Below are 55,024 nucleotides of genomic sequence, written 5' to 3' on the forward strand. Positions count from 1 at the left end.
ACGATTCGTCGACCGACACGTCCAGCGCCGCCATGACGTCTTCTGCCATGGGATCGAGCATGTCTCCCAGCAGCGCGATGGCGGAGCCTGCTTCTGATCTGGTCGGTGCCGGTTGTGCCGACTATGCAGCCGCAGTGCCGAGCGGCGCCGGATCGGTCAGTGGAATGGCCCAGGATCCGGTTGCCACAGCGGCATCCAACAATCCTTTGCTCACCACCTTGACCGCGGCAGTCTCCGGCCAGCTCAACCCGGACGTCAACCTGGTCGACACTCTCAACGGCGGCGAGTTCACCGTCTTCGCGCCGATCGACTCGGCATTCGCCAAGATCGACCCCGCGACGATCGACAGCCTCAAGACGGACAGCGCCACGCTGACCAAGATCCTCACCTACCACGTGGTTCCCGGCCAGATCGCTCCTGACGCGATCGACGGAACGCACCCCACCGCCGAGGGCGGAACGGTCACCGTCACCGGATCCGGTGACAACATCAAGGTCAACGACGCAACTGTCGTCTGCGGTGGAGTCAAGACCGCAAACGCCACCGTCTACCTCATCGATTCGGTGCTGATGCCGCAGTAGTCCCCACCTGCTGTGCGCCTTTATTAACCCCCCGCGGTTAATAAAGGCGCACAGCGGCCAACGGCGGGCCGAGAGAAAAGAACCGGACATGCACGCTACGGTTGTACGCGATGAAGCGAGACAACTCTTCGTGAGCGAGCCAGACCATGCGTCGGATGCGGCCGACGCATGCCCGACGGACAATTCTGCGGCCCGCACCGCGCGAATCGTGGAATCACGCGAGCTGGCAGTGATCCTCGCGAACGTGGCCGGTGGCGACCAGAGCGCCTTTGCCGAGTTCTACGACCGAACCAGCTCCCGTGTCTACGGCATGGTTCTCCGTGTACTCCGTGATCCAGGCTTCTCCGAGGAAGCGGTCCAAGAGGTCTACCTCCAAGCCTGGAAATCGGCCGACAGCTTCGATCCTGCCAAGGGGTCCGCACTCTCCTGGCTTCTGACGCTTGCCCACCGCCGCGCGGTGGATCGCGTGCGCTCCGAACAGTCGAGTTCGGATCGACAGGCTCTCTACGACACCACCAATGCCACTCCCGAGTTCGACGTCGTCAGCGACGAAGTGACACGAAGAGACGAGCATCGTGCTGTCACCGACTGTCTCGAAACGCTGACGGACACTCAGCGCCAATCGGTGACTCTCGCCTATTACGGCGGCCGAACGTACCGCGAGGTGGCCGAAGATCTCGGCGTGGCGATTCCCACGATCAAGTCGCGAATTCGCGACGGACTACTGCGCCTACGTGGATGTTTGGGGGTGATGTGAGATGGACGAAGAGCTGATCGACTACGCGTACGCCTACGCGATCGATGCGTTGGACCTCGACGAGCGCCGTGAGGTCGACAGACGACTTGCCGCTTCGGACTCCGCGACCCGCGCCGAATTCGACGCCCAGGTCCGACTCACCTCCGAAACCATGGCCGCGATGACCGTCGTCGACGCCGTCGAGCCCCCGCCGTCACTGCGCAGCAGCGTCCTCGCCTCGATCGCAGAACAGACCGCGGCTCCCAACGCCCCGGTTTCGCTGGCCGAGCGTCGTAACCGTCGACGCCCGTGGACCATGGCACTTGCGGCGGCCGCCGCAGTCGCAATCCTGGTCGGCGGCATCGGAATCGGACGCACGCTGTCCGACAACACGCCGCCGCAGAACCCCGCATCCGAAATCATGGCAGCACCCGACGTTCATGCCACGACGCGTGACATTCCGGGCGGCGGTAGTGCCACGACGCTGTTCTCGCCCTCCGAAGACGCCGCAGTCCTCGTGATGAACGATGTGACTCCCCCGAGTCCGGATACCGTCTACCAGATGTGGCTGGTGCCGGGCGACACCGACGACACCACGATGATCCCGATGGGGACGATGGCTCCGAGCGACGTCAAACCCACTACCCAGGTGGTGCTCGACGGCATCGGCCCGAACACGAAGTTGGCGTTCACGGTCGAACCGCCCGGCGGATCGCAGCAGCCCACCAGCGAGCCGTTCGCAACGATACCGCTCATCTGATCCCCAGACGAAAGAAGAGATCCCCCACCGGAATCCGGTGGGGGATCTCTTCTTTGTCGAAACTACGAGCAGCGAGCTAGTGGCTGTGACCGTGTCCGGTGTCGGCAACTGCCTCGGTCGGCTTCTCGACGACAGCGCTCTCGGTCGTGAGGATCATGCGCGCGACGGAAGCGGCGTTGACCACTGCCGAGCGAGTGACCTTGACCGGGTCGACGACGCCGTCGGCAAGCAGGTTGCCGTAGGTGAGGGTGGCAGCGTTGAAGCCTTCGCCCTTGGTCATCTCGGCGACCTTGCTGACAACGACGGATCCGTCGATGCCTGCGTTGCTGGAGATCCAGAACAACGGAGCGTTGAGGGCTTCACGGACCACGGCAACGCCGGTGGCCTCGTCACCCGACAGGCCGAGGTTCCCGATCAGAGCCGTACCGGCCTGAACGAGAGCCGATCCGCCACCGGGGACGATGCCCTCGGCAACTGCTGCCTTGGCTGCGTTGACCGCATCCTCGACGCGGAACTTGCGTTCCTTGAGATCGGTTTCGGTGGCTGCGCCGACCTTGATGACGGCCACGCCGCCGGACAGCTTCGCCAGACGCTCTTCGAGCTTCTCGCGGTCCCAATCCGAATCGGTGTTCTCGATCTCGCGACGCAACTGCGCGACGCGGGTCGCGATGTCGTCAGCGGTGCCGGCACCGTCGACGATGACCGTCTCGTCCTTGGTGACGACAACGCGGCGAGCGCTGCCGAGCAGGTCGAGGCCGGCTTCCTTCAGGGAGAGGCCGACGTCGGTGTTGATGACGGTGCCTGCCGTGACGACTGCGAGGTCGTCGAGGAATGCCTTGCGACGATCACCGAAGAACGGCGCCTTGACGGCGACGGCCTTGATGGTCTTGCGGATGGAGTTGACCACCAGGGTGGAGAGAACTTCACCCTCGACGTCCTCGGCGATGATCAAGAGCGGCTTGCCGGATTCGGCAACCTTCTCGAGCAGCGGCAGGAAGTCGGGAAGTGAGCTGATCTTCTCGCGGAAGAGCAGGATCAACGCATCTTCGTAGACGGCCTTCTGCGCATCGATGTCGGTGACGAAGTAGGGCGAGAGGTAGCCCTTGTCGAACTGAACGCCTTCGGTGACAACGAGTTCGGTTGCAACGGTGGAGGATTCCTCGACCGTCACGACGCCGTCGGTTCCGACACGGGTGAGTGCCTCGCCGACGAGCTTGCCGATCTCTTCGTCACGCGAGGAGACGGTGGCGACCTGGGCGATCGACTTCTCGCCCTCGACCGGGGTGGCCGCGGCGAGCAGTTCCTCGACGACCTTGTCGGCTGCGGCGTTGATGCCGACGCCGAGCGCCATCGGGTTCGCGCCCGCTGCGATGTTCTTGAGTCCGCCGCGGACGATGGCCTGGGCCAGAACGGTCGCGGTGGTGGTGCCGTCGCCGGCAACATCGTTGGTCTTGGTGGCGACGCTCTTGACGAGCTGTGCGCCGAGGTTCTCGAAGGGATCTTCGAGCTCGATCTCACGGGCGATGCTCACACCGTCGTTGGTGACGGTGGGGCCGCCGAATGCCTTGGCGAGCACGACGTGGCGTCCACGCGGGCCCAAGGTCACCTTGACGGCGTCGGCAAGCTTGTCGACTCCGGCTTCGAGAGCGCGGCGTGCGGTCTCGTTGAACGCAATTTGCTTGGACATCTGTTCTGTCAGCTCCTGAATCTTCGGGGCGTGAACGCATTCCGCCCCGGGATCCTGTGTGGACTCCGGGGCGGATCACGTGTGTCTTACTTGGAGACGACAGCCAGCACGTCGCGTGCCGACAGGATCAGGTATTCCTGGCCGGCGTACTTGATCTCGGTTCCGCCGTACTTGGAGTAGATGACCGTGTCACCCTCCTTGACGTCGACCGGGATGCGGTTGCCCTGCTCGTTGACGCGGCCTTCGCCGACTGCAACGACGGTGCCCTCCTGGGGCTTTTCCTTGGCTGTGTCAGGAATGACCAGGCCGGAAGCCGTCGTCGTTTCAGCCTCGTTGGCCTGGACGAGGATCTTGTCCTCGAGCGGCTTGATGTTGACGCTCGCCACGATGAGCCCTCCACTTTGGGGTATGTGCGTCCGAGGCGATCCTCGGACAGCTGTTTGGGTATGCCGTTTACGGCGCGTCACTGCAGTCCCGTCGTCGCGGGTGCCGGAACTCGATCAGCGCCAATTGGCACTCTATACGTGAGAGTGCCAACCCTCAAGGACTGGGCGCATTTTTTCTCTTCGTCCAGAGCGAAACAGGACAGCCGTCCACCACGTTCACCTATTGTTCACTTCGTGACGAACATCAATCGCCGTAGTTTTCTGACCTTCGCCGGACTCGGCGCCGTCGGCGCGGTCAGCCTTGGCAAGCCGTGGGGCCTGCAATACGCAGGCGCGTCGACCATTCCGACGTCAGGTCCCGGCACCACTCTCGAGTCCGTGTCCACGCCCGTCAGCAGCAGCGGCTACACCAGGCTCACCGCCGGTCCCGGTTGGGCGAACATCGTGCGCAGCGAGTTGGCCGAGCCGAAGTCAGGACGCGAGGACCGACGCACCGCGCTCGCCTCACTCGTGCAGTTGACCGACGTCCACATCGTCGACGCCCAGTCCCCCATGCGCTTCGAATACGTCCATCAGATCACCGGCTCGGCGTTCCGCCCCCAGGAGACCTTGACGGCGCACGGGCTGATTTCGCTTGTCCGACGCGTCAATTCGATCGGGAGCGGCCCGCACACCTCGCGCCCCTTCGATGCCGTTGTCACCACCGGCGACAACACGGACAACAAGGAATTCGCCGAACTCGACTGGTTCCTCACCTCACTCAACGGCGGAACCGTCGTCGCCAACACCGGCGCCAAGGACCGCTACGAGGGTGTGCAGAACTCGGGTGCCGATCTGTACTGGAACCCCGAGTCACCGATGCTCGACATGTACAAGAAGGCCGGCTTCCCGGAGATTCCGGACTTCTTCGGTGCCGCTTTCACTCCCGTGTCGAGCCCCGGCCTGAACACCCCTTGGTACTGCGTGTTCGGCAACCACGACGATTCGGTGTCGGGCACGGTGCCCAGCGGCATCCCACCGCTCGAAGCGATGTACACGGGATCTCTCAAATTCGAGGTGCCCGGTTCACCGGAGCAGGCCAAGCAGATCGACATCGCCACCAAGTTCGATCCCAGTGCGATTCCCGGAATCCTGTCCGCCTTCACGACGCCGCCGCGCCAGGTCACCCCCGACCCGTCGCGCGCACCGTTCACACCCCGGCAGTTCATCGCCGCACACCTTGATCCCGCGCACACCGGCCCCGGCCCTGTCGGGCACGGTTTCGCCCCCGACGCCGGCGAAACCGGTATCGGCTACTACTCGTTCCAGATCGCACCGGGCGTCGTCGGCATCAGCATGGACTCCACCAACCGCGCAGGCCTTGTCGACGGTTCGCTGGGCGCCGCTCAGTTCCAGTGGATCGAGAACACCCTGCGCACCGGCAGCAGCACCTACTACGACGCCGCGGGCTCTCGCGTCACCGAGTCGCGCAGTGACACCTATTTCGTGCTGTTCAGTCACCACACGAGCGACACGATGGACAATCTCATTCCCGACCCCGAGAACGTCCTCGAGCCGCGCCTGCGCGGTTCACAGCTTCTGGACTTGCTGCATCGTTTCCCGAACGTACTTGCCTGGGTGAACGGACACACCCACGAGAACAAGATCACCCCGTGGCCCGGCGCGACCCCCGAGCAGGGCTTCTGGGAGATCAACACCGCCTCTCACATCGACTACCCACAGCTCGGGCGCATCATCGAGATCGCGGACAATCACGACGGAACGGTGTCGTTGCTTGCGACGCTCTTCGAAGCGGAAAGTCCCAATTCAGTCGAGTACAGCGACAAGTCGGCAGCCGGGCTCGCCTCGCTGTACCGCGAACTGTCGTTCAACGACATCCACCGCGACCCGAAGTTGACGGGTACCGGCGTCGACCAGAACGTCGAATTGTTGGTCCACACCGGACGATGACTCCGATTGCCGCAGTGTCCTAGGTGATTTCAGGTCCGCTCGAAGGCGAGCGGTGCGCTTTCGCCCACGACACTGCGGCAACCACAAATCGAACGCCGAATCCGATCAACACCAGATTGCAGACGATCTGAAGGCTCACGAGTCCCCTGGCAAGGTCCGTCTGTGCAGCGATGTCGCCGAAGCCGACGGTCGAGAACACCGACAGCGAAAAGTACAGGGCCGCCATACGCGACAGCGGTTCGGTGAAACTGCCGGCACTCGCATGCTCGACCGAAAAATAGGTGATGGACACCAACAGCAAGTAGGTCGGCATCACGACCGCCACTGCTTCGACCGCCTGTAGAGAAGGCACATCGGAACGCAGAATTCGACGCACCTGCCAGGTCGTCACGGCAAGCACCGCTGCCCCTCCACCGATCAAGAGGAAAATCGCACCCACTGTGTGGACATCGATCCACGGCAGGAAGAAGTACGCACATCCGAAGGCGATCATCGTCAGCGTGGGTCGAAGCACCGCACCCCGGATCAGCGCGCGTCGTCGATCCCGGTCGATGTGGGGAGAATCGCCTTTTTTCCGCATGAATCAATGATCGACAATTTCGCAGGTAAAACCACCCTTTCGGTCCGAAAAGGGTGTCATGGAGACAAAAAGCACTGAGCAATCCTCACGAACCTTCTGTAACGTTCATATAACGGCGGTCGATTGAACATTGACCGGTATTGACTGTGAGGAGGTGCGCGATGAGTTGTTCACTGGGAATTTCCACTGGATCTTCCGGTGTCTATTCAGCACTCGTCGACACCGATACCAGCACAAACGCGCCAGGAGCGGTGCCTGCCGAGACTCGCTTCGTCTCGGCGGATCAGGCCAATTCCAACGTCGGTGACCTCGTCCGGGCGTCCATCAAGCTGATGACGACGCAGGTAACGGACGGATCTGAAGCGCCGCGCTCGATCGGTGTCAGCTATCGCACGGACGACCAGCTCGCGAGCATCAGGTCATCTCTCTCGCGCTCGCCGAAGCAGGTCCGTGCCATCCCCGAACCTGCCGCCGTACACGCGTATCTCGCCGAGACCGGGAAAACCGAGCGGTACGACACGACAGCTCAGGTGGACGTCGGCGATCAGGGTCTGACGGTGTCCGTCGTCGATCACACCGGTGAAGTTCTGCATTCCGACCGTATCGACGCCCTCGCGGGGGCCGGAATCGACCGGGCATTGGTCGACTTCGTGACGGAGAAGGCGCCAGGGCACCTGCGCCGGTACACCGACGCGGAGCTTCTTGCTGCCCGGTGCCACGTCGCGAAAGAGCAACTGTCCACGGCCGCCAAGGTGACCATCGACCTTCCCGTCGACGCAATGGCGATCACGCGCGACGAGTTCGAAGCCATCATCGCCCCGGATATCGAGCGCGCCGTCACCTTCATCCGTGAAGTCGTGAACGGCTCACCGCGGCCGGTCGGTGCCGTTGTGCTCATCGGCGGTGGCGCACACATTCCGGCCGTGCGGTCCGCCGTCGCCGCTGCCGTCGACCTCCCCTTGGTCGAGATCGTCGAGCCCGAGACTGCGGCAACCAAAGGTGCTGCACTCCTGGCAGATTCGATCACCGCAATTCGTTTCCCCTTGCTGGGCTCCGGAAGTGACCAGCGCTCGGGATCCACCGCCAAGGTCTCGGGAGCTTTGATCGGTGCGCTCGTGGTCGGCGGACTAGTACTCGGCTACGGCGCAAAGGAATTGGTGCCGACCGACGACACCGCGGTCTCGCCTGTCGGAACCGGTTCGACCACGACGACGGTGAGCCCCGAAGCGACGCCGAGCACCGGATCGACGATCATCCCCTCGCATGATCCTCTGCCTTCGGTAGTGGGCAGCACTTTCCCGCAGTACGGCTATCCCACAACGCCGTTCGACTCACAGCCGTTCGACACGCACTCGTACACAACTCATCAGTACACGCTTCCGCCGGCGCCGATACCGGACACGTCGACGACAACCACACCGCCGACGACGACAACGACCACCCCGAATTGGCCGACCATCCCCGGAATCACGCTGCCCGATCCACCGGCGTGGTGGCCGACGCTTCCGGACACCGAGGCGACTCCCCCGGTCGATCCGACCGAGGCAAACCCCGGCGGCGGTCTCGGCCCGGGTGAGAGCGGCGGCGAAAACCCGACGACGCCGGAAAATCCTGGATCCGGTTCCACCGAAACCGAACTCACCACCCCCGGTGGTGATCCGACGACAAAACCCGGTGAACCGAATACCTCGACGCCCGAACCCGGCCCCGCGACCACACTGGATCGGGAACCGGTCCCAGTCGGTTGATTCTCAGTCGGTTGATTCTCAGCGCATCAACTGGCTGACCGAGACCGACAGCCCCGGGTCCGTGGCAACACTCAATTCCGAAGGGCCTGCACCATTTCCGATCAGGTGGGCAGCCAACGAAGCGATCATCACGCCGTTGTCCGTGCACAGTCGAGGTTTCGGAATGCGCAACGTGATGCCGGCTTCGGCGCAGCGCTGCTCGGCGAGTGAACGGATACGTGAATTGGCCGTGGCGCCGCCGCCGAGAACCAACGTGTCGACCCCGACGTCCTCGGCTGCACGCACTGCCTTCATCGTCAGGACGTCGGCAACCGCTTCCTGGAACGAGGCAGCGATGTCCGGGATCGAAAAGGCCTCGCCTGCGCGCTCTTTCGATTCGACATAGCGGGCGACGGACGTCTTGAGTCCCGAGAACGAGAAGTCGTGCCGCGAATCGCGCGGACCGGTCATGCCGCGAGGGAAGGCGATCGCGTTCCGATCTCCCTCTTGCGCAGCAGCATCGAGTGCCGGTCCGCCTGGAAAGCCGAGCCCGAGCAGTCTGGCCACCTTGTCGAAGGCCTCACCGGCGGCATCGTCGACAGTCGTGCCCAGTTCGACAATGGGCTTGCCCAGATCTTCGACGTGAAGCAGGTGCGTGTGACCACCTGAGACCAGCAATGCGACGCACGAGGGCAACGGACCGTGCTCGAGAGTGTCAACCGAGACGTGACCGCCGAGATGATTGACCGCATAGAACGGTATGTTCCAGGCTGCGGCATAGGCTTTCGCGGCGGCGACACCGACCAGTAGCGCACCGGCCAAGCCGGGTCCGATGGTGACGGCAAGTGCGTCGGGCTTCTCGATACCGGCGGCAGCAAGGGCACGGCGCATCGTCGGCACTATCGCCTCGAGGTGAGCCCGCGAGGCTACTTCGGGAACCACTCCCCCGTACCTGGCGTGCTGATCCACGCTCGATGCCACCTCGTCGGCCAACAGGTCGCAGGTTCCGTCACCGTTCCAGCGAACGATACCGACACCTGTTTCGTCGCAAGAGCTTTCGACACCCATGACGATCATGCTTGCTGCTCCTCAATTTCGCGGACACCGAGCACGGCGGGCCGTCTCATCGTGTACGCATCTGCCCCACTGGGCTGGTAGTACTTCTTTCGTGTTCCGACGATCTCGAATCCTTCGCGCCGGTACAGCGCGATGGCAGGGTCGTTGTCGGTGCGCACTTCCAGGAACACCGGACACTGCCGTGAATCCGCCAGGGTCAGAAGCGCATCGAGCAACGCGCCGCCGATTCCCAGTCGCTGAGCCGAGGGATCGGTACCGATGGTGTGAACCTCGGCCTCCATGTTCGGCGACGCGCCCAACAACGCGACTCCGGCGTAGCCGAGGACGTGACCGTCGGGTTCCCTGGCAACGAAGTAATGATTATGTGCGCCCGCAAGTTCCGAGACGAACGCTTGCGCGCTCCAGGGTCCGTCGCCCGCGAACAACGCGCGCTCCAGCTCCCCGCACCGTTCGGCGTCATCGACATTCATCGGCTCGATGCTGTACTTCATCTGCTCTGTCTCACTTGCCACGTTCTGCGAGGGTCTTCGCGTCCGGGCGTCGGAGGTACAGCGGCTCGAGCGGGGCCGGAACCGATCCGGCCAGAATCTCGCGAGCAGCGACTGTGACCAAGCCGGCCGGTGAGGGTGTCTCCGCCGGGTCGACGGGCAGATCGAAGAAGTCCACGTGCGAAGCAGATCCGGCAATCAGCGTCGAAGGCGAAGGATCAACGTCGCCGGCGGAATTCACAGCCGGCCCTTCGACGCGCACTCCGCCGTCGTAGCGCGCCCAGTAGATCTCGCGACGCCTCGCGTCAGTCACGACGAGCAGGCTCTGTGTGGTCGGTACCGCAGCCGCGATGGCGTCGAGGCTGCACACGCCGTACACGGGAACACCGAGTGCGTCACCGAAGGCAGCGCCTGTCGCCATGCCGACACGCAGTCCGGTGTACGGCCCCGGCCCGACACCCACGACGACGGCGTTCAACTCTGCCGGCGTGAGCCCGGCCTCGGCGAGGCATTCGAGGACGTGAGGGGTCAAGACCTCGGCGTGCGCACGAGGATTGACCGTGACACGCACGGCAAGCGTCTCCACTGTGCCCGGTGACTCGGTGCCAGGCGACTCGGTGCCCGGTGACTCTGCGTCCGGTGACGGAGCAGACAGGGAGACGACACCGGCAGTGACTGCCGGAGTGGAGGTGTCAATTGCGAGAACAAGCACGATTTCTCAGGGTACCCGCACGTGAAGAACTACTTCCGGCCCGGGAGGGTCACTACGTCCGTAACACCAAACGCCGTTTCACGACGTCTGCGACACCAAACGCCGTTTCACGACGTCTGCGACACCAAACGCCGTTTCACGACGTCCAGGACCAACTCGCAGTCCGCACATCCGATTCAGGTTCCCGATGAAGCTGCACGCGCAAGTGTCGTTCGACGAGCCTTTCCACGACGTCACCACCCCATTCGACCACCACCACTGCATCGGTGAGGTCGGTGTCGAGGTCGAGGGCATCGAGTTCGTCGAGCGCATGCGGTCCGCTGTCTCCCAGCCGGTATGCGTCGACGTGGATCATGCCGACGGGAACTCCGCCGCCGGGGCGGGTGCCCGGACGATGCTCACGAGCGATGACAAACGTCGGGGACGTCACCCGGCCCTGCACTCCGAGCCCGGCGCCGATTCCGCGCGTCAACGCGGTCTTGCCCGCCCCGAGTGGCCCGTCCAGCACCACCAGGTCGCCGGCAACAAGTCCCGCCGCCAACCGTCGGCCGAAAGCCTCGGTATCCTCGGCCGTTTCCAACGTGATCTGTCCGGATTCGGGAAGTCCCGTGGCGTTCTCAGCCGACATCGGACCGCTCTTCTACCTGTGCACGCTGCACCAGCTTGTCGATTGCGTCCGTCACGATCGCCGGGAACTCGAGCTGCACCAGATGGCCGGCCCCGTGAACTCTCACGAGTTCAGACTCGGGGAGATCGGCAGCGAGACGCTTGGAGCTGATGAACGGAATCATCATGTCTTGATCGCCGCAGATCACGACTGCCGGTGTGTGCGCGAGCACCTCGAGGGACGCGGACTCGTCGTGCAGTTCCAACGTCCGCAAGAAATTGACGATGGTCACGACCGAGGTCCGGTCGAGCATGCCGTCCGACAGCTCATGCAGTCGTGGGCTGACATCGGTGCCGTACGACGCTGCACGCAGGATCGGCGTGATCAGTACTCGCGCAGCGCCCCGGGCGTGCTGAACCACTCCTGGCGAGGTGCGCACTGCCAACCGGAACCCGTCGATGATCGGATTCTGCAGATTGCGGGTCAGACCGGTCTCGGCCAGCCCTGCCGCCGTCGTCGCGACCAGCCCGACGCCGATGACTCGGCCCTCGAACCATTCGGGTCGCTGACCGGCGAGCGCGAGCACCGTCATGCCGCCCATCGAGTGGCCGACGAGAACTATCGGTCCCTTGGGCACTTTGGCCTCGACGACAGTCGCGAGGTCGCGGCCCAGCTGCGAGACCGTGCAACTCTTCGAACGCGGCATACCTGAATCTCCGTGTCCGCGCTGGTCGTAGAACACCATGCGAACCTTGTTGCCCCATCGCTCTTCGAGCTGGCGGCGCTGGAAATGCCAGGACAGCGCACTCAGGCAGTACCCGTGCACGAAAACGACTGTCAGCGGAGCGTCATCCGGTCCCACTTCGCGAACTGCCAGCTCGACGCCGTCCTCGGTGCGCACCGTGCTCTTGCGGTCGCGCGTCATGAGGTCGAAGTCCTCGTCCGCGTAGATTTCCCGGCCCGGACGCGTCGCGGTCTTGAATGCATTCACGCCGGCCATCGAGCCGAGCGCCACAGCACTGAGCAGGCCACCGAGAATGCTCATCTTTCCTGCAGTCTTCATGACGTCTCTCCCCCGATGTACGTACGCACAGTGCGTCCACGTATTCCGGTCACGACCTCGTAGTGAATGGTGTCGAGTACGTCGGCCCAGGCCTGCGCGTTGGGTTCGCCGTGATCGCCGTTGCCGAAGAAGATCGCGGTGTCGCCTTCGCGAACTCCGTCGCCGTCCGGCCCCAGGTCCACCAACACCTGGTCCATGCAGATCCGCCCGACGGCCTGGCGACGCTTGCCGCCCAACTGCACTTCGAACTTGCCGCTCAGTGAACGAGTCAGACCGTCGGCGTAGCCGACGGGAAGCAGCGCAAGAGTGGTGTCGTGCGGTGCGACCCACTGATGCCCGTAGGAGACGCCCTCTCCGGCGGCCACCTTCTTCACCAGAATCACCTTCGCTCGCAGCGTCATCGCCGGTCGTAAACCGAAATCTCCGAGTTCGGGCACCGGAGACAATCCATATATCGCGATTCCGGGTCGAACCATGTCAAATTGCAGGTCAGGACGGGTGACTGTAGCGGCGGAGTTGGAAAGATGAACGACTTCGGGTTCGAATCCGCGAGCGCGGACGTCGGCAACCGCTTCGATCAAACGCTGCTTCTGCATGTCTATGACGTCGTGATGCGGTTCGTCCGAGTGTGCAAGATGGGAGAACACTCCGCGCAGCCTGATCGTGCCCTCGTCCCGGGCAGTGGCGAGGTCGTCGAGCATCTGCGGCCACTCGGTTCTCGAGACGCCGTTGCGATTGAGACCGGTGTCCACCTTGAGCGTCACGGTCGCCTGTTGTCCCAGAACCCGTGCCGCGTCGACGACAGCAGCCAGGTGTCGCGGGGAGGACACGCCGATCTCGACGTCGGACCGGATCGCCGAGGAGAAATCGGCGTCGAGGCCGTGCAGCCAGGCCAGGACGGGAGCGGTGATGCCTGCCTCGCGAAGGACCAGTGCCTCCGCGATGGTGGTGACGCCGAGTTCCCGCGCTCCGGCCGACAGTGCCGTCCGCGCCACCGCAACTGCGCCGTGGTTGTATCCATCCGCCTTGATGACCGCCATCAGCGCTGCATCCCCGGCAAATTCACGCAGGACACGCACGTTGTGCGCGATCGCGTCCAGATCGACGACTGCCTCCGTCTGCGGCCCTACTGCGTCGTCGAGTCGGCTCGCCTTCCCCTCCGCAGGCTCCTTCGGTGCTCTTCCCTGGGCAAGCGTCATGGCGACAATCCTGCCACCCGCGCAGAATCGGACACGTGTTCGGGTTTGAACACCCTCAATCAAGGGCAAAAGAGCGAAGCACACGCACCGACTCGCGCAGACCTCCCAGCAGCGGCGAAGCCGAAATCGGTGCTCCGGCGACATCGCTCTGACCGCCGGCAGCGGCGATGTTCGCAGCCAACGCGTGAGCCCGCGCCCCGACGGCCCCGGCTTCGAGAGGGCTCAGACCCGCCGCCAGCAACGCGCCGATCACACCGGAGAGGATGTCACCCGAGCCTGCGGTCGACGCCCAGGAGCCGCCGGCGTCGTTGACCAGGACCTCACCGCCGGGATCCGAGATCACCGTCGTATGGCCTTTCAGCAGAATCGTGACTCCGAGGCGTTCGGCGAGAGCACGCGTGGCCGCGATTCTGTCGTCGCCGAGTGGTGTGAATCGTGCGAACTCGCCGGCGTGGGGCGTCAGAAGAGTCGGCGCGGTCCGGGCTGCGACAAGTTCGGGACGTTGAGCGAGGAGGGTAAGTCCGTCCGCATCGACGACAACGGGTACATCGGTAGCCAGTACCGACGCCAGAAGTCGCGCGGCGTCGTCGTCGGTACCCATACCGGGTCCGACCACCCAGGCCTGAACCCGCCCGGCGGCTTGGAACGTCTCACTCGCAATCACCTCCGGGAACCGGGCGAGCACCTCGGCGGCGCCGCGCCCGGCGTAGCGGACCAGGCCGGAGGTCGCGGTCACCGCGGCGCCGGTGCAGAGCACGCCCGCGCCGGGATACTGCTCACTTCCCGCAACGATGCCCACCACACCCTGCGAGTACTTGTCGTCCTCCGCGCCTGGTACCGGCCACAGCGCACCGACCTCGGCCGGATCGAGCGAACCGAACGCCGGTTCGCCGACGCTCAATCCGATATCCACGAGTTCGACACGACCACACAGCGGAGCCGCGAGTACGTGTACCGGCTTGAGCGCACCGAATGTGACCGTCACATCAGCGGTCACCGACGGGCCGTCCACTGCGCCGGTGTTCGCGTCGACGCCGCTCGGAAGATCGACCGCCACGATCGGTGCATCCACCTGGCCGACGAGTTCAGCTGCGTCAGGCCTCAGTCCGCCGTGCCCGGAAATCCCGACGATGCCGTCGATCACCAGATCCGGCGACCCGACTTCGGCAGCGACTCGGCCACCGGCCTTCAGGAGAGCGTCGAGGCCCGTCCGGTGAGCGCGCGCCGGATCGAGCAACACGGCCCGAACACTCACACCTCGTTTGCGGAGCAACGCACCCGCCCACAGGGCGTCACCGCCGTTGTCGCCGGTACCGACCAGAAGCGTCACCGACCGATGCGCGACCGATCCTGTACGGGAACGTAATTCGTCGGCGACGACTCGCGCGAGACCGTACGCCGCTCGACGCATCAGCACCCCGTCGGGCAGCTTGTCGAGCAACGGCGCTTCCGCTTCTCGCACCTGATCGACTGTGTAGTACCCACGCATGTCGGAACCCTTCAGTTGCCGTCGCTACCCTCGAAACCATGAAATCACGTCTTCGCCCGGCAATCGCGGGACTCGTCCTCGCTCTCGGTCTGGTCGGGTGCAGTTCCGGCACCGACTCCACACCATCTGCGGCCGAAACGACGGCGAGCGGACCCGTGGTGACCATCTCCGGGATGGCGTACTCCCCCGCTTCCATCACCGTGAACGTCGGCGACACCGTCACGTGGGTATTCGACGACAACGGAATGGCCCACGACGTCAACGGCCTCGGAGACGCCAAGGGCAAACTCCGCAGCCCACTCAAGAAATCGGGAACTTACACCTACACGTTCACCGAACCCGGAACCTACGACTACACCTGTACACCGCATCCCGAGATGCGCGGAACCGTCGTCGTCGAGACGCCGTAACGCACTCGGGCCCCACAGTCTTTCGACTGCGGGGCCCGAATTTCCCTACGAAAACTATTCGACCGTAACCGATTTCGCCAGGTTACGCGGCTTGTCGACGTCGTATCCGCGCGCCGCGGCAACCTCGGCCGCAAAGATCTGCAACGGAACCGTGGACAGCAACGGCTGCAGCAGAGTCGGTGACGCCGGAATCTCGATCAGGTGATCCGCGTGCGCCGCGGCGACGGTGTCGCCTTCCTCCGCGATGACGATAGTCGTTGCCCCGCGCGCCTTGATCTCCTGAATGTTGGACACCAACTTCGAGTGCAGGACAGCGCGACCCTGCGGCGACGGCATGACGATGATGACCGGAAGGTCCTCCTCGATCAGCGCGATCGGGCCGTGCTTGAGCTCACCGGCGGCAAAGCCCTCGGCGTGCATGTACGCAAGCTCCTTGAGCTTGAGCGCACCCTCGAGCGCCACCGGGTAGCCGACGTGGCGCCCCAGGAACAGCACGGTCGACGCGTGCGCGAACTGGCGTGCCAACGCGCGCACCGGTTCTGCCGTCTCGAGCACCTTGCTGACCAATGCGGGCATAGCTTCGAGGTCGGCGTACTCGCGCGCAACCTCGTCCGGATACTTGGTGCCGCGAGCCTGCGCCAAAGCCAAACCGACGAGGTAGTTCGCGGTCACCTGCGCCAGGAAGGCCTTGGTCGACGCAACCGCGATTTCCGGTCCTGCCCGCGTGTAGAGAACGGCGTCGGCTTCGCGCGGGATCTGTGCACCGTTGGTGTTGCAGATCGCCAGGACGCGTGCCTTCTGGTCCTTGGCGTGCTTGACCGCTTCGAGTGTGTCCGCCGTCTCCCCCGACTGCGAGATCGCGACAACAAGCGTCGAGCGATCCAGAACCGGGTCGCGGTAACGGAATTCGCTGGCGAGTTCGACCTCGACAGGTAGACGCGTCCAATGCTCGATCGCGTACTTCGCCAACAGTCCGGAGTGGTAGGCACTACCGCAGGCGACGACAAACACCTTGTCGACGTCGCGCAGTTCCTGATCGGACAACCGCTGCTCGTCGAGGACGATCTTCCCGTTCTCGAAGTGGCCGAGGAGCGTGTCGGCGACAGCGGTCGGCTGCTCTTCGATCTCCTTGAGCATGAAGTAGTCGTGACCACCCTTTTCGGCGGCCGCGAGATCCCAGTCGATGCGGAACGGGCGCCCCTCTGCCTCGTTGCCCGCGAAGTCGGAGATCCGATAGCTGTCGGCAGTGATCACCACTGCCTGATCCTGTCCGAGTTCAACCGCATCGCGTGTGTGCTCGATGAACGCAGCGACGTCGGAGCCGAGGAACATCTCGCCCTCACCGACACCGACGACGAGCGGCGTCGAGCGGCGGGCGGCGACAATCGTGTCCGCGTGGTCGGCGTGCGTGAAGACGAGCGTGAACGCACCTTCCAACCGACGAACCACCGACAGCGCACTCTCGATGAAATCACCTGCTGTCGGCCCGTCGGAGTACGCCCGGGCTACCAGGTGAACTGCCACCTCGGAATCCGTGTCGCTCTGAAGCTCGACGCCTGCAGCCTCGAGCTCCGCACGCAGCGGGGCGAAATTCTCGATGATTCCGTTGTGAACGACAGCCAGCTTGCCCGACGCATCACGATGCGGATGCGCATTACGGTCGGTCGGTCGCCCATGCGTCGCCCACCGGGTATGACCCATACCCGACGTACCGACAAAGTGATCCGCGCCGTACTCGCCGAGCTCCGCCTCGAGGTTGGCCAACTTACCGGCCTTACGCTCGATCTCGACCCCACCGGTTCCGTCGAGAATCGCGATTCCCGACGAGTCGTACCCGCGATACTCCATTCGCCGTAAAGCCTCCACCACAACGCCCAGAGCTGGGCGGTGGCCGACGTATCCCACGATTCCGCACATGGTGACTCAGGGTACTTGGACATCGGCGGTGGGCGCATTTTGCGGTTCCACAGACATCCCCCAGCCGGTTGCAGCGTCGGCTCCGCATACACGAGACGGCTCATCGGATAACGTCTTCAACCGTGGCACCGAAACTGAAGACACTGACCCGTGAGCTGTCCAAGCGCGGCCCGCACCGAGTTCTCCGCGGCAACCTCGCCCTGGCCGGACAGCCGGGTGTCGTGTACACGCCGGAAACCGGTTTCAATCTCCCCGCCGTTGCCTTCGCGCACGGGTGGATGGTCGGGTCCCACAAGTACGAGCAGACACTCCAGCACCTCGCTTCCTGGGGAATTGTCGCAGCGGCGCCCGACAGCGAACGCGGTCCGGTCCCGTCCCATCTCGGCTTGGCTGCAGATCTTCGAGCGACGCTCGACATCTGCGTCGGCGTACGACTCGGCCCCGGCCAGATCAGCGTCCAACCCGATCGGGTCGCCTTTGCCGGTCACGGCATGGGCGCGGGCGCGGCGGTGCTGGCCGCAGCGCAGCGCGGGGATGTCGGTGCGGTAGCCGCGCTGTTCCCGGCCCCGACAGCACCCAAGGCGGAGAACTACGCGTCGAAGATCACAGCGCCCGGATTGATACTTGCCGGCGAAGACGACGTCGATTCCTTGACCAGCAATGCGCGCCCGCTGAGCGTGGAGTGGGGCGGTCCCGTCGTCGCACGCACCGTGAACGACGGCCAAGACGCCGGACTGATCGAAGGCCGCCGACTCCTCGGAGCCCTGGGCCTCGGTGGATCCGAGCGCAAGACACAGTCCGCCACACGGTGCCTGCTCACGGGCTTCCTGTTGTTCCATCTGACCGGCGACAAGAAGTACCAGGACTTTGCTGATCCTGACGTCGAGATTCCACACACGGCGCCGTTGCTCCCGGTTGAACCTCACTCCGACGCGCGGGCCAGCCAGCTGTTGCGTAAGTAGAGGTTCGTGCTCGCCTCCGCCGGCGGGCTCGGCTTCGTCGGCGTCGGCGTCGGCTCTGACGCGGATCGCAGATACGGGCCGGATCTGACCGACCCTTCCGTGTCGTTATCGGCAGACGTCGTTTCGGACGGCGGCTCCTGGCGCGATTCCTCGCTCGCCGCTGCCGCTCTGCGCTCACGGAAGTCGTCGAGTTGAGAATCGAGAGTTCGACGGATCTCTTCGAAGGGAGCGTGAACGGACTTCACAGCGGACCAGCTCCGGCCAGCTCAGCGCCCGTCTCTCCGTCGGGGCCGGCGATCGACTCGTCCGGGACTGTGACAGGCGGCTCCGGGTCCGGCGCGGGCGAGACTTCGGCGGTGGTTTCAACCGGTATCTCGGGCTGGGGATTATCGGGCTGGGGAATTTCGGGTTGAAGTGTCGCGGGCTGGGACGCTTCTTGCGGGTATGTCTCCTGCATGACCGCCTCCTGACCGGCATCAAAAACTATTCTCGGCCAACCGTTTTCGTCCAACTCCACGGTGACAGACACAGAGTTCCCGTCAGCACCGGCGACATCGAGACTCACCCCACGACCGTCGGGCGCAATCGAGAAGCCCCACGTGTTGCCGCCGATCGAGAAAGAGATCGGCGCAGCCGCGGCAGCGGATTCGATTGTCTCGGCGACTGGCAAGGTCGACGGGAAGGCGTCTGTCACCCATTGAGTCGCGGCATCAAAAGCATCGCCTACCGCGCTCGCACACTGCGCGCACGCCCTGTCGAATTCGTCGCGGGCATCCAGATACGCCGACCGAAAAACAGTGTCCAACCATGGCGCCGCGCCACGACCGCTGGAAGCGACGTGAGCCAGCTGATCGATCTCCCCCGCACCCAGACCGCCGATGGTCGCCCGGTCGAGGCTGGCCACCTTGAAAGCTTTGTCTGCCAAAGCCGTTCGAACAGTCCGCGCAAGTTCGTCGGCTAGCGTGATCAACAGTGGCGCCGAATCCGCATCGGACCGAGCTTCGCGCCGCGCGGCGAAGACCTGATCGACGACCGCATCCACGCCGGAAACATTCCACACTGCGGGAAGATTCTCGGCCAGGACCGTCAGCATCGCGATCTCCGCGACCGAACCGTCCACCGCCGCAGCCATGTCCGACATGTCTCGCGTCAGTGCCGCGATATCGATGCCCGCCTCTGCGCGATATGCATCCTCATAGGAGGTAAGCATCCGTTCTTCGAAACCCAACCGAGTGGCCAGGTCGTGAAATCGGCCGAAGAACTGCAGTCCGCTAGCGCCCGCTTCCAGAATTTCGTCGGGATGAGCATGTGAATCACGCAGTGCAAGAATATCTTCGAAAGAACACGGGCCGTTCGGTACTGCCTGGGCTGTAAGGCTGTTCGGTATCACGAGGCCGACCCGCCGGAGTCCCGCACCCGCCGCGCACCCTCACGATCCACCTCAGTGATTGCCTCAGCCGAAGAGGAAAGCCGGCGCGCCAACGTATCGAGAAGATCCGCACGGCCAGTCAAGCGAGAATTCAGGACCGCCAATGCCGACGCCAACGCGGCTCCGTGCTCGGCGTAGTCACGGCCCGAAGCGGCACCGCCCCGTCGCAAATGCTTGATCGGCTCGGCAGAATCGCGCAGACCCTGGGCCACCGACACCGCATGGCGTGCCAATTCATCTGTTCCAGCGCGGTCGACATCCACGAGCGCCCCCAAGTTTCAACGGAACCACTCGCACGTCGAGCGGCCTTTGACTCCTTGGACGCAGCAGGGCGCAATTACGTTCCCTCAAAACGCGAAGGCGCAATGAGGGGCTACACCGAACCGACGATCTCGGCCAACTCGTCAGCCAGCTTCTGCGCGAGCGGAAGTTCGGTGGCCTCGACCATGACGCGGACCAGTTGCTCTGTCCCGGACGGGCGCAGGAGCACTCGACCACCGTCACCGAGAACGCGCTCGGCGTCCGCGACTGCTGCAAGTACCGACGGCGACGCTGCGACTGCCGCCTTGTCCCCGACCTTCACGTTGATCAGCACTTGCGGGAGGGTGGTCATCGTTGCAGCCAGTACCGATGCCGACTTACGCGTACGAGCCATGCGTCCGAGCAGCCTGAGACCGGTGAGAATTCCGTCGCCCGTGGTGCCGAACGCCGGCAACACAACATGGCCTGACTGCTCGCCACCGAGGCTGTATCCGCCCGCGCGCAGTTCCTCCAAGACGTAGCGGTCGCCTACGGCAGCAGTCACGATGTTGATGCCTGCCTCGCGCATCGCGATGTGCAAACCGAGATTGCTCATGACAGTCGCGACGAGAGTGTTCTCGACCAACTCCCCGGCCTCGTTCATCGCGATCGCCAGAACAGCCATGATCGCGTCACCGTCGACCACCGCGCCGGTCTCGTCGACGGCCAAGCAACGGTCGGCGTCGCCGTCGTGCGCGAGGCCTAGGTCCGCCCCGTGATCGACTACGGCTTTCTGAAGATTCTCCAGGTGCGTCGATCCGCAGCCGTCGTTGATGTTGAGGCCGTCGGGATCTGCGCTGATCGCGATGACGCGAGCGCCCGCTGCTGCGTAGGCAACCGGTGCGAGCGCGGAAGCAGCGCCGTTGGCGCAGTCGACGACAACGGTAAGTCCAGCGAGCGGCTCGCTCGCCGCGCTCGCCAGATGTGCAAGGTACAGCTGAGCGGCATCGTCGACCGCACGGACTCGGCCTATCCCGGCACCTGTCGGAAGGACCGGCGGTGCAGTGCCGTCGAGTGCGTCCTCGATCGCCACCTCGACAGCGTCATCCAGCTTGTGCCCACCGGCCGCGAAAATCTTGATTCCGTTGTCCGGCATGGGATTATGCGATGCAGAAATCATGACACCGAGACTGGCGTCGAGCTTTGCCGTCAAGTATGCAACTGCCGGAGTCGGGAGGATACCCACGTCCAGCACGTCGACGCCTGCGGAACTCAACCCGGCCGTCACCGCGGCTTGAAGCATCTCACCGCTGGCGCGAGGATCGCGGCCGATCACGGCGGTCGGACGGGCATCCGAGGTGCCGGCTGTCAGTACGCTCGCCGCGGCAACTGCCAATCTCAATGCAAGATCTGCAGTCAGATCCGAATTGGCAAGCCCACGAACACCGTCAGTACCGAACAACCGACCCATAGAACGACTCCTGAATCCTGTGAACCTCGAGAATGAAACTCGAGAATGGAATTTCTCCGAGAAACACAAGAGCGAGCGTCCGGTAACGATGGACGCCCGCTCTTGTGGTGAACAGGTGCCGAAGCAGACCCGTCGGGTCAACCTCGGCAAAGCATCAGCGCTTGGAGTACTGCGATGCCTTACGGGCCTTCTTCAGGCCGTACTTCTTACGCTCGACCGCGCGGGCGTCACGCGTCAGGAAGCCTGCACGCTTGAGGGCCGGACGATCATCAGGGGTTACCTCGATGAGTGCGCGCGCGATAGCCAGACGCAGTGCGCCTGCCTGACCGGACGGGCCGCCACCGTGCAGCAGTGCAATGATGTCGAAAGACTCGGGACGCTCGACGAGCACCAGCGGAGCCTTGATCAGCTGCTGGTGAACCTTGTTGGGGAAGTAATCCTCCAACGTGCGGCCGTTGAGCTTGAACTGACCGGTACCGGGAGTCATCCGGACGCGAACGACAGCCTCCTTGCGGCGACCGACGGTCTGGACCGGGCGATCGAGGACGATCGGTGCGAGCGTAGCTGCAGCAACCTCTTCGACGACCTCGACTGCGTCAGCGGCGACAAGCTCTTCCACTGCTTCGATGTTCTCTTCGGACACGTTCTGCTCTTCCGGCGATGTCACTGTGCGACCTGCTTGATCTCGAACGGCACCGGCTGCTGCGCGGTGTGGGGGTGATTCGGGCCCGCGTAGACCTTGAGCTTGCTGCTCATTGCGCGGCCGAGCTTCGTCTTGGGGAGCATGCCGACAATGGCCTTCTCGACGAGACGATCGGGGGTCCTGTCGAGGACCTCACCGACAGTGCGGGACTTCAGGCCACCCGGGAATCCGGAGTGGTGGTAAACGTTCTTGCCCTGCAGCTTGTTGCCGCTGATGGCAACCTTCTCAGCGTTGATGATGACAACGAAGTCACCACCGTCGATGTGCGGCGCGTAGGTGGGCTTGTGCTTGCCACGCAGCAAGTTCGCTGCCTGAACGGCAAGACGGCCGAGCACCACGTCAGTGGCGTCGATGACGTGCCACGAGTGGGTCACATCTCCGGCCTTCGGGGTGTACGTAGACACAGATCTTCCTCGTCTTAATTCATTCCACTGCTGACCATGTGCGTATCGCGTAAACGATCCTCGGCGGCCAGTTGAGACCCGAGAACCGCCGGTCTCCACGCATTTCTGCCGGAGCCCTACGACACGCCACCGATAGACGATACCGGTCTACCCGCTGCCAGGTCAAAGCGCAGCCATCTCCGCCGACAATGCCCTCGTCCGGAACCAGCAGGTAAGCGATCGACATGCGACTGCCCCGGCAACCTGACGGTACCGGGGCAGTCGAGGTGTCGTCACGACATGAATGTTGTCAGCGACCGAACCCGTTTGCGGCGATCCGGTCAGCTTCCTGCATCTTCTCCGAGCCGCTCGCCGTCGCTCCGGCGATCTGCGCGAGAACCATGTTCAGTTCTTCGGACGCCTGGGCCCAGCGGCGCTGTGCGTCGTTCCAGGCTTCGGAACCTGCCCCTTCCCAGCCTGCTTGCAGCTTGTCTACGACAACCTTGATGTCGCCCTGCTTGTCGTTGATCGCTTTGGCCTGCTGTTTCATCTGATCGGACAGCATTGCGAGGCCGCCGAAGTCGTACTTGATCCTGTCGGACATAACTGCTCCCGGTTCGGTGTGACTGGAGAGAACTTTGTGAGAACTACTGGCTGAGGACCGCTTGATCGAACGGTGAAGAGCTGACGGTCAGGACATGTTCACCGTCGCGCCGCGAAGCGAGCTGACGTTGTCGTCTTCGGTCGAGTCGAAGGTTCCCGCAGCCTGTTTGATCTGCTCGCAGATGTCGGTCAGAGCAGTGTCCAGCTTCAGGGCCGCGCTGTTGTATCGCTCCATGATTCCTGCGTATTCGACCTGCGCCGCACCGTTCCACGAATTGTGCGAAGCGTCGGCCTCCGACCGAACAGCGTTGACCAGTCCCCTGATGTCACCGAGATGTCCGTCGATGGTCCCCGCCGAATCGATCAATTCAGCGGTAGTTGCGGTAAAGCCCATGTCGTCCCCCTGGATTCGGTGAGTACCGTTCGGTATCGGCGACCACGACGGCTTGTCCGTCGGATGTGCACCGGGGTCGAGCGGAACTCCCTGATGTGCGCTACACATACTTTGACGCGACCTCCGTGCCAACGGTTCCGGCCCGATCGAAGAATGTTTTCAGAACCGACCGATCCGGTCAGGGCGTGAATTCGAGTGACTGCCACATCCGCAGGCAGTCCGCTTCGAGACTGTTCCACTCACCGACCAGATACTGGCAGCCGATACTCACTTGCCGACCGTTGTCGACGTACACGTGCCAACGCACCTCGGAGAAATCGTCCGGAAACTCGACGTACACCACTGCCTGTTTTCCTGCGGCATCGTCGATCACAGAAAACTCTCCGAACCGCAATGGGTCCTCGAACGCCGAAAACTGCTGACGCAAAGCGGCTTCGACGGAATCGAATCCAGCACCTTCCGCAAGACTTTTCTCGATGACCACGATCTTGCGATCAGCGCCGGAACTGGGTATCAAATCGGTGCGCCCGCTCGAGGTCCCTCGTGACAGAAGCTTCCAATCGGAAGGCAGCTCTGCAGCAACGCTCCCCACCTCCACACGCGTGAGTTCCGGCGTGACACCGGACTCGATCGACGGAATCGAAGTCTTCGGCGCAGGCTTTTCCTGCTCTTTCGACGCCTCCACGATCTCGGCTTTGCCTTCCGCCGTAGCTGCAACCGAGTCCGCCAACCGAGAATCGCCTCGATCGCGAGTCGACACCACGACCGTTGCCGCGACCGCAGCGACGACGGCGAGCACCGCAAGCGCCGCCGCGAACCATCGACGGCCTCCGTGCCACCCGCCGACTCGACGGGGCGAGGAGGCAGTCGAGTCCACGGAAGGAATCGACATCGCGCCATCCGGATCGCCTACCCACCCGGCGCCAAAAGCTGAATTGTCGACGATTCGACCGGAACTGTCCCGCGCAGTTGTCTGGCGAACGAGCGTCCGAGGATCCACCAGAGACGACGCCACCCGACTCTCGTCCAGAATTCGAATGCTCGCGTGGCCGTGGACATTCGTCGACCCACGTTCGAGCGAAGCCGCAACGGCATGCGAGCGCGGCCCGACCAACACCACAGCGTCCCGAACCGACAAGTCCCCGATTCCGGAAAACAACCCCGCAACGTCTGCGATCGCCGAACTTTGTGCCCCGTCGAGTCGGAGTTCACCGTCGACCTCACTGACAACAGAAGCGACCACCATTCCGCCACGCAGTTCGAGGACGACACACCGCGATCGCCAGGCTGTACGAGCCGACCTCGCCGCCGCGACCGACGTCGGAACGAGGACGACGTCGTGCGCCGCTCGCCGTGCGGCATCGAGCAATCGCCGCCTACGTGGGGCACCCCAGTCCGAGGGATGACTGAGATAGAGGATGTCTGCATCGACGATTCCACACCCGTCCATCGCATTGGAGATCAGCCTGGCCAGCTCCAGGACGGTGGGGACAATCCGACCATCTACGTCGACATAATCGTCGTCGACGTAATCGATCGCATTTTCACCGGTCGTACCGGGACCCGACGCCGGTTCGCGTCTGAGGTCTGCACTGCAACAGAATTCGCGTTGACCCGAGACGACCCAGATATTGGATGCACCCCAATGTAGCGAGACCGACACCAAGGACGGAACGGTCACAGCGGTGGCATCCACGGAACTTGGACAAGTTGGGTTTGCGACCGAGAAACGTAGACCCCACGACCTTCCGGCAATGCCGACGCGCGGACGGTGCCGACGAGATTTCCCTCGTCGCGACTTCCGCTCATGATCAATCCGGCCGGTGCCATGTCGCGAATTCTCGCAATGACCGGCTCGTAGAGTGCTCTGGCCGCGCCACCGGAACGGCGGGCAATCACCAGGTGCAAACCGATGTCCTTGGAATGCGGAATGTACTCGAGCAACGGCGCCACCGGATTACCACTCGGTGTGGCCACAAGGTCGTAGTCGTCGATCAGTACATAAATCTCCGGTCCACTCCACCACGACCTTTCCCGCAATTGCTGCTGTGTTGTTTCGGCGTTCGGCATTCTGGCGGCGACGATCCGAGCCAAGTCGACCATCAACTCACCGAAGGTCGTCGACGACGCCGAGTAACCGCCGAGGTGATTCCCTTCGACCACTCCCAGCAGGGAATGCCGATAGTCACCGATAATCAACTTGGCCTGCGCCGGTGTGTTCGACGCGATGATCCCTTCCGCTATTCCGCGCAAAAGAGATGTCTTGCCACACGCGGTGTCGCCGAATATCAAGAGGTGCGGGTGTTCCCGGAAGTCCATGTACACCGGGGCGAGGTCGGTCTCACCGAGCCCGATCGGCACGGTGAGGCACCGACCGTCGGCCGCACTCGGTGAGGGCCACCGGGTTCCGACAGCTTCGAGAAGTTCTGCCCGCGAGTACGAATCCGGAAGCATCCGCACGGTGGGCGCCGGGCGCGAATTCGACACGGCTGCAATATGTTCGACCGTCAACGCCACAGAACCACCGGAATTCTCACTACCTGGCGAACCGCCGATTCGAGGTAGTCCGGTGAGAAGGTGAAGCCCGTCGCGCGTGATGCCACGACCCGGTCGACCTTCCGGCACCAGGCTGGCTTTCTGGCGACCCGCATCCGAATCTCCCGGATCACCCAATCGAAGTTCGATGCGAGTACCCAGTTGATCCTTGAGTGCCGGCCGGATCTCGGCCCATCTCGACGTCGTGACGATCACGTGCACACCGAAGGACAAACCTTGACCGGCGAGCATGTTGATCTGAGGCTCGAGTGATTCGAAATCCGAACGAACGCTGGGCCAACCATCGACGACGAGGAAGACGTCACCGTACGGGTCATCTCGGAGTCCCGCCGCCACACCTTCCCCGGCAGGATCAGCTGTTCGCAATCCTCGGAAATCAGCCATGGAGTCGATGCCGAGGTCACGAAACAGTCGCTCTCGTTTCGCGACCACACCGAGTACCTCGGCAACCGTGCGGCGGACGCGGTCGGAATCCAAGCGGTTTGCCACCGATCCGACGTGCGGCAGATCTTTCAATCCGAGGAGCGTTCCACCTCCGAAGTCGAGGCAGTAGAACTGAATCTGTTCCGGCGTGTGCGTCATGCTCAGAGACAAGATCAACGTGCGCAAGGCCGTCGACTTTCCCGACTGCGGGCCGCCGACGATCGCGAGGTTGCCCGTTGATCCGTTCAGATCGGCGACGAGAAGATCGCGGCGCTGATCGAACGGCCTGTCGACTACGCCGAAGGGTGCGCTCAGATTTCCGCGAGGTTGATCACCGGCCGCCCACCGCGGCAACAACTGGTCAAGCGTCGGGGATGCCTCGAGCGGCGGTAACCACACCTCGTGCGCGCGTGGACCGTGAGAGCGCATGCGGTCGACGAGGACTCCCATGAGAGTACGTGAATCGTCACCGATTTCGCCCATGTCGATGACATCGGGCTCGACGGGAACGACAACAGCCTCTGGCCCGACCACGGGCGTCGCGGTAAACGGCAGCGGCGCGAGTTCGACGGGGGAATCTACCGAGAATCGAGTGGGCACTATCCGCTCACCCTCGTACGGGCCTGACACGTATGCACCTTGGAAGCGAACGATCTCAGCAGAATCGGACTTCAGGTATCCCGCACCGGGTGTGCCCGGCAGGTGATAAGCATCGGGAACGCCGAGAACGGAACGAGACTCGTTCGCCGAGAAAGTTTTCAAACCGACGCGATACGAAAGATGGCTGTCGAGACCCCGAAGCTTTCCTTCGTCGAGCCGCTGACTGGCCAGCAGCAGGTGAATATGAAGTGACCTGCCCAATCGCCCGATGGCCACGAACAATTCGGCAAATTCCGGCTGTTGGCTGAGCAGTTCGGAAAACTCGTCGACAACCACGAAGAGTGCAGGCAACGGATCGAGTGCAGCGCCGGCCAGCCTCGCCTTCTCGTAGTCAGACACGTTTGCGAAGTTTCCTGCCGCACGCAGCAGCTCCTGTCGACGATTCATTTCGCCGGCGAGCGCGTCCTTCATACGATCGACCATCGCCAATTCCTCGGCAAGGTTGGTGATGATCGCAGCAACGTGCGGCGCCTCCTCCAGGCCGAGAAAGGTTGCACCACCTTTGAAGTCGATCAGGACGAGGTTCAGCGCGTTGGGTGAGTGCGTCGCGATCAGGCCGAGCACCAAGGTTCGCAGGAACTCCGACTTACCAGAACCGGTGGCTCCGATACACAGCCCGTGCGGACCCATACCGTTCTCGGCCGACTCCTTCAGATCCAGTTCGACAGGGTTTCCATCTTGTCCGACACCGATCGGCACGCGGAGTCGGTCGCGCCCCTGACGTGGCAGCCAGCCATGCTCAGGATTGAACCTCGCAACATTTCCTATCCCCAACATCTGGCTCCAGGTCCGAAGGGATCGGTCGTCGTCAGTTGCGTCCACGGCGTTCTGCGATGCCGAACGGAACGGTGCGATGCGACGTCCGAACGACTGCGCCAGGCTCGTCGTCGCGGCGTCAGGCGTCGCAAAGTTCTCGACTCCTGCGCTGCTCACCGCGCCGATCTGATCGCTACCGACGACCAGTCGCAAACCACGCGCCGCCGCCAGCCGCGGGCAGAACCCGCACAGGTCGAGGACGGTCACCGAGTCGAGCCCGGTTTCGGACAACAGGCCGGTGTCACCTTCGAGCAAGCCACCGTCCACGACCAACACGAGATGCGGAACGCCCGCACTCGCTGGAGTGTTGCGAGCAAATCGAGCACGCATCGAAAGCGTTTCCCCGAGGGAACTTTCGAACTCGAGATACGAACCGAACACCATGCGTGAAGTGCCGGCGCCGTCCTGAGACTCCGGGTGTTGTACGTGTGGGAGCCACTTGACCCACTCCCACTCGGCTTCGGTATCGGGACCGCACACCACTGCAACTTGGACGGTGTCCGGACCGTGAAAAGTGCACAGCTGCATCAACATCGAGCGGACGAGCGCTCGAGCGGAATCCCTCTGCCCCTCAATGGACATCGCAGCAAATCCGCGAAGCGAGACGGCGGTCGGCAGGTCTTTTACAACCGAATGCGCACGGACGAATCGCCGAAGTGAGACAGCAGCGACGGGTTCGAGATCCTCGACCGGCCCCGTCTCCGGAGATACAAGCCTGGTGGCCAATCGCTGTGTACCCAGACCGACCCGAACGTGGCAGTAGTCCGAGTCGGTGATCTGACGTTCCCACATCCGCACAGTCCCGGCCAGTGTCCAAAGCTGCGACGGCTCGGGATTGCTCCACTCGAGAGCAGCACGCTGCGCACCAGACGTCGCAGCAACATCGCTGCGCATCTGATCCAGGTACCGCAGGTAGTCCTTGCGGTCCTCGTTCGCTTCGGACGCTCGTGCCCCACCGCTACGACCGCCCCCGGCGAGCATCCCGAGCATCGACACCATCATCATGACCGGAAACAGCAGAGACATCGGATTGCGCGCCATGCCGGAAGAGAACATCAGCGCCACCATGCCGATCATGGCAACCACCATGATCACCGGAAGTAGTTTGGTCAGTAGGTTTCCCGGCGTGACGCGAGGAATCTCCGGTGGGGCCTGAAGCGTCACCTCGCCGCCCGGTGTACGCGGCGATTCACGGCGCGCTCGACGCGCAAATCTGACAGTGCTCAATTCACCCACCCCCATCGGTGCTGCAGCTGTTGCCGCCACGCGCCTCGTCCGACTACCGCCGGCCCGCCCCCCAAGGCGTAGTCACGCAATTGCAAGAGAGTAGATCACAACACCGACACTCGGGTCGGTGCCACCTGTTGTCTGCGCTGTCGCCGACACAGGCGCACAGTTCATGTCGTATTGTTCGGGTGAACTGGGGTGACGTGACAGGGGAATCGCGTCATGGGAGGGGACAGATCTTGACCAGCACCACTGAAACCAGCGCTGCGCACACCGCAAACGGACGACGCGCGACCCATTCTGCCGAACTGTGCAGGTTGACGGTACTTTCAGCCCATTCGCAGGTGGATCTTGCGGTGCCTCTTCGTGTTCCACTCGCGGTGGTCATTCCGGGCATTGTGGACACAATTGTCAACCACAGCAATTTCAACGAGTTCGACCACAGCGCCGAACAATTCGAGCCCGTCGACTGGACTCTGTCGAAAGTCGGCAGGGCACCGCTGGCACCGACGCTGTCGCTGCACGAGCATGGAATCCGCGATGGGGAATTGCTCGTACTCGAGGCCGCGGACACCGCTGCCCCGCCCCCACTCTTCGACGACATCATGTACACCGTCGCGGCGACGGAAGCAGACATCTACCGACGGTGGACTCCGATCACCGCGCGCATTGTCGGCTCGTCCGCCGCCCTCGTCGCTGCGCTCGTCGCGGCCCTCGCCCTGGTCCTCGGCGATGCAGGTCTGATCGGCGCTGTCTGCGGTGGAGTGACGTCTTTGGTGCTCACCGTCGCCGCCGTCGTGGCAGCGCGGGTGTACGGAGACACTGCAAGCTCCATCACGCTCGGATGCACAGCGGTGCCACTGGCGTTCGTCTCCGGCGCACTCTGCGTACCCGGCACTGTTCTTTCTGCTCATCTCCTTCTCGGTTCGGCATTCGCAGCCGCGGTGAGTCTGATCTGCCTCCGTTTGTGCGGTGCCGGATTAGCCGTCTTCACCGCACTTCTCGTCGTCCTCCTTGCTGCGGTGGGCACCTTCGCCGTCGCGACGACGCTTCCCGAGGCGCGCACCGCAACCGTCAGCAGCGCGGTGATTGCCGCAGCATTGATCGTTCTCACGTTCACCGCTCGACTGTCGATGCTGTTCGCGCGATTACCGCTTCCCCCGGTTCCGACGCCGAGTAATCCCCTCGACGACGATCGCGACGGACTGCCCGAGCCCGAACTGCCCGGGCTGACCGAGTTGACTGAAAGGGCAGGGCGGGCTCGTAGCTACCTGACCGGACTGATCGTGGCCACGTCAGTGGTCGCGCTCACTGCCGCAGTCGCGCTCGCGTGGTCCTGGCCCGGTCAGGGAATCGTCTGGCCGAACCTTGCTCTCGCATTCGCGACGGCCGTCGTGCTGATGTTTCGCGGGCGCACCTACGCGGGCGCACATCAGGCGGTCCCACTCATCGCGGCAGGCATCTCGGTGATTCTCGTTCTCCTGGGCGGCATGGCATGGACCCATCGCGACCATGCATTGGTCGTCTTCGCCATCACGATGACTGTTCTCCTCCTGTCACTGATTCTGGGAATCCTCGCCCCCCAGAACACATTCAGCCCCGTGATGCGACGCGCGGCCGAACTGTTGGACCTCGCTGCGATTGCAGCAATCGTTCCGCTGATCTGCTGGGTCAGTGGGCTCTTCGCGCTCATGCGCGGTCTCTGAGCGATCGGATCTCGATGGTGATTCGACGCGCGACGAACATCTGTGCCGCACTCGTGATCGTTGTCTTAACAGTCCTCGCCGGGGCGGGTGGCGCATCGAGTGCGGTTCCTTCCCCCATCGATCCTGCAATGCTGCCGGAGGACGGTCCACCCGCGCCTCCCCAACCCACCGAACAACGAACCCTGTGCGTCCCCGCCGTAGCGGGTGGTGACGGCGCGGATATTCCACGTTCTCAACAGGATCTGGGATTCGATTCGGTGTGGTCGATCACCCGAGGGGCAGGGCAGCGAATTGCTGTCATCGACACCGGCGTCAGCAGACATCCCCGGCTACCGGCCCTCGAAGGCGGCGGTGACTATGTCGGGACCTCCGACGGCACCGACGATTGTGACTCACACGGAACAGTCGTCGCCGGTCTCATCGCCGCCGAGCAGGTCGACGGTTCCGGATTTTCCGGAGCTGCGCCGGACGCACAGATCATCTCGATCAGGCAGTCCAGTGCAGCTTTCTCGGTGGCCGGCCAACGCGAAGACCCTGCCGTAGCCGAGAATTCGTCTGGCTACGGAAACGTCGACACCATGGCACTGGCCGTACGTCACGCTGCTGACTTGGGTGCAAGCGTTATCAATATCTCCGAGGTCGCTTGCAAGCCTGCCGGGGACGGGATCAACGACCAACGACTGGGCGCTGCAATCGAATACGCCACGATCGCGAAGAACGCCGTAGTCGTCGCTGCTGCAGGGAATATCGGATCCGGAGGTTGCAAGAACCAGAATCCACCGCCGGATCCCCTCGATCCACAAGCCGATCCATGGAACTCGGTTACGACGATTGCCAGTCCTGCCTGGTACGACGACTATGTCCTCACCGTCGGGTCGGTCGACCCCAATGGCACCGCCAGCTCCTTCAGCCTCGGCGGTCCATGGGTCGACGTTGCGGCGCCCGGCACCGGAATCATCTCACTTCACCCGACGTCGCCTGGTCTGACCAACGGAGTCTACGGCTCCGACGGCGCCGTACAGTCGTTCAACGGGACCAGTTTCGCTGCGCCCTATGTCGCGGCAACCGCCGCGCTGGTCCGGTCGGTTCACCCGGAACTGACTGCACTTCAGGTCATTCAACGTATCGAAGCCACCGCCCACGCCCCGGCGCAGGGTTGGAATCCCTACGTCGGTCACGGCGTCATCGATCCACTCGCCGCGGTAACGGGCGAATTGGCACCGGGTGAACGCGTCAAGGTCAATCATCAGTCGGTAACGATCGATCCCCTACCCACGCCGCCGACCCCCGACAACCGATCTCGCGACGCGGCACTCGTCGGAGCCGGAACGGTCGGCACCCTAGCCCTACTGACGCTGTTGGCGTCGATGCCCATTCGTCGAGTAATTCGTCGGAGACTTCCCGAACGACGGGACGTCGATCTCTGAACCGTCAACGGTGTTCAGTTCACTGGAGCGGCCGGCGTTGAATCGGGGGCGACTCCGTCGTGAGCTATCAGTGCATTCCTCTTCTCGAGCGCCGGACCTGATGCAAGTAGATCGAGTATCTGCCAAGGCGCGCGATCAGGCGTTCGCGTCAATCCGAGCGCGCGAGCGGAGGTTTCGTCCGGTACTCCGTATTTCACACCGGTATCCGCTACGTAGAACACTCCGTCGTGCCTGGTGCTGTTCGTCTCGATTCCGGTCGCTTGAACAAACCCACCGAAGCCCTGTTCGACGTGGACGCTGTCGAGATTGTCGCCCGATCCGTCCGCCTGCGCCAAGGACACCAACTTGCCACCCGCCGGGATCGGAACCTGCAATCCAGCGACGAGTTTCAATGTTGCAGAACTACTTTCGCCGCGCTCGACTGCAGGCGAGGGAGCCCATTCCAGACAGCCGACAGGTGCGCCATGATCATCGACGATCTCCGGAACCACCTGCGGCAACGAGTCGACGGCCAGTTCCCTCACCGAAGGAATACGACTGATGGCATCAGGGGTGACGCTCGCGATCCCGGTGGCGCCCTGCGAATCCGAGAAGTAGATCAGTTGGGCGAGCGCCGCACCGACCTTCTGGATACCGTTCTCGAGCACCACGTAGTACTGCAGGTCCGCGCCCACCGAAACCTGAACGACGGAGCCGACAGTCTTGTTCTGTAGCGGGAACCGGGGCGCTGATCCCAGTTCGCGGATTCGCGGAGCCTCGATGCGCGGAACTTCGGGGATCGAATTGAGAAATCCGGCACTGATCGGTCGCGCCTGTGCTCCCTCCAGCCCCAAAGCCCGCATGATCGCCGGATTGTCCACATCGATTTCCGCTCGCTTCCCGTCGTAGACGAGAAAGTGATCGGAACCCGACTTCACCAGGAATGCACGGTCCCTCGTCAGATATGTCGTGTTTTCACCGACATTGGACGAGCCGACCAGGACCGAAGTCGTCAACGATTTTCTCCCGTCGGATCCGACGGAATCGCATACCGTCCACAAGGCGTTGCTCGGGTCGGCTGATTCCGGCAGCGCGGACGGTGCGCCGGGAATGCCGACGAGCGCGCCCCTCGGTTTCGCCTCGACCTCAGACGCCTTGACTATTGCCGGTTTTACTGGCGAACCCAGAATCAGTCGGGCGGAGGCCAAGTTCAGCACAGGGCGAAAAGTACCCTCCATGGCGACGAACATTGCGCCAGATTCCTTTGCAACAACGATTTCTGCATCGCCGATCTTGTCCTGTGGCCGAAACAGAGCAAGTACCGCGCAACCCGCCAATCCCAGTGCAGCGAGGACTATTCCGACGGTGAAGGCGCGGGACTGTGACCGCATCGGATCGTGAAGCATCCGCACGTCTCGTCTGACCAGCGCATGTTCCATCCGCCTGACCAAGAATCGGTACCCATTGACCTGCCAGCGCGTGGTAGGTGTTGCAGCCATCATTCCCCCCGTGCCTTACATCCCCTTGCGAAGACACAGTACAGTTTGGCTGGGGCGGAAATTTTCGGGTAGTTCGCAGGTCAGGTATCGGGGAGGAACCGTGGACCGATCGCGGTTGAAGCATTGGCCGTCGTCACACAGGATTTCGACGCACGAATTCGTGTCGGCACAGATTCTCGGAATCAGTGCAGGCGGAATCGCGATGGCCAGTGGGCTGGATTGGCTCTGGGCGCTGGCAATCGGTTGTGTGGTTGCCGGATCAATGCTCCTCCATGTGGGCGGTTGGTCGGTAATGTCCTGGATTGTCAAGTACTTTCGCTATTTGCGCCGCAAGGACGCCGACGGCAGCACGATCGTCAGTTTTCACACTCCCTCCGAACAGTCGATCGGGCTCCGAGTGGACGGATCTTCACTCGTCGCTGTCGTCGAGATCGCTCCCCCACGCGACTACCTGACCAGGATCGGGCGCCATTCATTCGACGCTTCCCACCTTCTGCCCACGGCAGCCCTGGTCAATTGTCTGTATCAGCACGACATCTCACTCACCGGCATCGACATTGTCAGTCATGGATACCGCGCCGCATCAGGAACGCCGGCCACCGAAGTCTACGAACGTCTCATCGGGCCACTACCAGCCACCGCCACCAGAAGTGTTTGGCTTGCACTACGTTTCGACGCTTTGGAGGGTCGTGCAGCAGTCGAACGCCGAGGCGGGGGCGAACAGGGCGCGGGCCGCGCGATCGCTGTTGCCGCCAATCGTGTCATCCGGGTGCTCGATTCAGCGGGATGCAAGGCGCGGATCCTCACCGCACCGGAGATCGCGTCGTCCACTGCCCAGGTCGCAAGAGGAGTCGCCAGCCACGAGGTCACCGAAACGTGGCGAAGTACCCCCTTGCCTGGTGTGTCCAACGTCGGATACGGAATCGAACCCCGTTTCATCACCACCTCGACCCTGACCCGAGTATGGGCAGTGGCAACGGTCGGGACGTCCGTGACAATTCGGTTGCGCCCCACGGGCGAACGCGGAGAGGCGAAGGTCAGTGCGACATGTCGCTTCACCACGCGCAATCCACCTGAGAACGCACCGCTGGCCGGTTTGGTCTCGCTTCGTGGGCGCCAGCGCGACGGATTGCTGACCAACCTGCCAACCGCATTGGCCGCGCTGGACCGCATCACGCCGCACATTCGCATGGACGGGGGCACACTCGACTCACTCGCTCTACCTCTTGCCGGGTGCGGCCAGCTCATCGGCTCGGACCGAAACGGGCACGGTGTCGCGGCCAGAATTTCGGGGCCAGGCGTCAACACCGTTTTTGTCGCCGGCGAACTCTATCTGGCTCAGCAATTGATCTTTCGAGCCATCGCGACCGGCGCACTGGTACTCATCCACACCGATCGACCGGAAGCATGGACCGCGCTCACCGACTCCATGGGAGTGCCTGACCGACTCCGCGTGTCCGGGCAGGGTGGTGGGCTCGAGGGCGCTTTCAACACTGTCGTGTTCGACGGAGTCGAGGGGTTACCGCCGCGTGCCGGCGTGACCGCGATCTACGTGTACGGACATCCACGCCAATGGCCTCGGATCGACCCTGAAATCTCGATAGTCCAGCCATTCGCACTCGGTGACAAGATCACAGTCGAAACCGGCCGCACGCGCGTCGAACTGACTCTGGTAACCATTGCTTCCGAGACCTCGTTCATCGGCCGTCCTCGAGCCGGCGACGCTCACCAGACGGCGTGATCGCGTATGTCCAAGATCAGCCAGGATAGGGATCACTCGCACGCTGCATCCGCAATCCACTCCCCCACCAATGCAATTCACGAATCATCTTCTCGCTGGCATCGATCGCGATCGAATCGACGCCGTACGGCTCGTGTCCGAACTGCTTGCGTACCCGGTGAATGGTCACGCTTTGACGCACCGAGACCATGTGCAGCTCCGCCACTACCTGCCTCAGTTGTTCGACGGCCCGAACACCACCTGAAATCCCGCCGTAGGACACGAATCCGATCGGCTTGGCACGCCACTCGTGTTTCACGGAATCGAATGCGGTCTTGAGGGCAGCCGGGTACCCGTGGTTGTATTCGGAGGTCACAGCAACAACAGCGTCGGCTCGTCCGATTCGCTGGCGGAAAACCTCCGTGGCAGGTGAATCCGAGAAATCCTGGGGCAACGACAGCTCTCTGAGGTCGATCACCGATACGTTCCACGACGGGTTCGCGGTTGCGCGCTCGACAAACCAATCCGCCACTGCTCGTCCTATTCGCCCCTCGCGGACCGAACCTACGATGACTTCGACCTTCAAAGGTGCCATGAACGTCGATGCTAGCGACTCGTCACGCAGTGATCCCGTCCGTGATGAGTGCGGCCAGTTCCCGATACGCGCTGGCATCGTCCAACCCGGTAGCCCGATAGACCGCGCGTTGCTGGATCCGAACCATTGTCGCTGCGGCCGCATCAGCGACAAATGACGCGTGTACCCGCCGGAATGCGCCCGAATCCACTCCCTCGACGATGAGCGCTCGCACACGATCCGCGGCGATCGACGTGTTCTTCTCGTAAACCTGACTCGCCGACACCGATTCAGCCAGGTCTTCCATGAATTGACGGGACGCCGCGGTCAGTTGATCACCGACTGCTTCGAGATACACCGCGACTCGACGAGTCGGTGCCGCTTCGGCAGCGACGGCACTCTCCACCGCATCGGTCGCCGCACGGAAGAAGTGCACCGTCACAGCCCGCACCAGATCCTCTTTGCCGGCCGCCACGGTGTACAAGGTGCTCTTGGAGCAGTGCAGACGAGCTGAGATCTCGTCGAGCGTGAGGTGGGCGAAACCCTCGCTCAAGAACAGTTCGACCAATTGATCGAACAACTCTGCCCTGCGCGCAGTCGTCTTGTGAACCAGCCTTGCCATACGCAAGACAGTACTGCAGTATCGTTCTCAGTACTACTACCTAGCTAGGAGCCGACCGTGCCCGTCGAACGCCTGATGCCCAGCCAAGAAGCTCGCGATCTCATCGAACTGACGCGTGATGTCGCGGACAAGGTACTCGCGCCCAAGGTCAACGAATACGAGAAGGCCGAGAAGTATCCCGAAGGCGTGTTCCCCGCACTCGGACAGGCAGGCCTGCTGAGCCTTCCGTATCCCGAGGAATTCGGTGGCGGCGATCAGCCGTACGAGGTGTACCTCCAAGTCCTCGAAGAGATCGCCTCGCGCTGGGCAGCGGTTGCAGTGGCGGTGAGCGTACACAGCCTCTCGTGCTTCCCACTGTTCACCTTCGGCACCGACGAACAGAAGACCCGCTGGCTGCCGGACATGCTGGGCGGCAACACCATCGGCGCGTACAGTCTTTCCGAAGCGCAGGCCGGATCCGACGCCGCCGCATTGTCGTGCAAGGCGACGGCCACCGACGGTGGCTATCGCATCAACGGCTCGAAGGCCTGGATCACCAACGGCGGCAAGGCAGACTTCTACAACCTCTTCGCCCGCACCAGTGACGACGGCTCTCGCGGCATCTCCTGCCTCCTGGTGGACAAGGACACCGAAGGCCTCAGCTTCGGCAAGCCCGAGGAGAAGATGGGACTGCGCGCGGTCCCCACTGCATCCGCGAATTACGACGACGCCTTCGTCCCTGACGAGCGGTTGATCGGTCAGCGCGGCCAGGGATTGCCGATCGCCTTCAGCGCGCTCGACTCCGGCCGACTCGGAATCGCTGCTGTTGCCGTCGGAATCGCTCAGGGCGCGCTCGACGACGCGGTCGCCTACGCGAAGGAGCGCAAGGCATTCGGCAAGCGGATCATCGATCACCAGGGCCTCGGATTCGTGCTCGCGGACATGGCGGCCGCAGTTGACTCCGCTCGAGCCACATACCTCGATGCAGCCCGCCGCCGCGACGCCGGAGTTCCGTACTCGCGCAACGCCAGCGTCGCCAAGCTCGTTGCCACCGACGCAGCAATGAAGGTCACCACCGACGCCGTTCAAGTGTTCGGCGGGTATGGCTACACCCAGGACTTCCCCGTCGAGCGCTACATGCGCGAGGCCAAGATCACGCAGATCTTCGAGGGCACCAATCAGATTCAGCGTCTGGTCATCGCGCGTCAACTGGCGGGATAGTCGTCTACATGAAATGCCCTCCCACGCAGAGTGGGAGGGCATTTTGTATCAAGGCGGTCAGTCCCCGCAGCACCCGCCCGAAGACGGAATCTCGCGGGTTTCACGGGTAATCGCGTTGCGGGCAGCCAGTTCCGAGTAGTCGGGGTAGTCCACGCGAACCAACGAAAGTCCGTGCGCCGGCGCAACGAGGATCGAACTCGACCGCGACGTTTCGTCGAGCAAACCTGCCACCCAGTCGGCGGTGCGGCGTCCCTCACCGACTGAGAGGACTGCCCCGACAAGACTCCGGACCATCGACCAGCAGAACGCATCGGCATTCACGTACGCCGTGAACACCGTGCCCTCCTGCGCCCAGTCGAAGCGTTGCAGCTCCCGCACCGTCGTAGCGCCTTCTCGACGCTTGCAGAATGCCGCGAAGTTGTGCAGGCCCAGAAGCCGATTCGACGCGTCTTGCATCGCTGTGAGATCGAGTGGTTTGGGGTACGACACCGTATCGCGCGCGCGTAGGGGTTCCGCTCCGAATGCCGCGTTGGTCACCCGATACTCGTAGTAGCGTCGCATCGCCGAGAAGCGTGCGTCGAAGTCACCCGGAACCACCGAGATCTGTTTGACCCGAACGTCCTTGGGCAGGAAGCGTGCAAGTCTGCGCACGAGTCGCGACGGATCGTCGGGGAGCAACTCGCCCGGGACGTCCACGTGCGCTACCTGTCCGGTGGCGTGGACACCGGCGTCGGTTCGACCGGCAACAGTCAGCTGAACCGGTTGCCGTAGTACCGTTCCCAACTTGTCTTCGATCTGACCGCACACGGTGCGCAGATCGGTTTGACGGGCCCAGCCCGAGAAGTCGGTGCCGTCGTAGGAGATGTCCAGCCGCAATCGAACGAGCCCGCCGTCCCCGATGGGGGCGGCGGGCTCGTTCGATTCAGCGTGTGCCGAAACCAAGGGAGACTAGTCCTTCTTGGCCTCTTCGGCCTCGGGAGCGTCGGCCGCAGTTGCGGTCTCGTCCTCGATAGCCTCGACGACTGCGTCAGCGTTCTCGACCTCAGCCTCGGTCGCGTCGGCCTCTACGGCCTCGACGACGTTCTCTGCGGCGGGAGCTTCCTGCGAGGACTTGACGCGACGAGCGCGGTCAGCCTCGGAGGTGACGGTCTTTTCCTTGACGAGCTCGATGATTGCCATCGGAGCGTTGTCGCCCTTGCGGGGGATCGTCTTGATGATGCGGGTGTATCCACCGTTACGGTCCGCGTAGAACGGGCCGATCTCGGCGAACAGGGTGTGAACGACATCCTTGTTGCGGATGACCTTCAGCACCTCACGACGGTGAGCCAGCGTGCCGGCCTTCGCGTGCGTGACGAGCTTCTCGGCGTAGGGGCGCAGTGCCTTGGCCTTGGACTCGGTGGTGGTGATGCGACCGTGCTCGAAGAGCGCGGTAGCCAGATTGGCGAAAATCGCCTTCTGGTGGGAAGCCGACCCGCCGAAGCGGGCACCCTTCTTGGGCTTGGGCATGATGATCTCCTAGTAAAGGACCTGAGCTGCTACAGCTGTTCGGTCTCGGCGTAGTCCTCGGTACCTTCGGCATCGCCGAAGGAACCGGCATCAGTGTCACTCCACGTTCCGGTGGCGGCGTCGTAGCCGGCAACGGTGGTGGGATCGAAGGATGCGGGGCTGTCCTTGAGGGACAGGCCGAGCGAATGCAGCTTGACCTTGACCTCGTCGATGGACTTCTGTCCGAAGTTGCGGATGTCGAGCAGATCGGACTCGGTACGGCCGACAAGCTCACCGACGGTGTGAACACCTTCGCGCTTGAGGCAGTTGTAGGAGCGGACCGTGAGGTCCAGATCCTCGATGGGGAGTCCGAAGGAAGCGATGTGATCGGCCTCGGCGGGCGAGGGTCCGATCTCGATTCCTTCTGCTTCGACGTTCAGCTCACGGGCCAGGCCGAAGAGCTCAACCAGGGTCTTGCCCGCCGAAGCGAGCGCGTCCCGTGCGGTGATGGAGTTCTTCGTTTCCACGTCGAGAACGAGCCGATCGAAGTCGGTGCGCTGTTCGACGCGAGTGGCCTCCACCTTGTAGGTGACCTTGAGCACCGGCGAGTAGATCGAGTCGACCGGGATACGGCCGATCTCTGCGCCGGACGCCTTGTTCTGGACGGCGGGGACGTAGCCACGACCGCGCTCGACAACGAGCTCGATCTCCAGCTTTCCCTTGTCGTTCAGGGTGGCGATGTGCAGATCAGGGTTGTTCACGGTGACGCCTGCCGGGGGCACGATGTCGCCTGCAGTAACAGCGCCGGGGCCCTGCTTGCGGACGTACATGGTGACCGGCTCGTCCTCTTCGGAGTTCACGACGAGGCCCTTGAGGTTCAGGATGATGTCGGTGACATCTTCCTTCACTCCCGGGACGGTGGTGAACTCGTGGAGAACGCCGTCGATACGGATGCTGGTGACAGCAGCGCCGGGGATCGACGAGAGCAGCGTGCGGCGCAGCGAATTGCCGAGCGTGTACCCGAAACCTGGCTCCAGGGGCTCGATGACGAACTTCGAGCGGTTATCAGCGATGACCTCTTCGGTCAGCGTGGGTCGCTGAGAAATGAGCATTGGTATTTCCTCCTGTACGGACGTCCACTATTTGACGCCCACGATGGGAAAGGGCCTGCGGCCCTGTGAGTGGTTGAGGAGTCCGGAGACTCCTCAACCACTCACGGGGTGCGAAGCGCCTTACTTCGAGTAGTACTCGACGATGAGCTGTTCCTGCAGAGCGATGTCGATCTGCGCGCGCTCGGGAAGCTGGTGAACCAGGATCCGCAGACGCGAGCCGACAACCTGCAGCCACCCGGGAACCGGGCGATCGCCGACGGTCTCACGCGCAACCTGGAACGGAAGCGTGGAGAGCGACTTCTCCTTGACATCGATGATGTCGTACTGCGAGACGCGGTAGCTCGGGATGTCGACCTTCTTGTTGTTCACGAGAAGGTGACCGTGCGTGACCAGCTGACGTGCCTGACGGCGCGTGCGAGCGAGGCCTGCGCGGTACACGACGTTGTCGAGACGCGACTCGAGGATGCGAAGCAGGTTCTCGCCGGTCTTGCCGGGGCGGTTGTTCGCCTCCTTGTAGTACAGGCGGAACTGCTTCTCCATGACGCCGTAGGTGAAGCGAGCCTTCTGCTTCTCCTGCAGCTGGAGCAGGTACTCGCTCTCCTTGATACGCGCGCGGCCGTGCTGTCCGGGCGGGTACGGGCGGCGCTCGAATGCCTGGTCGCCTCCAACGAGGTCGACGCGCAGACGACGCGACTTGCGGGTGATGGGTCCGGTATAACGTGCCATTTTCTTCTACCTATCCTTCCCGCTATACCCGACGCCGCTTGGGCGGACGGCAGCCGTTGTGCGGCTGGGGGGTTACATCGGAAATGGTGCCGACCTCGAGGCCAGCAGCCTGGAGGGAACGGATTGCGGTCTCGCGACCGGATCCCGGTCCCTTGACGAAGACGTCAACCTTCTTGACACCGTGCTCCTGCGCCTTACGGGCAGCGCTCTCAGCAGCAAGCTGAGCGGCGAAGGGAGTCGACTTACGCGAACCCTTGAAGCCGACGTGTCCCGAAGACGCCCAGGAAATGACATTTCCGGCGGGGTCCGTGATGGACACGATGGTGTTGTTGAAGGTGCTCTTGATGTGAGCGGCGCCGTGCGGGATGTTCTTCTTATCCCTGCGACGCGTCTTCTGGGTCTTCTTCGGACCGGTGCTACGTGACTTCGGGGGCATTACTTCGCCTTCTTCTTGCCGGCAATGGTGCGCTTCGGACCCTTACGGGTACGGGCGTTGGTCTTGGTGCGCTGACCACGCACGGGCAGACCACGACGGTGGCGCAGGCCCTGGTAGCAGCCGATCTCGATCTTGCGACGGATGTCGGCCTGAACCTCGCGGCGAAGGTCACCCTCGACCTTGAGCGACTCCTCGATGTACTCGCGGAGCTTTGCCAGGTCCTCGTCCGAGAGGTCCTTGCTCCGGAGATCCGGGCTGACGCCGGTGGCGTCAAGGATTTCCTTGGAGCGGGTACGGCCGATGCCGTAGATGTATGTCAGTGCGATCTCCATACGCTTTTCGCGAGGAAGATCAACACCAGAGAGACGTGCCATGGTGGCATTTCCTTATCGGTGTGCGGAGGTCTGCTCCCAGCCCTTCCCCTGTGCCTCTTGCCGAGTACCGACGCCCGAAGGCGCAGATGATCTCATCAACTAACTCAGTGGGGCCCCGGCCTCCGTGCCGGGGGTGAACCATTGTCCGACCTTGGCGATCGGTGAACGATCGCGTGGGGTCTCGTCAACAATGGCTGGTACTGGGAGGTCTTCTTTGCTTGTTGCCAAGCAGATCTTCGAAAAGCTAGATCTAGCCCTGACGCTGCTTGTGACGCAGGTTCTCGCAGATCACCATGACTCGACCGTTACGGCGAATCACTTTGCACTTCTCGCAGATCTTCTTGACGCTCGGCTGAACCTTCACGTCTTCTGATCTCCTGTTTTGTCGCAGCCCGCCGCGATGAACCGCGGCAGACATACTTCTCCCTGACCCAGGTCAGGTCCGGGAAGTTCGTTACTTGTAGCGGTAAACGATGCGTCCGCGCGACAAATCGTAGGGCGAGAGCTCCACGACAACGCGATCTTCCGGGAGGATGCGAATGTAGTGCTGACGCATCTTTCCGCTGATGTGGGCGAGGACCTTGTGGCCATTCTCGAGCTCAATGCGGAACATCGCATTGGGCAGCGGCTCGACTACTCGTCCTTCGACCTCGATGGCCCCGTCTTTCTTAGCCATATCCTCCGCGATCCGTTTGGTTTGGCATGCTTCGTGCATCGGCTTCCGTTACATTGGCACGCAATGGAAAGATCGTCGGCACTTCGGGGGCCCGATCCCGGAGCGATCCGGGCGTAGGCACACGAACTATCGACGCGCATAGCGCACCGCCTAGCCATGTTACGCGATGTAAACGACCAGGCCAAATGCGCCTCCGGTCAGGGTGACGACGCACACCGCTCCCCCATCGAAAAAGTCCCAGCCTCGACATGAGGCTGGGACTTCTCGAACGTGAATCATGCTCGCTGCCAACACTTGTCAGCAACGGCGTCAACTACTCCGGCCGGAGTGTCAGAATCCGCGGACCGTCCTCGGTCACAGCGACAGTGTGTTCCCAGTGCGCCGCACGGGACCCGTCGGTCGTCACAACGGTCCAGTCGTCGTCGAGAATCACCGTGTCGGTGGTGCCGAGCGTGAGCATCGGCTCGATCGCGAGGCACGATCCGACAACCAGTTCAGGACCCTTACCCGGGGCACCTTCATTGGCGAGGAACGGATCCATGTGCATTTCCCGACCGATTCCGTGTCCACCGTATCCGTCGACGATGCCGTAGGAACGACCGTGCAACTTCTCGGCGGCATGAGTACCGACCTCGATCGCGTGCGAAACATCCGTCAGACGGTTACCGGCGATCATCGCCGCGATCCCGGCTTCCATCGAAAGCCGAGTGGCTTCGCTGAGTTCCTGATCGGCGACGCTGATCTCACCGACTCCGAACGTCCAGGCAGAGTCACCGTGCCAACCGTCGAGGATCGCGCCACAGTCGATGGAAACGAGGTCGCCTTCAGCCAGGATGTCCTGAGCTGAAGGGATCCCGTGAACGACGCGATCGTTGACCGAAGAGCAGATCGAACCGGTGAAGCCGTGGTACCCGAGGAACGAGGGCACGGCGCCGGCGTCACGAATGACCGATTCTGCGACCGCGTTCAATTCCAAAGTGCTGACACCGGGCTTTGCCGCAGCGCGCACCGCCACCAGCGCCGAACCCACGATCGCACCGGCAGCAGCCATCGCGTCGAGTTCGCCCGCGGAGCGGAACGGAACAACCTTGCGTTTACGCCCGAAGACCATTACTTACCCAACGCTGCCAGGGCGCGTGCGTTGACCTCTTCGACCTCGCCGATCGCGTCGACGGAGACGATGCTGTCCTTGTAGTAATCGAACAGCGGTGACGTCTCGTCGCGGTAGACCCGGAGTCGGTTGCGAATGACGTCCTCGGTGTCGTCTGCACGACCGCGGGCGAGCATGCGCTCGACCACGATGTCCTCGTCGACAACAAAAGAGAGGACACCGTCGAGCTTGGTGTCGAGATCCTTCAAGATTCCCTCGAGTGCCTGAGCCTGTTCGACCGAGCGCGGAAATCCGTCGAGAAGGAAACCGTTTGCTGCGTCCGGTTCTGCGACGCGAGCCTTCACCATGTCGTTGGTGATCGAACTCGGTACGAGTTCGCCGGCGTCGATGTACTTCTTTGCTTCCACACCGAGAGCGGTGGCCTGACCGATGTTCGCGCGGAAGAGATCACCCGTGGAGATATGGGGAACGCCGAACTTCTCGGACAAGATAGCGGCCTGGGTGCCCTTGCCGGCACCGGGAGGACCAAGGAGGACAAGTCTCACTTGAGGAACCCTTCATAGTTACGCTGCATTAGCTGACTCTCGATCTGCTTCACGGTGTCCAGGCCGACGCTGACCATGATCAGCACCGCGGTGCCACCGAACGGCAGGTTCTGCGCGCCGCCGCCATTCCCGATGTCGAGGAACAGGTTGGGCAGAACAGCAATGGTGCCGAGGTAAATCGCACCCGGAAGGGTGATGCGACTCAGCACGTAGTTGAGGTAGTCCGCGGTCGGCTGACCTGGTCGGATACCGGGGATGAAGCCGCCGAACTTCTTCATCTCGTCGGCGCGCTCTTCGGGATTGAAGGTGATGGCGACGTAGAAGTACGTGAAGAAGACGATCAGGCCGAAGTAGATCGCGATGTACACCGGGTTGGCCGGGTTCACCAGGTAGGTGTTGATGAGGCGCTGCCACCAACTGGGGTCGACCGCTGTACTGGCCGAAGTCAGCTGTGCGATCAAGTTCGGGAGGTACAGCAGTGAAGACGCGAAGATCACCGGGATGACGCCGGCCTGGTTCACCTTCAGAGGCAGGTACGTCGAGGATCCGCCGTACATCTTGCGTCCGACCATCCGCTTTGCGTACTGAACCGGGATCCGGCGCTGACCCTGCTCGACGAAGACGACACCGGCGATGATCAACAGCGCTGCGAGGCAGACGAAGGCGAAGACCAGTGGACCGCGGCTGTCGAGAATCGACTTGCCCTCGCTCGGGATACGCGATGCGATACCGGCGAAGATGAGGAGCGACATACCGTTGCCGGCGCCGCGTTCGGTGATGACCTCGCCGAACCACATGACCATGGCAGCACCGGCAGTCATGACCAGCACGATGATGGCAAGACCGAAGATCGACTTGTCGGCGATGATGTCGTCACAGCCCTGGAGCAACTGTCCGCGTGCCGCAAGAGCGACGATGCCGGTCGACTGCAAGATTGCCAGAGCGATGGACAGGTATCGCGTGTACTGCGTCATCTTGGCCTGACCGGACTGGCCTTCTTTTCGAAGTTCCTCGAACTTCGGGATCACCACGGTCAGCAGCTGCACGATGATGCTTGCCGTGATGTACGGCATGATGCCGATCGCAAAGATCGACATCTGCAGCAGAGCGCCACCGGAGAACAGGTTGATCAGCGAGTAGATACCTGCTGAGTCACCGGAGTTGGCGATATCGATGCACTGACGCACGCGGCCGTAGTCGACACCTGGGGACGGAATGAGAGCGCCGACCCGATACAGAGCCACCAAGCCGAGGGTGAAGAGGATCTTCCGCCTCAGGTCTGGGGTCCTGAGGGCCGAGACGAAGGCGGAAAGCAAAGATCCTCCTGGCACGACGGTAGGGAGACAGATCGTTTGACCTGTCGAACTTTTGAACTCTAACAGTGAGCATTTGGGAACTAAGCGGGCAGACCACGAAAACCGGGTAAGCCGAAGATACATTTGCCACTCGGTGACCAGAATACTGGCCCATCCGAGGCATGCACGACCAATCTGTGACAAGACCTGGTAGACGCCGATGGCCGCAGCGCAGCAAACGCTGCGCTGCGGCCATCGGACTAGCTACGCGTGATTACTCACAGCTCGGTGGCGGAACCACCGGCAGCAGCAATCTTTTCCTTGGCGGAACCGGTGAACTTGTCGACGGTCACCTGAACGGCAACTGTCAGTTCGCCGTCGCCCAGAACCTTGACGAGCTGGTTCTTGCGGACTGCGCCCTTGGCAACGAGATCCTCGACCGTGATTGCTCCACCTTCGGGGAACAGACGGGCGATGTCGCCGACATTGACGACCTGGTACTCGGTGCGGAACGGGTTCGTGAAGCCCTTGAGCTTGGGCAGACGCATGTGAAGCGGCATCTGTCCACCCTCGAAGCCCACGCGCACGGTGTTACGTGCCTTGGTGCCCTTGGTACCGCGACCTGCGGTCTTACCACGCTTGCCGCCCTCACCGCGTCCAACACGAATCTTGTTGGACTTGGATCCCGGAGCGGGGCGCAGGTGGTGCAGTTTGATGGTCATGGTTAGACCTCCTCAACTGTTACGAGGTGGCGCACCACGTTGATCAGACCGCGGTTCTGTGCGTTGTCCTCACGAACAACGGTCTGACGGATGCCCTTGAGACCGAGCGTGCGCAGAGAATCCTTCTGGTTCTGCTTGGTCCCGATGATGCTCTTGATCTGAGTGACCTTGAGATCTGCCATTACTTCACACTCCCAGCAGCCTGTGCGCGAGCGCGAAGCATGCCGGCGGGTGCAACCTCTTCGAGGGTGAGGCCGCGGCGAGCCGCAACTTCCTCGGGACGCTGCAGACCCTTGAGCGCAGCAACGGTCGCATGCACGACGTTGATGGCGTTGTCGCTACCGAGCGACTTCGACAGGATGTCCGCGATACCAGCGCACTCCAGCACGGCGCGCACAGCGCCACCGGCGATAACACCGGTACCGGGGCTTGCCGGGCGAAGCATGACGATGCCGGCAGCAGCCTCACCCTGAACGGGGTGAGTGATGGTGTTGGCGATCATCGGGACACGGAAGAAGCTCTTGCGAGCCTCCTCGACACCCTTCTGGATGGCCGCGGGAACTTCCTTGGCCTTTCCGTAGCCGACGCCGACCAGTCCGTTGCCGTCTCCGACGATCACCAGAGCGGTGAAGCTGAAGCGACGACCACCCTTGACGACCTTGGAAACGCGGTTGATCGTGACAACGCGCTCGATGAACTGTGACTTCTCCGCAGCGTTTCCGCCACGGCCACCGTCGCGACGGTCACGGCCGCCACCACGGTTGTCCCCACGAGCGTTGCTGTTGTCACCGCTGTTGGGGCCATTCTGTCCGGCGGGTCCGCTTCCGCCGTCACGCCTTTGACGTCCCGGCATCAGGCTGTCCTTCCGTTGAAAATGTTGGTCATCAGAACTTCAACCCGCCTTCGCGAGCCGCGTCTGCCAGGGCCGCGATGCGACCGTGGTAGCCGTGTCCGCCGTGGTCGAAGACAACTGCTTCCACGCCGGCAGCCTTGGCGCGCTCGGCGATCAGCTGACCGACCTTCGCGCTCGCAGCCTTCTTGTCGCCTTCTGCCACGCGCACGTCTGCTTCGATGGTCGACGCGGAGGCCAGGGTGTGGCCGGCCAAGTCGTCCACGAGCTGGACGTGGATGTGGCGCGAGGACCGGTTGACGACCAAGCGGGGACGCTCGGGCGTGCCGGAGACCTTCTTGCGGAGACGGAAGTGACGACGCGTCTTCGAGAGACGACGCTTGGTGGACGCATCCTTGCCCAGCGGAATCCGCTTGGCTTTCTGGTTTGCAGTCTGGCTCATATCACTTACCCGTCTTTCCGACCTTGCGGCGGATCTGCTCACCCTCGTAACGCACGCCCTTACCCTTGTACGGGTCCGGACGACGGAGACGACGGATGTTGGCCGAGATCTGCCCGACCTTCTGCTTGTCGATGCCGGACACCGAGAACCGGGTGGGCGACTCGACGACGAAGGTGATGCCTTCAGGAGCCTCGATCGGCACCGGGTGGCTGAAGCCGAGCGCGAACTCGAGGTCCTTGCCCTTCAGTGCCACACGGTAACCAACACCGTGGATCTCCATCTTCTTCGTGTAACCCTCGGTGACACCGGTGATGATGTTCGCAACCAGGGTCCGCGACAGACCGTGCAGCGCGCGGCTACGACGCTCGTCGTCGGGGCGCGTGACGCTCAGCGAGCCGTCCTCTGCCTTTTCGATTGCGATGGGCTCGGAGATGGTCAGCGCGAGGGTGCCCTTGGGACCCTTGACGGTGACATCCTGGCCGCTGATCGTGACGTCAACGCCCGCGGGGACGGTGACCGGAATCTTTCCAATACGCGACATTGTGGTGGCCTCCCTTACCAGACGTAGGCGAGGACTTCCCCGCCTACTCCTTGATTGGCCGCCTGGCGATCGGTGAGCAGACCGGACGACGTGGAGATGATGGCCACGCCGAGGCCTCCGAGGACCTTGGGCAGGTTGGTGGACTTCGCGTAAACCCGGAGACCGGGCTTGGAAACGCGACGCACGCCGGCGAGGCTACGCTCGCGGCTGGGACCGTACTTCAGATCGACGATGAGGGTCTTGCCGACCTCTGCGTCTTCGGTACGGAAATCGGAGATGTAGCCCTCGCGCTTGAGGATCTCGGCGATGTTCGCCTTGATCTTCGAGTGGGGAAGCTTCACCTCATCGTGGTACGCCGTGTTGGCGTTGCGCAGACGCGTCAAGAAGTCTGCGATGGGGTCAGTCATGGTCATAGGTCGACCTCGACACCTTTCTCGCTGTGGTTCCCATGCAACACCGGACGAATCCGATCGTGGGCCTCCAGCAATTCGGCTGGGCCGTCCGACTTGTGTCAGACGGCGTAAGTTACCGCACCGAGCTGAACGCATGCGTCAGCCACGGCAACCGCTCTAGTGTAGGGAACTTTGGCGCAGGTGTCCACCGGGATGCCACGTCAGCTCCCCCACCGCCACCCGAAGGTCGCCGATCGGGAAGGTATCGACGCACCCCGAAATCTGAACTGTTCGTTCGGGACCGAAGAACGACATCGACGAACGATGACTGCTTTCAACCAGAGTCGCAGCGGGACAGTTCTTTTCAGGATCGGCGCGATACACAACTCGATGGAAACCACGAATGGACGTGGGTTCCAAAGGAACCCACGTCCATTCACATGCGTGGTGTGACGAAGCCCGAGGGCCTCAGATCACCAAGAGCTCTTGCGAACTCCGGGAAGCTCGCCGGCGTGAGCCATCTCGCGAACGCAGATACGGCACAAGCCGAACTTGCGGAACACCGAGTGCGGGCGACCGCACCGCTGGCAGCGGGTGTAGGCGCGAACCGCGAACTTGGGCTTCTTGTTGGCCTTGTTGACCAATGCCTTCTTAGCCATGCGCTCAGTTCTCCTTGAACGGGAAGCCGAGGTGCTTGAGCAGTGCACGGCCTTCTTCGTTGTTGGTTGCGGTGGTCACGACGGTGATGTCCATACCGCGGGGGCGATCGATCTTGTCCACGTCGATCTCGTGGAACATCGACTGCTCGTTGAGGCCGAACGTGTAGTTGCCGTTGCCGTCGAACTGGTTGCCCGAGAGACCGCGGAAGTCGCGGATACGGGGCAGAGCGACAGACACGAGGCGGTCCAGGAACTCCCACATGCGGTCGCCACGGAGGGTGACGCGTGCGCCGATGGGCATACCTTCGCGGAGCTTGAACTGCGCGATGGACTTACGTGCCTTGCGGATCTCGGGCTTCTGGCCCGTGATCAGCGACAGGTCATGGACAGCGCCGTTGATCAGCTTGGCGTCACGGGCAGCGTCGCCGACGCCCATGTTGACGACAACCTTGACGACGCCGGGGATCTGCATGACGTTCGAGTAGTCGAACTCGCTGTTGAGCGCGTCCTTGATCTCAGCGCGGTAGCGTGCCTTGAGGCGCGGCTGGACCTTGTTTTCGGTGGAGGTCATGTCAGATGTCCTTCCCGTTCTTCCGGGAAATCCGAACGCGCTTGCCGGACTCTTCGTCGGTGCGGTAGCCCACGCGGGTGGGGTTTCCGTCCGAGTCGACGACTGCAACGTTGGAAACGTGGATCGGGGCTTCCTGCGTGACGATGCCGCCGGAGGATGCTCCGCGCTCGTTCGCGGAAACCGCGGTGTGCTTCTTGATTCGGTTCACGCCTTCGACGAGGACCTTGTCGGTCGCGGGGTAGGCCTGAATGACCTTGCCCTTCGCGCCCTTGTCCTTGCCGGCGATGACCAGAACGGTGTCACCCTTGTGCACCTTCATCACAGCACCTCCGGGGCAAGCGAAACGATCTTCATGAACTTCTTCTCGCGCAGCTCACGGCCGACGGGTCCGAAGATGCGGGTTCCACGGGGATCACTGTCAGCCTTGATGAGCACTGCAGCGTTCTCGTCGAACTTGATGTAGGAACCGTCCGGACGACGGCGCTCCTTGGTCGTGCGAACGATGACGGCCTTGACGACCTCACCCTTCTTGATGTTTCCACCGGGGATTGCGTCCTTGACGGTGGCGACGATGACGTCACCGATCCCGGCGTAGCGACGTGACGAACCGCCGAGAACGCGGATGCAAAGGATTTCCTTGGCACCCGTGTTATCAGCGACGCGAACTCGCGACTCCTGCTGAATCACTTGATCTCCCTAGACCTGGAATTTCGTGCGCAACGGATTACCGACCCGGTGCGCGCGGTCATTGTTGCCACCTGCGTCGTGTCTGAGCTGCAGTCCCACCGACTGACGTCGGGAGACGATCACTGCAAGCACCGTTCGAGCTGCGCACGTGAAGACACACCTCTGCCACAGGCAACCGTTCTATTGTAGGGAAGGGTTCACCGAATACCAAATCAGCCGTACTCGACGCAACTCGAGCCCTTCGCCCGGAAAGCCCCGAAAGCCCCCCGAAAGCCCCCGGAAAGCCGAATGGCCCACTCCCCCAAGGGGAAGCGGGCCATTCGGTGATACTCGATCAGCTCGAGGATTCGATCAGGCTTACTTGGCCTTTTCGAGGACCTCGACCAGACGCCAGTGCTTCGTCGCGGACAGCGGACGGGTTTCCATCAGCTGAACGCGGTCGCCGACGCCGGCAACGCCGTTCTCGTCGTGCGCCTTCACCTTGGTCGTACGGCGGATGATCTTGCCGTAGAGCTTGTGCTTGACGCGGTCTTCGAGCTCGACCACGATCGTCTTTTCCATCTTGTCGGACACGACGTATCCGACACGGACCTTACGGCTCGCGCGCTCTTCTGTGCTCACTGCTTTTTCCTCACTCATGCCGCGTCACCTGCATCCGGACCCACAGCGAGTCCGAGCTCACGCTCACGCAGGACGGTGTAGATGCGCGCGATCTCGTGACGAACGGTGCGCAGTCGTCGGTTGTTGTCCATCTGGCCGGTAGCCATCTGGAAACGAAGGTTGAAAAGCTCTTCCTTCGACTCACGGAGCCGGGTGACCAGCTCGTCTTCACTGAGCTCGCGGAGCTCTGCTGCTGGGGTTCCAGTAGCCATCAGAACTGCTCCTCTCTGGTCACGATCCGGCACTTGCACGGGAGCTTGTGCATCGCGCGGCGCAGGGCCTCACGAGCAATCTCCTCGTTGGGGTATGTCATCTCGAACAGAACGCGTCCGGGCTTGACGTTGGCAATCCACCACTCGGGCGAACCCTTACCGGAACCCATTCGGGTTTCGGCCGGCTTCTTCGTGAGGGGGCGATCCGGGAAGATGTTGATCCAGATCTTGCCGCCACGCTTGATGTGCCGAGTCATGGCGATACGAGCGGACTCGATCTGCCGGTTGGTGATGTAGGCAGGCTCGAGAGCCTGGATGCCGTAGTCACCGAAGGTCACCTGGGTACCGCCCTTGGCGGCACCCGAACGGCTCGGGTGGTGCTGCTTGCGGTGCTTGACCCGCCGTGGGATCAACATGCGTCAGCCCTCCTGATTCTGTTCAGTTGCGGGAGCATCGGCGGTTGCGGTCGCTGCGCGGCCGGCCTCGGTGCTGGTCGCAGTGGTACCGGTGGCACCGGAACGACGCGGACGGCTCGGACGCTCACGACGCGGGCGATCCCCGGCCGGTGCGGCCGTGTTGGCGGCGAGCTCACGCTTGCCACCGACGATGTCGCCCTTGTAGATCCAGACCTTGACGCCGATGCGACCGAAGGTGGTCTTGGCCTCGTAGAGGCCGTAGTCGATGTCCGCACGAAGCGTGTGCAGCGGCACACGGCCTTCGCGGTAGAACTCCGACCGGGACATCTCGGCGCCGCCGAGACGACCGGAGCACTGAACGCGGATTCCCTTGACGTTGGGCTGACGCATGGCCGACTGGATGGCCTTGCGCATTGCACGACGGAAGGCAACGCGGTTCGAGAGCTGCTCGGCCACACCCTGTGCGACGAGCTGTGCTTCAGCTTCTGCGTTCTTGACCTCGAGGATGTTCAGCTGAACCTGCTTGCCGGTCAGCTTCTCGAGCTCGGAGCGGATGCGATCGGCTTCGGCGCCGCGGCGGCCGATGACGATGCCCGGACGTGCAGTGTGGATGTCCACGCGAACACGGTCACGGGTGCGCTCGATTTCGACCTTCGCGATTCCTGCGCGCTCCATGCCGGTGGCGAGGAGCTTACGGATCGCGACGTCTTCCTTGACGTACTCCGCGTACTGCTTGTCTGCGTACCAGCGAGACTTCCAGTCGGTGGTGATGCCGAGACGGAAGCCGTGCGGGTTGATTTTCTGGCCCACTACTGAGCACTTCCCTTCCGGCGATTACGGGTCGATGTTCCGGTCTTCGGCAGGCTCTCCACGATCACGGTGATGTGACTGGTGCGCTTGCGAATACGGAACGCACGTCCCTGTGCACGCGGCTGGAACCGCTTGAGGGTCGCGCCCTCGTCCACGAACGCCGTAGCAACGACAAGCGTGCTGGGGTCGAGGTCGAGGTTGTTCTCGGCGTTGGCTGCTGCGGAGGCGATCACCTTGGCGACCGGCTCGCTCGCTGCCTGCGGCGCGAACTTCAGGATGTTCAGGGCGTCTTCAACCGAGCGCCCGCGGACCAGGTCCACAACTCGACGTGCCTTCATCGGCGTAACGCGAACGTGCTTCGCTACAGCCTTGGCAGTCGGGTTGGCGGTTTCGGTGTTGCTCATCGCCTCTTCGCCTTCCGATCATCCTTGATGTGACCCTTGAACGTGCGGGTCGGTGCAAACTCTCCGAGCTTGTGTCCGACCATGGAGTCGGAAACGAACACGGGGACGTGTTTGCGGCCGTCGTGAACTGCAAACGTGTGGCCGATGAAGTCCGGGATGATTGTCGAACGACGGGACCAGGTCTTGATGACCTGCTTGGTTCCCTTTTCGTTCTGTACATCCACCTTCGCGAGGAGGTGGTCATCGACGAACGGGCCCTTCTTAAGGCTGCGTGGCATCCTTCACTCCCTCCTAGCGCTTGTTCTTGCCGGTGCGGCGGCGACGGACGATCATCTTGTCGCTTGCCTTGTTCTTGCGGGTACGGCCTTCAGGCTTACCCCACGGGCTGACCGGGTGGCGTCCACCTGAGGTCTTGCCCTCGCCGCCACCGTGCGGGTGGTCGACCGGGTTCATCACGACACCACGAACGGTCGGGCGCTTGCCCTTCCAACGCATACGGCCGGCCTTGCCCCAGTTGATGTTCGACTGCTCGGCGTTGCCGACCTCGCCGACGGATGCGCGGCAGCGCACGTCGACGCGACGGATTTCACCGGAAGGCATACGCAGCGTGGCGTAGCTGCCTTCCTTACCGAGGAGCTGGATGCTGGCGCCTGCGGAACGAGCCATCTTGGCTCCGCCGCCGGGACGCAGTTCCACACCGTGGATGGTGGTACCAGTCGGAATGTTGCGCAGCGGCAGGTTGTTGCCCGGCTTGATGTCGGCGCCTGCACCGGACTCGACCGGTGAACCCTGCACCAGGCCCTTGGGGGCGATGATGTAGCGCTTCTCACCGTCTGCGTAATGCAGGAGTGCGATGTTTGCTGTGCGGTTGGGGTCGTACTCGATGTGAGCGACCTTTGCCGGGATGCCGTCCTTGTCGTTGCGACGGAAATCGATCAGTCGGTACGCACGCTTGTGTCCGCCACCCTTGTGACGGGTGGTGATACGACCGTGTGCGTTACGTCCACCGCGACCGTGCAGCGGGCGAACCAGCGACTTCTCGGGGGTTGACCGAGTGATCTCGGCGAAGTCCGAGACGCTCGAGCCACGACGGCCCGGTGTTGTCGGCTTGTACTTACGGATTGCCATGAGTCTTCTCGTCCTCTATGTCTCGTCAAGTCCCGGCGCTTACGCGACCGGTCCTCCGAAGATCTCGATGGGCTTGCTGTCAGCGGACAGGGTCACGAGCGCGCGCTTGGTGTCCTTGCGCTTGCCGTAACCGAATCGGGTCCGCTTACGCTTGCCCTGACGGTTGGCGGTGTTGACGCTGGTCACCTTGACGCCGAAGACCTTCTCGACGGCAATCTTGATCTGCGTCTTGTTCGAGTCCGGGTGCACCAGGAAGGTGTAGGTGCCTTCCTCGATCAGTCCGTAGGACTTCTCGGAGATGACCGGAGCGAGCAGGATGTCGCGGGGGTCAGCGATGGTGCTCACTTGGCGTCCTCCTTGTTCTGAGCGCTCTCTGCGGGCCCGTGGATGAACGCGTTGAGTGCCTCGACGCTGAACACGACATCGTCTGCATTGAGCACGTCGTAGGTGTTGAGCTGGTCGGGTGCAATGGGATGCACGCCTTCCAGGTTCTGCACGCTCTTCCAAGCGGCTACATCCTGGCGACCCACGACGAGCAGCAGCTTCTTGCGATCCGAAATCTCGCCGAGGAACGCGATTGCGCCCTTGGTCGAAGGCGTCTGCCCTGCAACCAGTTCGGTGATGACGTGGATGCGCTCGTTGCGTGCGCGGTCAGAGAGGGCTCCGCGAAGAGCGGCTGCCTTCATCTTCTTGGGGGTGCGCTGGCTGTAGTCACGCGGCTGCGGGCCGTGAACGGTTCCGCCGCCGACGAACTGCGGTGCGCGAGTCGAGCCCTGGCGTGCGCGGCCGGTGCCCTTCTGGCGGTAC

At 62.8% G+C, this 55,024-nt stretch carries 65 protein-coding genes (2 of these 65 only partly in view); 12 read left to right on the forward strand and 53 right to left on the reverse strand.

Going from position 1 to position 55,024, the window contains the following annotated elements; genetic code table 11:
• From H7C86_RS15850 to H7C86_RS15860, 3 genes are all read left to right on the forward strand, one after another.
• On the forward strand, window positions 1-581 hold the 3' portion of the coding sequence (locus H7C86_RS15850) for a fasciclin domain-containing protein (protein WP_007728616.1). It extends 85 nt beyond the left edge of the window; the window shows 581 of its 666 coding nt (coding positions 86-666); its start codon lies beyond the left edge, outside the window; its stop codon occupies window positions 579-581.
• Window positions 582-669: 88 nt separating this feature from the next.
• Window positions 670-1,338 (forward strand): sigma-70 family RNA polymerase sigma factor, encoded by a 669-nt coding sequence (locus H7C86_RS15855; protein ID WP_019747585.1) that lies wholly within the window; start codon window positions 670-672, stop codon window positions 1,336-1,338.
• Between the two features lies 1 nt (window position 1,339).
• On the forward strand, window positions 1,340-2,077 hold the full coding sequence (locus H7C86_RS15860) for an anti-sigma factor domain-containing protein (protein WP_019747584.1): 738 nt from the start codon (window positions 1,340-1,342) through the stop codon (window positions 2,075-2,077).
• Between the two features lie 76 nt (window positions 2,078-2,153).
• Here H7C86_RS15860 and groL read toward each other — a convergent pair whose 3' ends face one another.
• Entirely contained in the window at window positions 2,154-3,764 is a 1,611-nt protein-coding gene (groL, locus tag H7C86_RS15865; RefSeq protein ID WP_019747583.1) for a chaperonin GroEL, read from the reverse strand.
• A gap of 86 nt (window positions 3,765-3,850) precedes the next feature.
• Complete coding sequence (gene groES, locus H7C86_RS15870) at window positions 3,851-4,150, reverse strand: co-chaperone GroES (RefSeq protein ID WP_003940763.1); 300 nt, start codon at window positions 4,148-4,150, stop codon at window positions 3,851-3,853.
• 234 nt (window positions 4,151-4,384) lie between these two features.
• On the opposite strand from groES, the gene H7C86_RS15875 reads away from it, so the two are divergent.
• A complete protein-coding gene (locus tag H7C86_RS15875) occupies window positions 4,385-6,100 on the forward strand; it encodes a TIGR03767 family metallophosphoesterase (RefSeq protein WP_182261808.1) in 1,716 nt (571 codons plus the stop codon).
• 19 nt (window positions 6,101-6,119) lie between these two features.
• Here the strand turns inward: H7C86_RS15875 and H7C86_RS15880 are convergent, their stop codons facing one another.
• On the reverse strand, window positions 6,120-6,680 hold the full coding sequence (locus H7C86_RS15880) for a potassium channel family protein (RefSeq protein WP_020906930.1): 561 nt from the start codon (window positions 6,678-6,680) through the stop codon (window positions 6,120-6,122).
• A gap of 161 nt (window positions 6,681-6,841) precedes the next feature.
• Here H7C86_RS15880 and H7C86_RS15885 point away from each other — a divergent pair, with 161 nt between their 5' ends.
• The gene (locus tag H7C86_RS15885) at window positions 6,842-8,428 is read left to right on the forward strand and encodes an Hsp70 family protein (protein WP_182261809.1); all 1,587 of its coding nucleotides are present in this window, start codon (window positions 6,842-6,844) and stop codon (window positions 8,426-8,428) included.
• Between the two features lie 18 nt (window positions 8,429-8,446).
• Here H7C86_RS15885 and tsaD read toward each other — a convergent pair whose 3' ends face one another.
• The 7 genes from tsaD to H7C86_RS15920 all read right to left on the reverse strand — a co-directional run bounded on the left by tsaD (window position 8,447) and on the right by H7C86_RS15920 (window position 15,042).
• The gene (tsaD, locus tag H7C86_RS15890) at window positions 8,447-9,484 is read right to left on the reverse strand and encodes a tRNA (adenosine(37)-N6)-threonylcarbamoyltransferase complex transferase subunit TsaD (protein ID WP_020969062.1); all 1,038 of its coding nucleotides are present in this window, start codon (window positions 9,482-9,484) and stop codon (window positions 8,447-8,449) included.
• Window positions 9,481-9,975, reverse strand: a complete 495-nt coding sequence (gene rimI, locus H7C86_RS15895) for a ribosomal protein S18-alanine N-acetyltransferase (RefSeq protein ID WP_020906927.1) — start codon at window positions 9,973-9,975, stop codon at window positions 9,481-9,483. Before rimI ends, tsaD begins: the two co-directional genes overlap by 4 nt.
• Window positions 9,976-9,985: 10 nt before the next feature.
• Window positions 9,986-10,684 carry a tRNA (adenosine(37)-N6)-threonylcarbamoyltransferase complex dimerization subunit type 1 TsaB gene (gene tsaB, locus H7C86_RS15900; protein ID WP_020906926.1) on the reverse strand — a complete coding sequence of 233 codons (699 nt, stop codon included), beginning with the start codon at window positions 10,682-10,684 and terminating at the stop codon, window positions 9,986-9,988.
• A gap of 136 nt (window positions 10,685-10,820) precedes the next feature.
• Window positions 10,821-11,312 carry a tRNA (adenosine(37)-N6)-threonylcarbamoyltransferase complex ATPase subunit type 1 TsaE gene (gene tsaE / locus H7C86_RS15905; protein ID WP_019747576.1) on the reverse strand — a complete coding sequence of 164 codons (492 nt, stop codon included), beginning with the start codon at window positions 11,310-11,312 and terminating at the stop codon, window positions 10,821-10,823.
• Window positions 11,302-12,354, reverse strand: coding sequence for an alpha/beta fold hydrolase (locus H7C86_RS15910; protein WP_003940782.1), 1,053 nt, complete (start codon window positions 12,352-12,354; stop codon window positions 11,302-11,304). Before H7C86_RS15910 ends, tsaE begins: the two co-directional genes overlap by 11 nt.
• Window positions 12,351-13,553 carry an alanine racemase gene (gene alr / locus H7C86_RS15915; RefSeq protein WP_019747575.1) on the reverse strand — a complete coding sequence of 401 codons (1,203 nt, stop codon included), beginning with the start codon at window positions 13,551-13,553 and terminating at the stop codon, window positions 12,351-12,353. The genes H7C86_RS15910 and alr overlap by 4 nt, the downstream gene beginning before the upstream one ends.
• A 55-nt stretch (window positions 13,554-13,608) precedes the next feature.
• A complete protein-coding gene (locus H7C86_RS15920) occupies window positions 13,609-15,042 on the reverse strand; it encodes an NAD(P)H-hydrate dehydratase (RefSeq protein WP_070386143.1) in 1,434 nt (477 codons plus the stop codon).
• Window positions 15,043-15,080: 38 nt separating this feature from the next.
• Between H7C86_RS15920 and H7C86_RS15925 the strand changes: the two genes are divergently transcribed.
• Complete coding sequence (locus tag H7C86_RS15925) at window positions 15,081-15,452, forward strand: cupredoxin family copper-binding protein (protein ID WP_019747573.1); 372 nt, start codon at window positions 15,081-15,083, stop codon at window positions 15,450-15,452.
• A gap of 54 nt (window positions 15,453-15,506) precedes the next feature.
• On the opposite strand, the gene glmS is transcribed toward H7C86_RS15925, so the two are convergent.
• Window positions 15,507-17,369 (reverse strand): glutamine--fructose-6-phosphate transaminase (isomerizing), encoded by a 1,863-nt coding sequence (gene glmS, locus H7C86_RS15930; protein WP_029254924.1) that lies wholly within the window; start codon window positions 17,367-17,369, stop codon window positions 15,507-15,509.
• A gap of 122 nt (window positions 17,370-17,491) precedes the next feature.
• Between glmS and H7C86_RS15935 the strand changes: the two genes are divergently transcribed.
• Together H7C86_RS15935 and H7C86_RS15940 are read left to right on the forward strand one after the other, a co-directional pair.
• A complete protein-coding gene (locus H7C86_RS15935) occupies window positions 17,492-18,331 on the forward strand; it encodes a chlorophyllase/cutinase-like alpha/beta fold protein (RefSeq protein WP_182261810.1) in 840 nt (279 codons plus the stop codon).
• 6 nt (window positions 18,332-18,337) lie between these two features.
• Entirely contained in the window at window positions 18,338-18,526 is a 189-nt protein-coding gene (locus tag H7C86_RS15940) for a hypothetical protein (RefSeq protein WP_030535139.1), read from the forward strand.
• A 46-nt stretch (window positions 18,527-18,572) separates the two neighbouring features.
• On the opposite strand, the gene H7C86_RS15945 is transcribed toward H7C86_RS15940, so the two are convergent.
• The 9 genes from H7C86_RS15945 to eccCa form a co-directional block, all read right to left on the reverse strand.
• Window positions 18,573-19,541, reverse strand: a complete 969-nt coding sequence (locus tag H7C86_RS15945) for a hypothetical protein (RefSeq protein WP_230544063.1) — start codon at window positions 19,539-19,541, stop codon at window positions 18,573-18,575.
• Window positions 19,542-19,717: 176 nt separating this feature from the next.
• Window positions 19,718-20,023: a hypothetical protein gene (locus tag H7C86_RS15950; RefSeq protein WP_182261811.1), complete on the reverse strand. Its 306-nt coding sequence runs from the start codon at window positions 20,021-20,023 to the stop codon at window positions 19,718-19,720.
• Between the two features lie 110 nt (window positions 20,024-20,133).
• Window positions 20,134-21,471, reverse strand: a complete 1,338-nt coding sequence (glmM, locus tag H7C86_RS15955) for a phosphoglucosamine mutase (RefSeq protein ID WP_021343572.1) — start codon at window positions 21,469-21,471, stop codon at window positions 20,134-20,136.
• Window positions 21,472-21,625: 154 nt separating this feature from the next.
• Window positions 21,626-22,138, reverse strand: a complete 513-nt coding sequence (gene rpsI / locus H7C86_RS15960) for a 30S ribosomal protein S9 (RefSeq protein ID WP_019747567.1) — start codon at window positions 22,136-22,138, stop codon at window positions 21,626-21,628.
• On the reverse strand, window positions 22,135-22,578 hold the full coding sequence (gene rplM / locus H7C86_RS15965) for a 50S ribosomal protein L13 (protein ID WP_019747566.1): 444 nt from the start codon (window positions 22,576-22,578) through the stop codon (window positions 22,135-22,137). Before rplM ends, rpsI begins: the two co-directional genes overlap by 4 nt.
• Before the next feature lie 289 nt (window positions 22,579-22,867).
• Window positions 22,868-23,161: a WXG100 family type VII secretion target gene (locus tag H7C86_RS15970; protein WP_003940975.1), complete on the reverse strand. Its 294-nt coding sequence runs from the start codon at window positions 23,159-23,161 to the stop codon at window positions 22,868-22,870.
• 87 nt (window positions 23,162-23,248) lie between these two features.
• Window positions 23,249-23,662: a WXG100 family type VII secretion target gene (locus H7C86_RS15975; RefSeq protein ID WP_223257856.1), complete on the reverse strand. Its 414-nt coding sequence runs from the start codon at window positions 23,660-23,662 to the stop codon at window positions 23,249-23,251.
• Between the two features lie 70 nt (window positions 23,663-23,732).
• Window positions 23,733-25,235: a type VII secretion-associated protein gene (locus H7C86_RS15980; RefSeq protein WP_182261812.1), complete on the reverse strand. Its 1,503-nt coding sequence runs from the start codon at window positions 25,233-25,235 to the stop codon at window positions 23,733-23,735.
• Window positions 25,232-29,251, reverse strand: a complete 4,020-nt coding sequence (gene eccCa, locus H7C86_RS15985) for a type VII secretion protein EccCa (protein WP_259349210.1) — start codon at window positions 29,249-29,251, stop codon at window positions 25,232-25,234. The genes H7C86_RS15980 and eccCa overlap by 4 nt, the downstream gene beginning before the upstream one ends.
• Window positions 29,252-29,475: 224 nt before the next feature.
• On the opposite strand from eccCa, the gene eccD reads away from it, so the two are divergent.
• Together eccD and mycP are read left to right on the forward strand one after the other, a co-directional pair.
• Window positions 29,476-30,942, forward strand: a complete 1,467-nt coding sequence (gene eccD / locus H7C86_RS15990; protein ID WP_182261813.1) for a type VII secretion integral membrane protein EccD — start codon at window positions 29,476-29,478, stop codon at window positions 30,940-30,942.
• Between the two features lie 14 nt (window positions 30,943-30,956).
• Window positions 30,957-32,369, forward strand: a complete 1,413-nt coding sequence (mycP, locus tag H7C86_RS15995) for a type VII secretion-associated serine protease mycosin (RefSeq protein ID WP_182261814.1) — start codon at window positions 30,957-30,959, stop codon at window positions 32,367-32,369.
• Window positions 32,370-32,383: 14 nt separating this feature from the next.
• Here the strand turns inward: mycP and eccB are convergent, their stop codons facing one another.
• Window positions 32,384-33,850, reverse strand: a complete 1,467-nt coding sequence (eccB, locus tag H7C86_RS16000; protein ID WP_182261815.1) for a type VII secretion protein EccB — start codon at window positions 33,848-33,850, stop codon at window positions 32,384-32,386.
• Between the two features lie 97 nt (window positions 33,851-33,947).
• On the opposite strand from eccB, the gene eccE reads away from it, so the two are divergent.
• Window positions 33,948-35,588, forward strand: a complete 1,641-nt coding sequence (gene eccE / locus H7C86_RS16005) for a type VII secretion protein EccE (protein ID WP_182261816.1) — start codon at window positions 33,948-33,950, stop codon at window positions 35,586-35,588.
• A 16-nt stretch (window positions 35,589-35,604) separates the two neighbouring features.
• Here the strand turns inward: eccE and H7C86_RS16010 are convergent, their stop codons facing one another.
• The gene (locus H7C86_RS16010) at window positions 35,605-36,162 is read right to left on the reverse strand and encodes an NADPH-dependent FMN reductase (RefSeq protein WP_020906901.1); all 558 of its coding nucleotides are present in this window, start codon (window positions 36,160-36,162) and stop codon (window positions 35,605-35,607) included.
• 22 nt (window positions 36,163-36,184) lie between these two features.
• A complete protein-coding gene (locus H7C86_RS16015) occupies window positions 36,185-36,763 on the reverse strand; it encodes a TetR/AcrR family transcriptional regulator (RefSeq protein ID WP_021343562.1) in 579 nt (192 codons plus the stop codon).
• 57 nt (window positions 36,764-36,820) lie between these two features.
• Here H7C86_RS16015 and H7C86_RS16020 point away from each other — a divergent pair, with 57 nt between their 5' ends.
• Window positions 36,821-37,963, forward strand: coding sequence for an acyl-CoA dehydrogenase family protein (locus H7C86_RS16020; protein ID WP_172933403.1), 1,143 nt, complete (start codon window positions 36,821-36,823; stop codon window positions 37,961-37,963).
• A gap of 57 nt (window positions 37,964-38,020) precedes the next feature.
• On the opposite strand, the gene truA is transcribed toward H7C86_RS16020, so the two are convergent.
• The 30 genes from truA to rplD form a co-directional block, all read right to left on the reverse strand.
• Window positions 38,021-38,905, reverse strand: coding sequence for a tRNA pseudouridine(38-40) synthase TruA (gene truA / locus H7C86_RS16025; protein ID WP_182261817.1), 885 nt, complete (start codon window positions 38,903-38,905; stop codon window positions 38,021-38,023).
• Window positions 38,906-38,911: 6 nt separating this feature from the next.
• Complete coding sequence (rplQ, locus tag H7C86_RS16030) at window positions 38,912-39,469, reverse strand: 50S ribosomal protein L17 (RefSeq protein ID WP_020906897.1); 558 nt, start codon at window positions 39,467-39,469, stop codon at window positions 38,912-38,914.
• A 29-nt stretch (window positions 39,470-39,498) separates the two neighbouring features.
• Window positions 39,499-40,560, reverse strand: a complete 1,062-nt coding sequence (locus tag H7C86_RS16035) for a DNA-directed RNA polymerase subunit alpha (RefSeq protein ID WP_003941016.1) — start codon at window positions 40,558-40,560, stop codon at window positions 39,499-39,501.
• Between the two features lie 120 nt (window positions 40,561-40,680).
• Complete coding sequence (rpsD, locus tag H7C86_RS16040) at window positions 40,681-41,286, reverse strand: 30S ribosomal protein S4 (protein ID WP_003940769.1); 606 nt, start codon at window positions 41,284-41,286, stop codon at window positions 40,681-40,683.
• A gap of 22 nt (window positions 41,287-41,308) precedes the next feature.
• Entirely contained in the window at window positions 41,309-41,722 is a 414-nt protein-coding gene (gene rpsK, locus H7C86_RS16045; protein ID WP_003940683.1) for a 30S ribosomal protein S11, read from the reverse strand.
• On the reverse strand, window positions 41,722-42,096 hold the full coding sequence (gene rpsM, locus H7C86_RS16050) for a 30S ribosomal protein S13 (RefSeq protein WP_003940834.1): 375 nt from the start codon (window positions 42,094-42,096) through the stop codon (window positions 41,722-41,724). Before rpsM ends, rpsK begins: the two co-directional genes overlap by 1 nt.
• 250 nt (window positions 42,097-42,346) lie before the next feature.
• Window positions 42,347-42,460 carry a 50S ribosomal protein L36 gene (gene rpmJ / locus H7C86_RS16055; protein ID WP_003938068.1) on the reverse strand — a complete coding sequence of 38 codons (114 nt, stop codon included), beginning with the start codon at window positions 42,458-42,460 and terminating at the stop codon, window positions 42,347-42,349.
• A 90-nt stretch (window positions 42,461-42,550) separates the two neighbouring features.
• The gene (infA, locus tag H7C86_RS16060; protein WP_003418601.1) at window positions 42,551-42,772 is read right to left on the reverse strand and encodes a translation initiation factor IF-1; all 222 of its coding nucleotides are present in this window, start codon (window positions 42,770-42,772) and stop codon (window positions 42,551-42,553) included.
• 313 nt (window positions 42,773-43,085) lie between these two features.
• Window positions 43,086-43,883, reverse strand: coding sequence for a type I methionyl aminopeptidase (gene map / locus H7C86_RS16065; RefSeq protein ID WP_003940806.1), 798 nt, complete (start codon window positions 43,881-43,883; stop codon window positions 43,086-43,088).
• Complete coding sequence (locus H7C86_RS16070; protein WP_003940868.1) at window positions 43,883-44,428, reverse strand: adenylate kinase; 546 nt, start codon at window positions 44,426-44,428, stop codon at window positions 43,883-43,885. Before H7C86_RS16070 ends, map begins: the two co-directional genes overlap by 1 nt.
• On the reverse strand, window positions 44,425-45,744 hold the full coding sequence (secY, locus tag H7C86_RS16075; protein ID WP_182261818.1) for a preprotein translocase subunit SecY: 1,320 nt from the start codon (window positions 45,742-45,744) through the stop codon (window positions 44,425-44,427). The genes H7C86_RS16070 and secY overlap by 4 nt, the downstream gene beginning before the upstream one ends.
• 257 nt (window positions 45,745-46,001) lie before the next feature.
• The gene (gene rplO, locus H7C86_RS16080; protein WP_019747555.1) at window positions 46,002-46,445 is read right to left on the reverse strand and encodes a 50S ribosomal protein L15; all 444 of its coding nucleotides are present in this window, start codon (window positions 46,443-46,445) and stop codon (window positions 46,002-46,004) included.
• Between the two features lie 2 nt (window positions 46,446-46,447).
• Window positions 46,448-46,627, reverse strand: coding sequence for a 50S ribosomal protein L30 (rpmD, locus tag H7C86_RS16085; RefSeq protein ID WP_003940751.1), 180 nt, complete (start codon window positions 46,625-46,627; stop codon window positions 46,448-46,450).
• Window positions 46,627-47,298, reverse strand: coding sequence for a 30S ribosomal protein S5 (gene rpsE, locus H7C86_RS16090; protein WP_003940718.1), 672 nt, complete (start codon window positions 47,296-47,298; stop codon window positions 46,627-46,629). Before rpsE ends, rpmD begins: the two co-directional genes overlap by 1 nt.
• Window positions 47,299-47,329: 31 nt before the next feature.
• Window positions 47,330-47,737: a 50S ribosomal protein L18 gene (gene rplR / locus H7C86_RS16095; RefSeq protein WP_003940996.1), complete on the reverse strand. Its 408-nt coding sequence runs from the start codon at window positions 47,735-47,737 to the stop codon at window positions 47,330-47,332.
• Window position 47,738: 1 nt separating this feature from the next.
• A complete protein-coding gene (gene rplF / locus H7C86_RS16100; RefSeq protein WP_003940970.1) occupies window positions 47,739-48,278 on the reverse strand; it encodes a 50S ribosomal protein L6 in 540 nt (179 codons plus the stop codon).
• Window positions 48,279-48,292: 14 nt separating this feature from the next.
• On the reverse strand, window positions 48,293-48,691 hold the full coding sequence (gene rpsH / locus H7C86_RS16105) for a 30S ribosomal protein S8 (protein ID WP_003940873.1): 399 nt from the start codon (window positions 48,689-48,691) through the stop codon (window positions 48,293-48,295).
• 452 nt (window positions 48,692-49,143) lie between these two features.
• Window positions 49,144-49,329: a type Z 30S ribosomal protein S14 gene (locus tag H7C86_RS16110; protein ID WP_003940698.1), complete on the reverse strand. Its 186-nt coding sequence runs from the start codon at window positions 49,327-49,329 to the stop codon at window positions 49,144-49,146.
• 4 nt (window positions 49,330-49,333) lie between these two features.
• Complete coding sequence (gene rplE / locus H7C86_RS16115) at window positions 49,334-49,900, reverse strand: 50S ribosomal protein L5 (RefSeq protein ID WP_003940924.1); 567 nt, start codon at window positions 49,898-49,900, stop codon at window positions 49,334-49,336.
• Between the two features lies 1 nt (window position 49,901).
• Window positions 49,902-50,219: a 50S ribosomal protein L24 gene (gene rplX, locus H7C86_RS16120; RefSeq protein WP_003941019.1), complete on the reverse strand. Its 318-nt coding sequence runs from the start codon at window positions 50,217-50,219 to the stop codon at window positions 49,902-49,904.
• The gene (gene rplN / locus H7C86_RS16125) at window positions 50,219-50,587 is read right to left on the reverse strand and encodes a 50S ribosomal protein L14 (protein WP_003940951.1); all 369 of its coding nucleotides are present in this window, start codon (window positions 50,585-50,587) and stop codon (window positions 50,219-50,221) included. Before rplN ends, rplX begins: the two co-directional genes overlap by 1 nt.
• Window positions 50,588-50,944: 357 nt before the next feature.
• Window positions 50,945-51,226: a 30S ribosomal protein S17 gene (gene rpsQ, locus H7C86_RS16130; RefSeq protein ID WP_003941020.1), complete on the reverse strand. Its 282-nt coding sequence runs from the start codon at window positions 51,224-51,226 to the stop codon at window positions 50,945-50,947.
• A complete protein-coding gene (rpmC, locus tag H7C86_RS16135; RefSeq protein ID WP_003940734.1) occupies window positions 51,223-51,459 on the reverse strand; it encodes a 50S ribosomal protein L29 in 237 nt (78 codons plus the stop codon). Before rpmC ends, rpsQ begins: the two co-directional genes overlap by 4 nt.
• The gene (gene rplP, locus H7C86_RS16140) at window positions 51,459-51,875 is read right to left on the reverse strand and encodes a 50S ribosomal protein L16 (RefSeq protein ID WP_003940899.1); all 417 of its coding nucleotides are present in this window, start codon (window positions 51,873-51,875) and stop codon (window positions 51,459-51,461) included. The genes rpmC and rplP overlap by 1 nt, the downstream gene beginning before the upstream one ends.
• A gap of 3 nt (window positions 51,876-51,878) precedes the next feature.
• Window positions 51,879-52,685, reverse strand: coding sequence for a 30S ribosomal protein S3 (gene rpsC / locus H7C86_RS16145; RefSeq protein WP_003941003.1), 807 nt, complete (start codon window positions 52,683-52,685; stop codon window positions 51,879-51,881).
• Window positions 52,685-53,089, reverse strand: a complete 405-nt coding sequence (rplV, locus tag H7C86_RS16150; RefSeq protein ID WP_003940717.1) for a 50S ribosomal protein L22 — start codon at window positions 53,087-53,089, stop codon at window positions 52,685-52,687. Before rplV ends, rpsC begins: the two co-directional genes overlap by 1 nt.
• Entirely contained in the window at window positions 53,086-53,367 is a 282-nt protein-coding gene (gene rpsS, locus H7C86_RS16155) for a 30S ribosomal protein S19 (RefSeq protein ID WP_003940820.1), read from the reverse strand. Before rpsS ends, rplV begins: the two co-directional genes overlap by 4 nt.
• 13 nt (window positions 53,368-53,380) lie before the next feature.
• A complete protein-coding gene (gene rplB / locus H7C86_RS16160) occupies window positions 53,381-54,217 on the reverse strand; it encodes a 50S ribosomal protein L2 (protein WP_003940895.1) in 837 nt (278 codons plus the stop codon).
• Window positions 54,218-54,256: 39 nt separating this feature from the next.
• Entirely contained in the window at window positions 54,257-54,562 is a 306-nt protein-coding gene (gene rplW, locus H7C86_RS16165; RefSeq protein WP_003940990.1) for a 50S ribosomal protein L23, read from the reverse strand.
• Window positions 54,559-55,024, reverse strand: the 3' portion of a protein-coding gene (rplD, locus tag H7C86_RS16170) for a 50S ribosomal protein L4 (protein WP_003940723.1). Its footprint extends 209 nt past the window's final position; only the last 466 of its 675 coding nucleotides appear in the window; the start codon falls outside the window, past its right edge; it ends in the stop codon at window positions 54,559-54,561. The genes rplW and rplD overlap by 4 nt, the downstream gene beginning before the upstream one ends.

The organism is Rhodococcus sp. UFZ-B548, assembly GCF_903819475.1.
GTDB classification, from domain to species: domain Bacteria; phylum Actinomycetota; class Actinomycetes; order Mycobacteriales; family Mycobacteriaceae; genus Rhodococcus_F; species Rhodococcus_F erythropolis.

Excerpts from the sequence above, each read along its gene's own strand:
- H7C86_RS15855 (WP_019747585.1), top strand. The coding sequence starts at position 670 with ATGCACGCTACGGTTGTACGCGATGAAGCGAGACAACTCTTCGTGAGC.
- H7C86_RS15860 (WP_019747584.1), top strand. The coding sequence starts at position 1,340 with ATGGACGAAGAGCTGATCGACTACGCGTACGCCTACGCGATCGATGCG.
- groL (WP_019747583.1), bottom strand. The coding sequence starts at position 3,764 with ATGTCCAAGCAAATTGCGTTCAACGAGACCGCACGCCGCGCTCTCGAA.
- H7C86_RS15880 (WP_020906930.1), bottom strand. The coding sequence starts at position 6,680 with ATGCGGAAAAAAGGCGATTCTCCCCACATCGACCGGGATCGACGACGC.
- H7C86_RS15885 (WP_182261809.1), top strand. The coding sequence starts at position 6,842 with ATGAGTTGTTCACTGGGAATTTCCACTGGATCTTCCGGTGTCTATTCA.
- tsaD (WP_020969062.1), bottom strand. The coding sequence starts at position 9,484 with ATGATCGTCATGGGTGTCGAAAGCTCTTGCGACGAAACAGGTGTCGGT.
- rimI (WP_020906927.1), bottom strand. The coding sequence starts at position 9,975 with ATGAAGTACAGCATCGAGCCGATGAATGTCGATGACGCCGAACGGTGC.
- tsaE (WP_019747576.1), bottom strand. The coding sequence starts at position 11,312 with ATGTCGGCTGAGAACGCCACGGGACTTCCCGAATCCGGACAGATCACG.
- H7C86_RS15910 (WP_003940782.1), bottom strand. The coding sequence starts at position 12,354 with ATGAAGACTGCAGGAAAGATGAGCATTCTCGGTGGCCTGCTCAGTGCT.
- alr (WP_019747575.1), bottom strand. The coding sequence starts at position 13,553 with ATGACGCTTGCCCAGGGAAGAGCACCGAAGGAGCCTGCGGAGGGGAAG.
- H7C86_RS15920 (WP_070386143.1), bottom strand. The coding sequence starts at position 15,042 with ATGCGTGGGTACTACACAGTCGATCAGGTGCGAGAAGCGGAAGCGCCG.
- H7C86_RS15925 (WP_019747573.1), top strand. The coding sequence starts at position 15,081 with ATGAAATCACGTCTTCGCCCGGCAATCGCGGGACTCGTCCTCGCTCTC.
- glmS (WP_029254924.1), bottom strand. The coding sequence starts at position 17,369 with ATGTGCGGAATCGTGGGATACGTCGGCCACCGCCCAGCTCTGGGCGTT.
- H7C86_RS15945 (WP_230544063.1), bottom strand. The coding sequence starts at position 19,541 with ATGCTTACCTCCTATGAGGATGCATATCGCGCAGAGGCGGGCATCGAT.
- glmM (WP_021343572.1), bottom strand. The coding sequence starts at position 21,471 with ATGGGTCGGTTGTTCGGTACTGACGGTGTTCGTGGGCTTGCCAATTCG.
- H7C86_RS15970 (WP_003940975.1), bottom strand. The coding sequence starts at position 23,161 with ATGTCCGACAGGATCAAGTACGACTTCGGCGGCCTCGCAATGCTGTCC.
- H7C86_RS15975 (WP_223257856.1), bottom strand. The coding sequence starts at position 23,662 with ATGTGTAGCGCACATCAGGGAGTTCCGCTCGACCCCGGTGCACATCCG.
- eccCa (WP_259349210.1), bottom strand. The coding sequence starts at position 29,251 with ATGGGGGTGGGTGAATTGAGCACTGTCAGATTTGCGCGTCGAGCGCGC.
- mycP (WP_182261814.1), top strand. The coding sequence starts at position 30,957 with ATGGTGATTCGACGCGCGACGAACATCTGTGCCGCACTCGTGATCGTT.
- eccB (WP_182261815.1), bottom strand. The coding sequence starts at position 33,850 with ATGATGGCTGCAACACCTACCACGCGCTGGCAGGTCAATGGGTACCGA.
- H7C86_RS16010 (WP_020906901.1), bottom strand. The coding sequence starts at position 36,162 with ATGGCACCTTTGAAGGTCGAAGTCATCGTAGGTTCGGTCCGCGAGGGG.
- H7C86_RS16015 (WP_021343562.1), bottom strand. The coding sequence starts at position 36,763 with ATGGCAAGGCTGGTTCACAAGACGACTGCGCGCAGGGCAGAGTTGTTC.
- rplQ (WP_020906897.1), bottom strand. The coding sequence starts at position 39,469 with ATGCCCAAGCCCAAGAAGGGTGCCCGCTTCGGCGGGTCGGCTTCCCAC.
- H7C86_RS16035 (WP_003941016.1), bottom strand. The coding sequence starts at position 40,560 with ATGCTCATTTCTCAGCGACCCACGCTGACCGAAGAGGTCATCGCTGAT.
- rpsD (WP_003940769.1), bottom strand. The coding sequence starts at position 41,286 with ATGGCACGTTATACCGGACCCATCACCCGCAAGTCGCGTCGTCTGCGC.
- rpsK (WP_003940683.1), bottom strand. The coding sequence starts at position 41,722 with ATGCCCCCGAAGTCACGTAGCACCGGTCCGAAGAAGACCCAGAAGACG.
- rpsM (WP_003940834.1), bottom strand. The coding sequence starts at position 42,096 with ATGGCACGTCTCTCTGGTGTTGATCTTCCTCGCGAAAAGCGTATGGAG.
- infA (WP_003418601.1), bottom strand. The coding sequence starts at position 42,772 with ATGGCTAAGAAAGACGGGGCCATCGAGGTCGAAGGACGAGTAGTCGAG.
- map (WP_003940806.1), bottom strand. The coding sequence starts at position 43,883 with ATGGTCTTCGGGCGTAAACGCAAGGTTGTTCCGTTCCGCTCCGCGGGC.
- rplO (WP_019747555.1), bottom strand. The coding sequence starts at position 46,445 with ATGACCATCAAACTGCACCACCTGCGCCCCGCTCCGGGATCCAAGTCC.
- rpmD (WP_003940751.1), bottom strand. The coding sequence starts at position 46,627 with ATGGCAGATCTCAAGGTCACTCAGATCAAGAGCATCATCGGGACCAAG.
- rpsE (WP_003940718.1), bottom strand. The coding sequence starts at position 47,298 with ATGCCGGGACGTCAAAGGCGTGACGGCGGAAGCGGACCCGCCGGACAG.
- rplR (WP_003940996.1), bottom strand. The coding sequence starts at position 47,737 with ATGAGCCAGACTGCAAACCAGAAAGCCAAGCGGATTCCGCTGGGCAAG.
- rplF (WP_003940970.1), bottom strand. The coding sequence starts at position 48,278 with ATGTCGCGTATTGGAAAGATTCCGGTCACCGTCCCCGCGGGCGTTGAC.
- rpsH (WP_003940873.1), bottom strand. The coding sequence starts at position 48,691 with ATGACCATGACTGACCCCATCGCAGACTTCTTGACGCGTCTGCGCAAC.
- H7C86_RS16110 (WP_003940698.1), bottom strand. The coding sequence starts at position 49,329 with ATGGCTAAGAAGGCATTGGTCAACAAGGCCAACAAGAAGCCCAAGTTC.
- rplE (WP_003940924.1), bottom strand. The coding sequence starts at position 49,900 with ATGACCTCCACCGAAAACAAGGTCCAGCCGCGCCTCAAGGCACGCTAC.
- rplX (WP_003941019.1), bottom strand. The coding sequence starts at position 50,219 with ATGAAGGTGCACAAGGGTGACACCGTTCTGGTCATCGCCGGCAAGGAC.
- rpsQ (WP_003941020.1), bottom strand. The coding sequence starts at position 51,226 with ATGAGTGAGGAAAAAGCAGTGAGCACAGAAGAGCGCGCGAGCCGTAAG.
- rpmC (WP_003940734.1), bottom strand. The coding sequence starts at position 51,459 with ATGGCTACTGGAACCCCAGCAGCAGAGCTCCGCGAGCTCAGTGAAGAC.
- rplP (WP_003940899.1), bottom strand. The coding sequence starts at position 51,875 with ATGTTGATCCCACGGCGGGTCAAGCACCGCAAGCAGCACCACCCGAGC.
- rplV (WP_003940717.1), bottom strand. The coding sequence starts at position 53,089 with ATGAGCAACACCGAAACCGCCAACCCGACTGCCAAGGCTGTAGCGAAG.
- rpsS (WP_003940820.1), bottom strand. The coding sequence starts at position 53,367 with ATGCCACGCAGCCTTAAGAAGGGCCCGTTCGTCGATGACCACCTCCTC.
- rplB (WP_003940895.1), bottom strand. The coding sequence starts at position 54,217 with ATGGCAATCCGTAAGTACAAGCCGACAACACCGGGCCGTCGTGGCTCG.